Source organism: uncultured Chitinophaga sp., assembly GCF_937898475.1.
Lineage (GTDB): Bacteria > Bacteroidota > Bacteroidia > Chitinophagales > Chitinophagaceae > Chitinophaga.
In genome coordinates this window covers 57,672-115,342 of record NZ_CALEJS010000015.1, presented here as the reverse complement: position 1 = coordinate 115,342, position 57,671 = coordinate 57,672, and the positions used below count along the sequence as shown (strand labels likewise).

Here is a 57,671-nt window from a genome sequence, read left to right as displayed (position 1 = left end):
TAACGGTAAAGGTAGACTGCCCGGTTTGTATGTTGGGCGTAAGCTGGTGGTTCACCACCATTCCATCCATCAGTACATGCGGCGTACCATTTACGGTAACCATGATGATCACCCGGATAAAAGGGCCCACCTGTCCCAGTAAGAGCAGCAGCGTATTCAGGGGCGACTTGCTGCTGAAGTTAAAGATCAGCTGGAAACCGCTTTCTCCGCCGGCAGTTGTGGTGGCTTCCACGCTGGTGAGCGCGTCCACCACTTCTTTGGGAACAGGCACCGGTACTACCGGGCCGATCAGCAGGTTCAGGGTTACTTTTCCTTTCAGCATATCAGAATCCGGTCAGGTTTTCCGGTTGGGTGATGCGGAGCCGGGCGCCTATGTCGTCTGTCAGCGCCTCGGGTTTAATGGCGTTATTGGCATCCGCGATCTGCCAGAACTGTTCGGGATTGCCGATCTGTGTGGCGGCAATATTATCCAGGCGGTCGCCTTCTCTCACCACGTATTCCTGCAACAGCACAAACCTGTCGGCCGCAGGCACCATACGGCGCCGCAGGTAAATGATGTTCCTGCCGTTGGCTTCTTCGATGGTGGCGGTACCCGTGCGGTAATACCGGCTGGTAACCGGGAAATTGTTTACCGGCAGGTTGCCCGCCTGCAGCAGGTTTTGTAATAACTGCGTATTCATGGTATAACGTTTATGCCTAATTCACTGAGGTTGCCGGATGCGAACATTCCTGCCAGGCGTTCCTTGTTCTGATGATAGCTCATGAACAGGCTGCCGCCCTTATGATCAAAGCCCAGATCGTCTACGCTCAGTACCCGCATTCCCAGGCTCACTTTGGCGCGGATGGGGTTCAGGTTCACATCAAAAGCTTCTTCGGTAATGCTGAAATCTGTAATGCGCACCGGCAGTATACGGTGCTTGTTCCAGATAAAAAGCGTGAGCGCCGACTCCATGAAAGCGATCTCCAAAGCGCCCAGGTTCGCCATGCTGTTATTAGACAACAGCTGCGCGCTTTTGGGATAGATGATGGTTTCCAGCGCGGCCAGCTGCGGCTGTATGCCTGCTTTCACGGTAACGGCATCGGCTGTCTGCAGTTGGTCCGTAGCGTCTATCTCCGCATCCAGCTTCAGCGTCTCCACCGGCGGACCCGTAAGCCGCAATGGCTGCGAACGGTTGTTGGAATCATTGCTGATGCTCTGTACCTGCAAGGTACGGGTAAGCGTATCGGGGTTGTATTGCAGGGTGATGATCCGCTCTACGGCAGAAGTGTCTGCATTGATCAGCACAATGCCGCCCTTTATCAAATGTGGTGAGCCAGAGAACATGCGTTAAAACGTTTGAAAGTTTGAACATTTGAACGTTTGTTGGTTTGAGCGTCTGAAAGTTTCAAGGTGTCTCTATCTGTCAGGATACTTTCAGACGCTCAAACTTTCAAACCCGTAAAGACAGTATTCGCGATTTGCTGGCCTACAACGTTGGGAGTTGCATGAGGCGCATGCTGAAAACTGCCGGCATCCAGTGAGGGCACGGCCCCGCCGGAAGACAAGCCCGGGGGCAGCCCCTGCTCTGTGAACAGGCGGCTCAGCTCCTGCTGTACGGCCAGGCCTATACGCTGGCGGTCGCCCGGCAGAAAGCCGTGCAGCACCAGCTCTTCAATGTGTAATTCTATGTTGGGAGGTGTTACCATGTGCCCAGTTCTGCGTTGATCAATGGTTTTTCCAGCTTGTTATATTCGCTGCGTGCCGCGCGTGAAATGTGCGACATATCTACCGGCCGGCCTTCATCTGCCGCAATAAAAGCGGCATTCATGGCAATGTTGCGGATATTGCCGCCGGCGATGTTGAGGCGCGCCAGCTTATCCAGCTGCAGATCCCCCAGCGGGGTGCTGGCAGGAAAAGCGCGTCGCCAGATCTCTGCACGTTGTGCCGCATCGGGAAAAGGAAATTGTACAATGAAACGGATGCGGCGCATCCACGCCTTATCCATGGTACTCTTCATATTGGTGGTAAGGATGGCCAGCCCGCGGTATGCCTCCATGCGCTGCAGCAGGTAGCTCACTTCTATGTTGGCATAACGGTCATGACTATCCCGCACTTCACTTCTTTTACCAAACAGCGCATCTGCTTCATCAAACAAAAGAATGGCGCCGCCATCTTCTGCCGCATCGAAGATCTGTTTAAGGTTCTTTTCTGTTTCGCCTACATATTTGTTGATCACCTGGCTGAGGTCTACCCGGTAAAGGTCCAGCTCCAGCTCCCTGGCCAGCACTTCCGAGGCCATGGTCTTACCGGTGCCGCTCTCACCCGAGAACAGGGCGGTGATGCCCAGCCCGCGCGAACTGCGGGACGCAAAGCCCCACTCCTGGTACACCTTGTTACGCTGCTTCACCTGCATGGCAATCTCTTTCAGCAGCTCTTTCTGTATGGCCGGCAGCACGATATCCTCCCAGCCTGCAGCCGGTTCAATACGTTGCGCCAGTTCATCAATATACGGACGCGTATGTTTGCAGCAGCTTTTCCAGAGCAGGGGAAAGAGCTGCGCCTGGTCATTGCCTTCGGGCAGCTGTGCCAGGGCGGCTGCCCCGGCAGTGCTGATAGTGCGGGCGCTCAGGTTAAACTGCGCCACGATCCTTTCCATCTGCCCGTTCAATACAAGGCCGGCTTCACCCAGGTGGGCCATCCACAAGGTAGCCTGCTCCTGTGAAGTGGGCTTTATAATATCAGCGGCCAGCTTTTCCCTCCTGGTTTTAGGCCCCGCCTGCCCGGTGCTGATAATAACAATACCCTGTACATGCTCAATAAAACTGTTCACCGCCTGTACACGCAGCCTGTCGGTTGTGTCCAGTGTGGTATAATCCAGGAAGATGGCACAGGCTTTTAATGCCGCTTCCCGGCTCCACAACCGCGTCAGCTCATTGATATCGCGGGCGCCGGATGGAATGGCGTACACCGGGATCGTGTAAAGGTACATGCCCAGCCGCGAGGCAATATAGCCTGCAATCGCTTCCTTATCTGCATGATTGTCGCCTCCCAGCTGGATCAGCGGCAGCACGCCGGGCGAAAAATGCTGCGAATAATTATGCAGGATGCGGTTGGCCAGCTCCATATGCGAAGGCGCCAGGCTTTTCTCCGCCACCGCAGATTCTACCAGTCCGGATAAACGTTCGTCAAGATGATGCACGCCGGTGAGATAGTGCAGGATCTGCTCATCGATCTTCAGCGGACTTTTAGACACCAGCTGATCGTTCAGCAATTCTATCAGCCGCCAGTAGCGCAGGGGCGCATTGGGTGATAAGGCGCTCCAGTGCGCTTCCGGCAACACGCCCAGCGCAAGGCCGAATGAAGGCAGCACCAGTGAGGGGTTGCCGTGCAGTCCTGCTATCAATGCTGCCAGGCTGCTGTCCAGCTCTGCTCCTGCGCAAAGCAGCAGGATATTCTTTTCAAAGGCTGAAAGGCCCAGTACTTTTACAAGGGTATCCAGCGCCGCCGTATCGGGCATCTGCTCCGCCGCTTCTTCCAGCTCATTTAAAGCCTGCTCCAGCCGTATCTGCCGGGCCATATCTTCCTGTGCACCGGCATCCGGCGCGGGATTGTACAGCTCCAGCGCCAACCTGGCCAGGCGAACGGATGCCATCAGGTAACGCTGGTTGGCCTCATGCCATGTGATGGAAGCGGCACTCATGGTATCGTGATCACGGGTGAATTATAATGACCATTGGGAGCAGTCCCCAGCGGACTTTCGGCTCCGTCTACCTGTATACGCACCAGGTAGGTGCCCGCCCTCACACCGGAAATGGGCATATTGACAATATCGGTCGAGCCGGGCGGACTTAATACCGCAGACATCTGCAGCTGGAAACTGTAGGCCCGCGGCGGTACGCCGGGATCAGGCGGGTTCAGCTCATTCAGCAACAGGATAATGCGCTGGGTATCGGTCACATCCGGGCTCACCTGCAAACGCACAGTGGCAGACCGGGGAGCGTTACCTGCACCGGTGACATTCAGCACCTGGCTGGATACGATACGCGGACTCAATACAAAGGCTTCCGAACGGGAAGCAACACCCGTATGCGGCTCCAATGGAGAGCCCATTAATGTTGGATGCACTACCTGTATACCGTGCACGCCCGCCGGCAAGGCTGCCGGCAATGTAAACGTGATGGAAGTATCGCTGATGTCTGCTACAGCCGGCGTTACTTCTATGCCGCCTACGTTGACGAGCACAATATCATTTTTGAACTGGTAGCCCTGTAATACGATCCGGTATCCGGACAATATCTTCTGGTCAAACAGCACAGGCGCCGCAGGCCCTGATTGTGCGCCTACTTTGGTGATCACCGGTTGTTTAAAGGGTATCACATAAATATTGCGGGACTGAACAGGCAACGCTGTTTTGGTAGAGCGCTGGCTTTCTATCAGCACCACGGAAATATGGTAGGCTGCAGTGGGCCTGTATTTGGCGCCGAAGGCGGTCCACAGTTTCGAGAGCTCTTCCAGGTTCATTTCCTCCGGGCTGATCTTGATCTGCTCTACCTGGTCTGCCAGGTTGGAAGTAGACAGCGCCCTGAGTGAAAGCGGCAAATCGCCGGTGTTCACCCCTCCCACCGGCGGTGTTAATGATCTGCGGATGGCATCGCGGGATAGTACCGCCGTTTCATGCAGCAGCTGCATACCGTGCCCCAGCAGTATTTCCATGTGCAATTCACTGCTGCCGTAGGCAGACAATACATAGTGCAGGTCCAGCGCCAGTGGCGGATTACCGGTACGTGTACCGGAAGCGTCAAATGCAGGAAAGCCGCTGTTACGCCAGCCCGCATTGGTTGTAGCCTGGTACATGAACAGGTTCAGCTGGGTTTGTTCATTGCTGGTGCTGGTATCAATACGATCCGGCGGCAGGGCGGTTACCAGTACGGTAGAGCCGATGACGCCCGTTACATCACGATTGATCAATCCGTCGTTCAGCAGGTCTTTCAATACCTGTGTTACTGATGCTATGGCAAGCGCCGTGCTCATGATGTACCTCCGCTTCTTTTTTTGAGAAAGTCGTCCAGCGACATGGCCGCTTTGTTAGCCGTGCCGTTCTTTACCGCTGCAGGCTGCGTTTGCGCCCTTACATCTATGCGGCCTATGGAAACCTTGATCACCTGCTGTGGCGCCTGGGCCGCAGCGGAAAAAGGTGCTGTGCGTTGCTGCTGGCGGCCGGCAGAAAAATGGTGCAGCCACTGCGGCGATCCCGTATCCCCGTTCCCGTTAGGCAACGGCGCCACCGTAAGCGGTTGCCCGGGTGGCCCCACCTGGAAATAAAGCGAACGGACGCCGGCGGTTTGCGTATATGCATGGGGGGGAGACGGTGTACCGGTTGCAGCACCTTCAGCTGAAGCATGCATTTCAAAATGATTGTTCACTGTTCCCCCGGCGGGCATTGTACCAGGATAGTGCTCAGCTCCTGCCTGCTGCCTTTGCGCAGGATGCTGCCTGCCATTATTTACAGGAGGCGCTGCTACCGGTGTTTGTGCTGCCGGAGCTGCTGTAGAAGCAGGCGGCGCTGCAGCAGCAGGTGTAAACAATGACAGCAAGGTTTCCGGTGGCGCTATGGTGTTGTTGGCCACGGGCGCTGTAAGCGGCTCATCTTTTGGCTGCTGTGGTGCAGGTGGCGCGGCTATATGTCCCTGCTGCCCTTCAGGTATGCCAGCTGCTGCCGCAGGAGAGGGTTCAGCCAGCGGGGGCATTTGCTCCCCGGGCCAGGCGGGGATGGTGTCCGTGGCGGCGCCAGGTTGTGGTTCAAACCTGCCTCGCAGGCGGGGCATTACATAGCTGGCAGCACTGGTATGCCGGGCTATCAGGTTGCCGATGAAGTTAGCCATGATCAGATCATTTCCAGGTAGAGCTGGCGGCGTTGCGCGCTCATGTTCAGTATTTCTTTTTCAGACCAGCCGAAGGCGCTTGCCAGCAGCCCTACTTCCTGCAGCAGGCGCAAAGCCCATTGATGCACTTCCGCCCACAGGTAGCTGGCAATATCAAACAGCGCTTCCCACTGATGCCCGCAGGCCGGGCAGTTTAACAGCATCCGTATATCCGCCTGCGGATCTTCCTCGCTCATACGCTGCATCAGCGCGGCCGCCACCTGCTCCGGCAAAGCCGGTTCCGCGGCGGGTTGCACCTCCAGTATACAACGTTGCAACAGCGCTTCCGCATTCGTATAGGCGGCGCAGATATCCAGCGTGTTGGGCAGGCGGTAGCGGATGGTGTAGCCCGCCGTTTCCAGGGATCGTGCCGCAGGTACATCTGCCTGCAAACAGGATTGCAGGCGCAGCTGTTGTACAGCGCTCTCCCATTCTACCTTTTCGGCGCAATGCGGACAATAAGCGATGTTCAGCAGGCGGGAGCCGAAGATCCATTCGCGCAGCTGCAACAGGCGCGCATCCCGCTCGCCAATACTCAGCGAAGCGATCTGCTCCGGATCAACCCCGCAGGCTGTAGACAACAGCCGCAGCATCCTGTCCAGCAATGATTGCTGCAAACCACTTTCCCAGTGGTCGATCAATTCGGTGGCAGTAAGAGGGCGCATGGCGGGTAAGCTTTTGGCTGTCAGCTAACAGCTACTCCTCACGGTTCTGTGAACGAAGGCTCACTGGGTTCCGTTACTTCATAATCACGTTCCCATCCTTCATTCTCCAGTTTAATGTTTTGTATGGCCACGGCATTGGCATTCGCGTCAAGGTCTGGCAGCGCCTGGTATTCGGATACCCAGCAGCGGAACACCTTGTAAGCAATGGCCAGCTGCCCGGCTTCATTATACAGTTCGATGATGATATCTTTCCTGAAATCTTTCAGGGATACTTCAGCGCCCAGGCCTGATCCGAAGTTCCAGACCTTGTTGGCCCATTTTTCGAACTCCTGGTCGTGCGTAACACCTCGTTCCAGTGAAATGGCCTCAAACTCTGTACGGCCGGGTGATTTGCGGCTGCTGCTGGGGTCTCCCCCTTCGCGGTGCTTCACCACTTCGGTCGTTTTTTTGAGACCGCCTACTTTACTGATGCCGGCTACATAGCGGCCTTCCCATTTTACCCGGAACTTGAAATTCTTGTACGGGTCAAAGCGTTGCGTGTTTACGGTAAACTGTGCCATGATAGTTAGTTTTCAATTTTACCTGCCAGCTGCTGGATCTTGATGATCACAAATTCGGCAGGCTTCAATGGTGCAAAACCTACAAGGATGTTCACGATGCCCTGGTTGATATCATTCTGCGTGGTTGTTTCCTTATCGCATTTTACCAGGTAGGCATCTCGGGGCGTAGTGCCCTGGAAGGCGCCCTGGCGGAACAGGTTATGCATGAATGCGCCGATATTCAATCTGATCTGCGCCCATAAGGGTTCATCATTGGGCTCGAATACTACCCACTGCGTACCTCTGAATAAACTTTCTTCAATATAGAGGGCCGTGCGGCGAACAGCGATATACTTGTATTCGTCCGCCAGCTGGTCTGCGCCCCGCAGGGTGCGTGCCCCCCATACTACCCTGCCCGTAATGGGGAAGGCACGGAGACAGTTAATACCCAGGGGATTCAGCTGGCCATTCTCCTGGTCGTTCAGGTTCACCTGTAAACCCTGTATGCCGTTGATACCTGCGTCGATACCTGCGGGCGATTTCCATACCCCGCGGTTGGTATCTGTCTGCGCCATAATACCGGCAATAATGCCGCTGGGCACAAAAGTATCTATCTGGTTCTGCCGGGCGGGGTCGGGCTTGCGCACTCTCGGGAAATAGAGCGCTGCATTGCGGGCAGCCGTACCGGAGAGCCCCAGGGTGGATAGTCCCGCAATGGCGTTAGACACGGCGCTGGTGGGAACGGATGCCCAGGCCAGGGGCGGATCTACCAGCAGCATCGCACGTTTGTCTACACAGAGCTCCAGGGCTTTCTGGTAAGTGGAAGCGCTGGTATCTGATGTACGCGTAGGCGGCGGTATGCTCAGGAGGTTGAACAGATCGGCATTGCGCAGCGCATAGATACCTGTTTTCAGGCTTTCGCTGCCTTCATATTCAGCCGGTGTAAGATCGTCGCCATCATCCCCGCCGGTAGCGGTGATGGGGGTGGTGGTCTCCGCCGGTCGTACAGTGGGCACGATCCAGTCGCCGCTGCCGTCTTTTTCTACACCCACACGGGCAGAATGCTGTTCCAGCACACGGGGCAGGAAACGCACATCAGCCGCCTGCAGCGATACATTGAGATACTCTTCCACTTTCACCTTGTTCTCATAGATGATCAGGTTGAAATGAGTGGTATCCGGCACCACGGGAGATGCAGGGGGTGCGGTAGGATCCTGTGTGTTGTAGTTAACGGCAGCGCTGAGGTTATTACCCCAAAGCCCCGGACTGGCCGCTTTCAGGTTCAGGAAGTCGCCCATGGGGCTTAGGGTGCCGGGCAGCGGTATGGTAGCAATATCGGCGCCGTTTACAATGCGCACGATGATGGCCTGGCTGCCGCCGTTGAGGTAGAAGTCCTGCACAGCATAGCTCATCGTACTATCTACCCATAGCCCGCCAAACAGGCGTTCATAGTCGCCGAAGCTATTGATGATGACAGGCTCATTCACAGGCCCGCTCAATGCGCGGCCAACAAAGGCGGTTACTGAAGTAGCCACACCGGTGATCGTTCGCACGCCACTGGGCAGTTCTTCAATATACACGCCAGGATAAGTTGGTTGAACTGGCATAATAAAAATTTGTTTGTGGTTAAGTGTTAGCGTTAAGCTGTTAGCAGCCGGTCATTAGCGGTTAGCAGGTAAGACAGCAACTTTTATCACTGCCTGTACTAACAGCTAATAACTAACAGCTAACTGCTTCCATAAGATACTCTTGTGGTAGATTAAGCAGAATGCTGCGCTGCAGGAGATCAATGCGCACCAGTATCTTTTCTTTCCCCTTGTATTGCACTACCTCGCAGGCAAAACCGGTAAACGGCCCCTCACGGATGAGCAGGCATTTACCCGACTGGAAATACTCAGCGGTCACCTCTATCTCCTGTCCTTTGTTGACAATAAAACGGATATGATCAATAACGGCAGCACTTACCCTTGCAATTTCATTGCCTGACTTCACGTAATACAATACACCGTCAATGTCAAGGCTGTCGACATAGTGATGATCATTCTTCAGATGTACGAAAACATAAGAGGGGAACAGGGGAGCATCGATGTACTTTTTACGGTCGGACCATTTACGGAGCGATTTGACAGTTGGTAAAAAGGCATCAACGGCTAGTTTTGAAAGCTGTTCCGTTACCTTTTTCTCATGGCGCGGCTTGGTATAGATCACACGCCATCCGGCTTGGAAATCTGTCATGGGGTTTCAATCTAACAGGTAAAAAGATAAAGCTTGCGCTATCGTAAGTCACATTCTCACGATTTCGGCAAAAGCAAAAAGATAATTAACAAGCTGAAGCTTTGTACGGTTCTTCTTTAATCTGGTGCCAGTCTTTAAAAGAAAAAAGTCCTTGCCATTCGATTGGGGTCAAAAAAGAATTGTTGTTGGAAGTATTTGAGATTAACTATTCAATAGCAAATTAGTAAAAAAAATTAAATTTTCAATATTCAAATAAAAAATACTTCATTATTAATTGGCGGATGTCAGGCGCTATATCACTGTAAAACGGGCTTTATTTTTTTGCTGGCTTAACAAAAAAATAATAATTTCATAACCTGAATTTGCAGCGGTAAGCAAGCACCACAATTTTCCAACCATTCCTCTGAAGCACCGCCTGGTACAATTTTAAAGTATGTTATTCCACGATTTTTACCCCTATGGCGGCTATGACGAGATATATGTCACTATCCCTGGCGCACATTAAAAGAACGGCAAGCAGGTTTACCAGCTGGTACCTGATATTCTGCGCCTTATTTTTGTTCCTGCGATGTGCAGCCATGATCTATGACAGGATGCTGCACGGCCGCCTGCCCGCCTGGTGGGACGTATGGCTTGCCGGTATCGCAAAAGATATGATTTTCCTCATGACCCTGGGCGCCTGGGCGTTCCTGGGGCATTTGCTCCTTTCCCTGTTCAGCCAAAAACTGGCACAGCGCATCAGTATTATTACCGCCATTCTTTTCTGCCTTTTGCATATCATCCTCACACAGTATTTTCTTACCACGCTCACCATGCTGGGCTCAGATCTCTGGTATTATTCCGGGCAGGACATCTGGCAAACCGTTTCCGCCGCCAACATCCGGGCCCTGGCCGCGATAGGATTGCTGGCCATGATCATACTGGTGGTATGGAGCCTCACAAAACTGCCCCGCAGCATACATCCCGCCCCGGCACTGGGTATCAGCATCATTGTGCTCTCAGGCCTGGCCGAAATATTCAACCTCGCCTACCGCTCGCAGAACTGGCGCAGCGAAAGCTCTGAATATGGCAATAGCCTCAGTAATAATACCTCCTACTATTTTTACCAGCAAAGCCTCGATCACTTCTTTCCTTCAGCAGCAGAAATGAATACCTACGCCGATAGTAATATGCTGAATGAACGGGACGAGCTTAACAGCAGTATAGACTACTTTAATTATACAGATGAAGCGCGCTATCCTTTCCTGCATAGCGATGAAACAAAGGATGTATTATCTCCCTTCCTCCGCAGGAATGGCACTAAACCTAATATCGTGATCATACTGCTGGAAGGCGTAGGTAGGGCTTATTCCAACGATGGCGCTTACCTGGGCAGCTTTACCCCTTTCATGGATTCGCTGTCAAAGCACTCCCTCTACTGGGAGAACTTCCTCAGCTCCGCCGGCCGCACCTTTGCCGTACTGCCTTCCACACTGGCCTCCGTGCCGTTTGGCAAAACAGGTTTTACCGAGATGGGGGACCGCATGCCGCCACATCTGAGCCTCTTAAGCCTGCTGAAATACAACGGGTACAAAACATCCTTTTACTATGGCGGCGATGCGCAGTTCGATAACATGGCCGGATTCCTGCAGCGCAATGCCATCGGTCATATTTACGACATGCAGTCTTTCCCCGGAAGTTACAGCAAGCTGCCCGCCAACCCGCTGGGACTTTGCTGGGGCTATGGCGACAAAGAACTATACCGCTTCTACTTCTCCACGCTGCATGAAGAAGATACCCCTTATTGCCGGGTGTTGCTTACCGTTACTTCCCATGAACCTTTCCTGGTGCCGGAACAGGAAAAGTACCTGGACCGTTTTGAACATCGGATGAATGAGCTGCGTCTTGACAAAGCCAGTAAAGAAATAGCGCGCGACTTTAAACTGAAATATGCCAGCATCCTTTTTGCAGATGATGCGCTGCGGGATTTTTTCAGGTACTATGCCCGGCGCCCGGATTATCATAATACCATCTTTGTGGTTACCGGCGATCACCGCATGCCGGAGATACCCATGAATGATAAGCTGGACCGTTACCGCGTGCCTTTCCTGATCTACTCCCCGCTGCTGCAGCGAAGCGCTAAATTCGCTTCGGTATCCTCACATTTTGATGTTACACCCAGTTTACTGCGCCTGTTGCAGACACAATACCAGCTGCAGCTGCCCTCACTGGTTTCGTGGGTAGGCAGCGGACTGGATACCGGCTACACTTTCCGCAACCGGAAAGCCTATCCGTTTATGCAGAGCAAACGTTTTATGATAGACTTCATCCAGGGAGAACATATGATCGTTGGGAACGACCTGTTCAGCGTTGATGCACAAATGCGCCTCACTCCTGTTGTGGACCGCTATAAAATGGGACAGCTGCAACGAAGATTTGAAAAGTTCAAACGCAAGAACCGCCAGATAACAGCCGGCGCCAGGCTGCTGCCCGATTCTGTTTACCAGCGGTATTTTCCACGTTAGCACAGTACACGTGACCGTCTTATCGCGGTTGTCTGAAAGGCCGTATTGATGGCTCTGTCCACCTCCCCTGCATCACTTAAAATAGCAGAAAATCTTCCGTTAACATTTCGGAAGATGAAATTGCCCTATATTTAACCCTGTCAAAATAGCCATACATTTCGAGCCTGCAGATCATCTCAAAAAACATTCCCATTATGAATAACACGCACTACATATTCTAACCTTAACCCAATTGTCACCACAACTCAAAAAAACATTGTATGAAACACCTTAATGGCATGCTGAATATCAGCAAAAGCCAGACCGGGCTGGCTTACTTCCCCGATCATGCGGTCTATTGTACCTATTACATCAAAGCGTATGATATGTCTGCCCATTCGCTGTGGCAAAACCTGGCGCGGCAGCTGGACCAGGCTTGTAAAGCCAAAGATTATAAAACAGTAGTGATCCTGGGCGCAGGCTTCGATTGCTGGACAGCCTGGAGCCAGTTGCTCAGCTACCCCCTGCCCGAAGGCATGGGCACTAAAAGCGCGCTGGAAGAACATGCCCTGTTCCTGGGCAACAGCGGCGGCGATCTCTGGTTCCACGTTAAATCAGACAGCAAACATGACGCCGCCGCATTGTCTGACCTGATCAGGAACGCCATGCAAACCATTATCAGTCAGCCGCCACTGATCGTTCCCGCCGAAAAAAGATACAACGGCAAAGTGTTCGGCGGCAGGTTCATTGACGGACTGGAAAACCCCGCAGACCTGGAAGACCTTTCGCGCCGCGTAGTGATCGGCATGGAAGATCCGGAGAACGTTGGCGGCGCATTCCTCATCTCACAGCAGTTTGAACATGACTGGGATAAACTCAATGCCATGAGCGAACTGCAGAAACAGAACATGATAGGCCGCGACCGCGAAGACCGCCTTGTACCCATGGAAGATCAGTCCAGCCATATCAAACGCGTTCGCCAGCTGGACCAGGATCGTGTGAACTTCCGCCTGGTACGACAGGCCCTCCCCTACGGACATAAAGCAGATAATAAAGCGAATGAACAGGGCGTATTCTTTGCCGGCTATGCAAAGGCCACCCATGTGTTCGACAAGATCCTCTCCGGCATTGCAGGCCACCAGAAAGGCTTTGTGCAGGATCAGCTTTTCAGCGTTACCCGCAGCGTCGCGGGCTCTTACTGGTATGTACCCAGCCGCGAACAGTGCGGACTGGGTGAAGACCACCACGAAGGCAATGACCAGGTGACGATGAACGAATACTTCAACGTCCGCAGTAAGAACGGGTACATGTTCTATAACGCGCGGGACTACCAGCACAAGATCCGCACCTCTAAACTAACGGAAGACTGCCCGCTGAGCGACCGCATACTGATCCTGCTCAACAAACAGTTCTCCCGCTGGCAGGACACCTGGTATAAAAAACGGGAAACCCCACCCCTGGGCCACCTCAGGGATTATCTCAGCGAAGCAGACAAATACCTGCTGGATGCCCCGGTAGTGCTGCGTAAAGGCATGGCCACCAAGATCAGTCTCTCCCAGGTGCTGGTAAGCCGTGAATATGCCAAAAGAGCCAACCTGATGCGCATAGACCCCGACGAGATCATTGTAGGTAACATGCCCCAGCTCTCACTGGGCATCGGCGCACAGGTAATGGAATACCTGAACGACACCGAGCGCATGACAGGCTTCTTTGCCACCCTCAATGAATACTCCGCCACCGGTCACAATGCACCGGGATACCCCTTCCTGCTGGCTAACGGCATAGACGCCGTCAAAGACATGTTTGCCGGTAAGATCGGCAGCGCTACCGGTGATGCCAGGGATTTTTACCAGGCAGTGGTATGGTCGCTCGAAGGCCTCTCCGCTTTCATTAACGCCTATGTAGACCTGGCCATACAAATGACCCTGCAGGAAGATCTGTATACCCCGGCGGAGATCGCCAACCTGAAAGCCATTGCCGTACGCATGCGCAACATCGCCCATAAAAAACCGGCCTCCTTCCTGGAAGGACTGCAGCTGGTGTTCATCACCAATTGCGCCTTCCACCAAACCGGTGAGCCCATGTCTATCGGCAGGCTGGATCAGCAGCTGATAGATCTCTATACGGAAGATATCAAACAGGGCAGGCTGAATAAAGAGGCTGCACAGGAAATGATAGATGCCTTCTGGCTGAAGATGGACGAAACCGTATTGTATAACTATAACCACCTGAACGATTACCTTAACTACGGCACCGGCGCCGTTTTCTATTCCGCCGGTAATTTTCCGCAGGGCGCCGCTATCAACCAGTGGGTGCAGCAGCTCACCGTGGGCGGCTATAAAGCCAATAACGCTGCCGAACCGGAAGACGCCTCCAACGATATTACCCTGTTCTGCCTGCGCGCCGCACGCCGGCTGCCTTTGAATGCGCCCTGCCTTTCACTGCGCGTACATAAAAAAATGAGTGACGAGCTGTTTGAAGAAGCCGCCAAGGCTATCCTCAGCGGCGGCGCCCACCCTATCATGCTGAATGACGATAAGCTGGTGCCTGCGCTCAGCGCCTGTGGTCCGCTGACACCGGAGGATGCCCGCGACTATACCTGCGATGGTTGCTTTGAACCCATCATCGTAGGCAAAACGGAATGGGCCTTCAGCTATGTCACCATTTTGCCGATGGTAGATTATGCCATGAACCAGGGTTGTAATATACAGGGCGCCGGACCTATTGACCTGCGCGGACTGAAGCTGTCCTGGAACTCTCCCCCGCCCGAAGAGATCCCCAGCTTTGAAAAGTTTATGGAGATATGCTACACCCACTGGAGATGGGCCATGAACGCCTTCTTCAACTCACTGATGAACGGCTACGGCGATCTCTGGGCCTATTGCCCCAGCCCCCTGTTCTCCGCCTTCCTGGACGACTCTCTCGAAACAGGGCGTGATCTCACCAACGGCGGTGCGCGCTATCACATTGTAGCACCCATGATGTGCGGCATTGTCAACACCATCAATTCACTCTATTCCGTAAAGAAGCTGGTATATGAAGAAAAAAGCGCCCGCTGCTCATTACCGCAGCTGCTCCTGGCCCTGCAATGCAACTGGGGCAATGATATGATCCAGCCCTTCTACACCACCATCGAAGGCAGCCTGCGCAGGGATGAAGACGCCATCTTCTTTAAAGAGCTGCGGCAGCACGCCTTACAGCTGCCCAAGTTTGGCGTGAATGCGGATGATGCGCTGCGCGAATTTGCCACCTCCTTTGTAGCAAAATGCGTGGAGATCATACATGACTGCTTCAACAATCCGTTGCCGGTGATCAAAGCAGGCTATGAAAGGATCAAACAAAAATATGGCAGTCCCGAACGGCCCTTTGCCTTTACCATCACACCCGGTGTGGGCACCTTTGAAGACAATGTGGGTCTGGGCATGGGGATTGGCGCCACAGCAGACGGAAGGCTGAACGGACAGCCCATTGCAGATGATTGCTGCGCCGTTCCATGGCCTGCAGACCTGCCGCTGAACACACAGACCAGCAATGCTTTTGTATCCCTGCACGACTGGAACGTGGAGCCCATCAACCACGGCATTGCCAATGCCGCGCCCATTGATCTGAATATACGGGAAGACTGGCCCCTGGATAAACTGAAAGCGCTGATCCACGATTTTGCGCACAGCAAAACCGGGTCTAATATGATCACCATTACCTGCGCTGACCCGGAAACCTACCAGGGCGCTGCCAAATTCCCTGAACGCTATGACCTGGTAAGAAGCAGAATGGGCGGCTGGACAGAGTTCTATGTAGCCATGTTCGATTTTCATCAGCAGTCCATACTCAGAAGACCGTATTATACGTGGGAATAAATATCACGAATAACCTTCCGGGGATCCTGCATCCCTGGAAGGTTAATTAGTATATTTACTGCCAAAATTTTAACGTATGCAACATGCTAAACCGCTTATTTGCCTGGCAATCATCTCCCTGGCAGTACTATCCTGCAGTAACCCCGAAGCCGGTACGAAAAACACAGGCAACAACGCCTATTTCAGCCCGGCAGACAGCGGCGTGCAAACAGGCGGCGTACAGGTAATACCCATCACCACGCCTAAAGGCACGTTCAATGTATGGACCAAGCACATTGGCAATAACCCGAAAGCAAAAGTATTACTGCTGACCGGCGGCCCGGGCGCCAGCCATGAATATGTGGAGTGCTTTGAAAGCTTCTTCCCGAAAGAAGGCATTGAATTCATCTACTACGATCAGTTAGGCACCGGCTATTCTGATGACCCGAAAGACACCTCCCTTTTTGACCTTGCCCGCTGCGTAGATGAAGTGGAACAGGTACGCAAGGCCCTGCACCTGGATAAAGACAATTTCTATGTATTAGGCCATTCCTGGGGCGGCATCCTGGCCATGGAATACGCCCTGAAATACCAGCAGCACCTGAAAGGCCTGATCATCTCCAACATGATGGCCAGCGCCGACGATTATAACCGCTATGCCGATGAGGTGCTGGCAAAACAACTGGACCCCAGGGTACTGGACACTATCCGCCGGATAGAGCAGAAAGGTGATTTTGAGAATCCCAGGTATATGGAGCTGCTGATGACGCATTTCTATTCAAAGTTCATCTGCCGCCTGCCCGCCTGGCCGGAGCCGCTGGCGCGCTCCATGAGCCGCTTAAACCAGCCTTTCTACGTAACCATGCAGGGGCCCAGTGAATTCGGCCTTTCCGGTAAACTGGAGGGATGGAATGTAAAAGATAAACTCTCTACCATCACCGTACCTACCCTCAGCATCGGCGGTAATTACGATACGATGGATCCCGAGCACATGAAATGGATCGCCGGGCAGGTAAAAAATGGTACCTTCCTGCTTTGCCCCAACGGCAGCCATATGAGTATGTATGATGATCAACTGGTGTACATGGATGGCGTGATCTCGTTTATAAAGAAGACGGAATAAGCTAACAGCTGTTAGCTGCTCATAACACCAGTGTCATGATAGCATGCGGCAGGCTGGCTACTTCAGCGGCTTTGCCTTTGATCCACAGGTGGAAGGGCAAACGCTGTGCAGTGGGGTTCATCACCACCACGACAATGCTGCTGTCTGTATTCCGGAAAGCGGTGGCTTCCAGGAAAGAGCGGCTGCTGGAAGCGGCAATACGCTGCGCACCGGGACGGATGAACTTAGAGAAGTGACCGATGTACCAGTAGGCATTGGTGTAGATCAGCTTACCGGTTTTGGTATCGCCGTGCAGCGGTGCAAAGCAGTAGTTACCCACGTGATTAGGACCCCCCTGTTCATCCAGCAGGATGTTCCAGTCTATCCAGGCTACGGTGCCGCTGTTAAAGTCATTGATGATGGAGTGCGCATATCTTTCGCCGAGGCTCCAGTTATTCACACTGTCAATATTGAACTTTTCCTTACAACCTTCTGTAAATACCAGGTGTTTATCAGGAAAGGCCTGTGATACGAGGCGCAGGTTATCGAACTGCATGGTGGAGCCGGTCCACGTTTCGTACCAGTGAAAGCCGATGCCCCAGACATATTTCGCGGCCTCCTTGTCTTCCAGGATGGTGCTGGCCCGCTGGAAAATGAGATCGCGGTTATGATCCCAGGCGATGAGCTTTTTGCTTTGCAGGTTGTTCTTTGCCAAAGTGGGGCCCAGGAAGGATTTGATGTAATCCCTTTCTTCTTCTGCCGTGAAGATGCAGGACTCCCAGCGTTGTTTGGCCATGGGCTCATTTTGCACGGTGAGGCCCCAAACAGGCATGCCTTTTTCTTCGTAGGTCCTGATGAACTTCACCACATAATCAGCCCAGGTTTGCCGGTAATTGGGCAGCAGTTTGCCGCCCTGCAGCATGCTGTTGTTGTCTTTCATCCAGGCGGGCGGGCTCCAGGGGCTTACCAGCAGGGAGAGCTTCCCGTTTGCTGCCGCAATGGCCTTTTTGATCAGGGGGATCTTGAACTGCTCGTCCTGCGCCACGCTGAAGGTAGACAGGGTGCTGTCATGGTCCTTCACATAGGTGTAAGACCCGCTGGAAAAGTCGCAGCTGTTGATGTTGGTTCTGCCCAATGTGTACCCGATACCCTTTGCCGGGTCAAAATAAGCGGTGAGCAGCTCCTGCTGCGCCGCTGCAGAGAGTTTGGCAAATGTTTCGGCGGCGGCGTCTGTAATGGCTCCGCCAAAGCCCTCAAACTGCTGGAAGGCGGCATCCGGGTCTACGAACACGCAGGGCTGTGTTTCAAAGGGCTGGGCCATGTCTGTGAATGACAGGCTGTCTGTAGCCGTAATGCGGAAGTTGGTGCTGTCTGCCGTAGTGTATACGGTCACTTTACGATTGATGACGGGTGTTGCTGTCTGCCCGTTCTCCTGTTTGGGGCCGGCGGATTGCTGGCAGGCCCCCAGAACGGCAGCTGCAATGATGACGATGTACCTTTTCATAATTGGATTGTAAGAGATAAACGGATGCAAGGTAAGTTTTTTAAGGGTATTTACCCTTTATAAATTGGTCATTCGATTCACTTTCCCGATCTTTGAGGGTAAATACCCTTGAAAAATGGCCAATCTTAATATAGATGAACTGTTAAAGTCTGTTTTTAGCGATAAGGTAGCGTTTGACATCAAAGAGGAGTTTGATAAGAAAATAGAGGAATATGGCCTAAGTAAGACCAAGGCGCTGAAGCTTTTAAATATAGACAAGGATGTATTTGAAGAAATTATTAACGGATCTGCAAAACAGCCAAATCTTATCCACATAGTTAAGCTTGCAGAATTCTTAGAGCGGGATATTAATGAGTTCATTACAGTAGTACTACGAAATCAAAGCCCGGAAAATATTGCGTCAATAGAATCCGCCCGAAAGACAACTTTTGTTATGAAACATTTCGATGTAAAGACATTAACAAAAGAAGGTTTTTTTCAGGCAAATGAAGATATTGACTCAATGGTCAGCAAAATCCTAGACTTTTTCGGATTTAACTCAATTGCCGAATATGAAGAGCAGTTAGAGGAGCCCCTCTATAGTAGGTCACGAAGGAGACTATTTTCAGATAAGATGAAAGACTTCTGGATAAAATCCGCCTATCAGACATTTCGAACTATTAACAATCCTAACGAATATGATCGGGAGAGATTGAAAGATCTGATTCCCAAGATTAAACCATATACCGAAAATATCAAAGAGGGCTTGCTTATTGTCTGCAAAGCACTTTACAGTATCGGTGTAACAGTGATATTTCAAAATTACCTTTCCACGACCCTTGTTAGAGGAGCTACCTTTATTGTCAATAAGAAGCCATGTATCGTCTTGACAGACTATCTTAAAAAGTATCCGACTATCTGGTTTACCTTATTACATGAGCTTCATCATGTGTTGTTCGACTTTCAGGAAATTGAGAGAAATAGTTTTCACCTTTCTGGCGACGCTGATCTCTTTCTTACCGAGGAAAAAGCTGATACTTTCGCCAGAGAGTACTTCATGCCTGAAGATAATTTTCACTATATTAAAAGGTTTATTTATAATGCATATATGGTAAGTCGCTTTGCACGTGAAAATGAGATGGAGGTTTCCCTGGTGTATTCATTCTATGCGTGGTATCAGCAAGAATTGTACGGAAAAAATTATCATGGCGCTTTTAAAGAGTTTTACCCCGATTACACGAGTGCTGTAGAAAGACTACACCCATTGAAGTGGAGTGACGTGAATATAAAGGCAGCCAGTGAAAAAATTAAAGATGTATTGGAATTAAATTAATAATAAATAATAATCAAGTTAATCTAGTAAATGGAAAACAACAAAAAGACAAAAGAAGAACAGCAATTGTCAGCAGCCGATGTTGAGAGAATGGAGATATTGTTGAAGTCCAGGTTGAAAACCGGAACCCAGTTAACTATTAATTCGGAAACAGGCGATTTGAATGAGATAAATGAACTACGTGAATTAATAGGCACTCCATTTGAGAACCCCGATGAAAAGTACAACCTGTATTACAGAGGCATCAGAAAACTTCTGCTGGACCACTTACCGAAAGGTAACGACAACAAAGAAATGCGGGAAATTATCTATGATGAGAAGAATATTTTTCTTAATCAAGGCAAAAGAAAATCCGATAACAACGGTATCAGGAAATCGGATGGAAGGATGACTTATCAGCCACTTATGAATGAATTACTAGAAATTATTGTTAAATGGGTAGCTGATTCACAAAATCCTTTTGACCTATACAGGGAGTTATATGATCTTAATGAGCGTCATGGTTATGGTCATGAAGAATATGATCCCTCCGTTAAAGCCGTTGCCCAGGCAATGCTAAATATAAGCAGAAAATAAAGTGTACTATCTTCAATAAAGATGAAGCCCAAGATGAATAGTTAACCACATAGCCCCATTTTCCACCACAGGAATATGATTAATTTCATACGGGACATGTTAATATCTTTTGTAGATTGCCTTAATCATTAAAAACCATTGTTTTGTTTGCAAAATATATTTTATGGCAAAACTTGAAAAAGATTTCGAATTTAAAGGCAAAAGTGTGTACCGAATGAAAGGATCTGACGAGTTGATTGTGCGAAAAAAGGGCGGCCCCAAGCCTGAACAGGTATTAACCTCCCCACGTTTTGAGCGGACACGTGAAAATGCGAAGGAGTTTCAAGGTGTTCAAAAGGCCGTCAGCGCCATCAGGTTCCCACTGATCACAATCAAACATCTTGCAGACCATAATTTTACATTAACACTTACCAGCATCTGCAAAAAGATCCAGGCAATGGATACCGCCGGAAAGCGCGGACAACGCAGTATTTTCCTTTCACAGCAGCGTTTTATGCTGAAAAATTTCTGGCTGAACAAAAGGCATCCTTTTCCGGCTATTGTAGCGGGAGCGGTGAACTGCACCCTTCACCGCGAAACGAAAAGCGGTGTTATACAGTTGCCCATGCTAATACCGGGCGTCAACCTGCATTTACCCTGGAAACAACCGCTCTATCGCTTTAGTCTGTCGCTGGGGTTAATATCCGACGTTGTTTATGAAAATGGGGAATATATTGATAACCAGTTTGATAACCGGGCCATTAGCGCGCACGATACGGCATGGCATGTTGCCGCTGATCCATTTCCTGCAGCAAAACTGGAACTACCGCTGAATATGCCGGATGACCTCAAAGATTCCCAGACGCTGGTATTGGCCATTGGTATTGAAATGGGTACCCCAGACGCCAGCGGCGAGATAACAACAACAAAGTATGCTGGTTCTGCGTGCATCTTTGCTTTAGGCTAGTCCTTATCCGCTATACCGGCAGCGTCCTGGTAATGATATGGCAGCGCTTAAAAGAGCTACTATATCGCTACTATATCGCTACTATATGTCTACTATATTACAAAAAGATAACCCCATGACATATGGATACGTCATGAGGTTAGATAATCATGGGGGTTAAGCAGGTACAATATGTATTTATGCCTCCCTTTTCCATCCCGTTACCAAGTGAATGGCCCTGCATAACTGTGAACGGGTAAATGGTTTTTCGAGGAAGAGATCTGCGCCGTTTTCCAGGGCAACATCCTTCGCGGCGGCATCCATCCCTGATATCATCACCACCTTTGTTTCCGGGTGTTTATTTTTTATTGAACTGATAAAGTCGATGCCGTAACCATCTGGCAGGCGGTTGTCCATCAGGACCAGTGCGGGGGTATTTTGTTGAAAATATTCCACAGCTGCGGACAAAGTCTTTACGTGTTCTATCTCCAAATCCTCATCATTCAGCAGGAGGTTGATCAGCAGGCACATCTCGCCTTCGTCCTCTATAATCAGCAGTTTCTGTCTCAGCGCGGTAGAAGTAGTTGTATCTAGCATAGTAATATGATTTTACGTGTTTACGGGGATGTACCTAAAAAAATCATACCAAAAAGATTACCGTACACCGGCCTTACGGACCAGCTCCCTTAATTCCACCACCTCAAACTCCGGCGATGCGGAAAAACAATGCTTCAGTATGGGTATGTGTCCGTTGCCGAATAATACGATGATCCGGTCGTTCACCGTTGGTCTGGTTTTCAGGATGTTGTTAAAGATCCGCAGGTTACGGCTGTACCACCACATGGCCAGCAGGTCTGGTCCGCCGTTGCCAACGGTATTGAATCCGCTGGTAAGATACGCCCCATGCATCCTTCTCAGCACTTCATCATCCGCCATCAGCAGGAAACTTTCCAGGATGGTGTTCTGCACTTCTGCGGCGTCTCCCTCGTCATAGAAACGGGTGTAGCGTTGTCCCATTATATTATCCCGCAGGGTATCAACAGGCTGCTGATCGCGCCGGACACTGTCTATTATGGGAGATTTCCGGTATTGCTCATTAGCGAAACTGGATGCATCTGCCGCATACACTTTAGGCAGCTGTAATTCTTTTGACAGGCGAAAGGCCAGCTGGTCTATCTCGTTGCGGCGCAGCTGATGCTGCCCTGCTAAATAAGCATTGTACAGTGAATCGACGAAGGCCTGGCTGTGTTGCTCCACATATATACGGGTGGGTTTGAAAACTGTCAGCACATCCAGCAGCTGGCGGATCTCCCGCTGCCGCTGATCAGAGAGCACATCCATCATATGTGTGCTATCCGTTTTATGCTGGTCAAGATTGGGATAGCCGAAATGGAAGCTACCCAGCAGCAACACTTTTACCGGGGGCGCAGCGGGATCAGTGAGTACTTTATCGGGCCGCAGCTGTTCCAGCTTTTTCCAGTCTACGGTTTGTGCTGATACGTAAGCATTAAAGCAGACCAATAACACGAAGGGAAGTAATTTCATAGTAAATTATTTTCGGACAAAGTAATGATGGCCTGCCTGCTTATCCTGCTGCGATCTGCTAATACCGCGGTTCCGTCTGCAAGCGTAGCGGTGCACCGCCCTACCCGTTGGAAGATAAAAAGCGGGGATTTGAAGACAAATCCATACGGTAAGGACTTTCTTAGCGGATATTTTCCGTAACTGCCATAGATTTGGGTAATGGGCAAACATGTAACACGCATTATCCTGATCTATACAGGATTTTGTTTCCTGCGGGAGATGGGCTTCAGGGTACCCCTGCTGATCCGCGGCCTGCCTGCCTTTCCTGACTGGCAGGATTCGGCGGGCATACTGCTGGCCTTATCAGGCTTTTTTATTTTTATGTTGTATCCTATCAGTGCGTATGTGGTATTCAGCAGGTATTTCCGGCCCCGGAAAAGGAAAGCTTTCCTGTACTGGTTCCTGTCTTTTTCCTTCATTATCTTCATCCGTTATGGCGTGGAGGAACTGATCTTCCCGGGCCTCTTCCAGTTCCGCAATTACAATGAGAACACTTCCCTGGTGTACTATTATGTGGACAATGTGTTTTATGCATGCCTGTATTCGGCGATAGGCGCAGTTTATTTCTTTGTGCAGCGCGACCGCGAACACCAGCTGGAAGCCGCCCAGCTGCAGCTGGCGGGCAAGCAAACGGAGTTGTCGTTTCTTCGCTCGCAGATCAACCCGCATTTCCTGTTCAACAACCTCAATAATATTTACTCGCTGGTATATCACCAGTCTGACCAGTCTTTAAACGCCATTGCCAAACTATCCGACCTGCTGCGTTATATGCTGTATGACAGCAATGAAAAAGTACCCCTGCAGAAGGAGCTGGACTACATCCACAAATACCTGGAACTGCAGCAGATGCGCTTCGGTATGCAGGCGCCCGCGCATGTTGAGATAAAAGGAGAAGCAGGCAACGCGGGCATCCCTCCCCTGCTGCTGATCCCTTTTGTGGAAAACGCATTTAAGCATGGCGATATGAAGAACGGCAATACGATCCTTATCCGGCTGCATACAGATGAGGCCATGATCCGCTTTACCGTGATCAACACTATCGGCCAGCAGCAGAAAGACAGCGGCGGCGGTATAGGCCTGGAGAATGTGCGGCGGCGGCTGGAATTATTATACCCGGGCCGTCATACTTTGCAGGTACAGAAAACAAGGGATATATTTGAAGTTCAACTGGAGATCCCAAGATGACAACAACCCGCGTGATAAATTGTGTAGTAGTGGATGATGAACCACCGGCCCTGCAGCTGATCGCAGACTATGTGCAGCGAACGCCTTTCCTGCAGCTGACCGGGCAAACCACCGATCCCATGGCGGCTATCGACCTGGTACAACAGGGCGCGGCGGAGCTGCTGTTCCTTGACATCCAGATGCCATCGCTCACGGGGCTGCAGCTGATGAAGGTGATCGGCCATAAATGCAAGGCCATCCTCACCACCGCCTACCCGGATTATGCACTGGACGGCTATGAGCTGGATGTGATAGACTACCTGCTGAAACCCATTACTTTTGACCGCTTCCTGGTAGCCGCGCATAAAGCCCGGGAAAGGCTGTCGCCCGCCGTTATTGCGGAGCAGGCTGCGCCCGTCATCCCTTCTTCTCCTGCCTACATCTTTGTGAAAACCGAATACAAAATACAAAAGATCGACCTTGCCGATATCCTTTACCTGGAAGGCCTGCGGGATTACGTAGCCATCCATACCCGTAACGGTAAGGTGCTTACCCAGCAAAGCATGAAGAGCTTCCAGGAACAGCTGCCGGAAGATAATTTCATCCGGGTGCATAAGTCCTATCTCATCGCGATTGACAAGATCCGGTTCATTGAGCGGAATCGTGTCGTGATCACGGATACGTATATCCCGGTGGGAGAAACTTACCAGGAGGCCTTTCAGCAGAAGCTGAGGATAAGAGGTTAGCAACATTCACTCATTCCACTTATGAAAACAGGCACAGACACCATCATCATCGGCGCAGGGCTATCAGGCCTGGTGGCCGCTACCGAGCTGGCAGACAAAGGCATCAAGGTTATACTGTTAGACCAGGAAGGAGAACAGAGCCTGGGCGGACAGGCGTTCTGGTCTTTCGGAGGACTCTTCATGGTAAATACCCCTGAGCAAAGACGAATGGGCATTAAAGACAGCCTGGAACTGGCGCTGCAGGATTGGATGGGAACGGCATCATTTGACCGCCCGGAAGATCACTGGCCCCGTAAATGGGCCGAGGCCTATGTACATTTTGCGGCAACAGAGAAATACAGCTGGCTGCGCGGATTGGGACTTCGCTTTTTCCCGGTGGTAGGATGGGCGGAAAGGGGCGGCTATGGCGCTATCGGGCATGGCAACGCTGTACCACGCTTTCATGTAACCTGGGGTACGGGCCCGGGTGTGCTGGCGCCTTTTGCAGCACGTGCAAAAGAAGCCGCCGCTAAAGGGCTGATACAATTCAAATTCCGTCACCGGGCAAATGAACTGGTAATGGAAAACGGTGCGGTAAAAGGTGTTCGCGGGGTTATACTCAGTCCCAGCAATGTGCAGCGCGGAGAGAAAAGTCCGGATACCATTACCGGTGATTTTAACTTTGCGGCATCAACGGTGATCATTACTTCCGGCGGCATTGGCGGCAACCAGGAACTGGTGCGAAAGAGCTGGCCTTCCAGCCTGGGAAAAGCGCCTGCCCACATGCTGTCTGGTGTGCCTCAGCATGTGGATGGCCGTATGCTGGGTGTTGCGCAGCAGGCGGGCGCCCGCCTTATAAACCCCGACAGGATGTGGCATTATACAGAAGGGATCAAAAACTGGTCGCCTATATGGGAACAGCATGGTATTCGCATACTGCCAGGCCCCTCTTCCCTGTGGCTGGATGCCACCGGTAAACGCCTTCCTCCTCCCCTGTACCCGGGGTTTGATACGCTGGGCACACTGCAGTACCTGATGCATACCGGTTACGACTACTCGTGGTTTATTCTCAACCAGAAGATCATAAAAAAAGAGTTTGCCTTATCGGGATCGGAGCAGAATCCAGACCTTACCAATAAACAATGGAGCCAGGTAATAAAACGCGCCATAGGTAAGAAAGCCACCGGTCCGGTGGAAGCGTTCAAAGAAAAGGGAGAAGATTTTGTTGTAGCGGATAACCTGCGCGAACTGGTAGCTGGAATGAACCGTTTAACGCCGATGCCCTTATTGAATTTTGCCGATATCGAAAGGGAGGTTACCGCCAGGGATGCGCAGCTGGATAATAAATTCTGTAAGGATCTGCAGATAGCGGCCATTCGCAATGCGCGCCGTTATGTGGGGGATAAACTGATCAGGACAGCGCCGCTGCATAGATTGCTGGATCCTGGCGCAGGTCCGCTGATAGCGGTGAAACTGCATATCTTAACCCGTAAAACATTGGGCGGACTGGAAACCAACCTGGATGCACAGGTGTTGGATGAGCGGGGTGAACCTATCGGCGGGTTGTATGCGGCGGGTGAAGCAGCCGGGTTTGGCGGTGGCGGGATGCATGGGTACAGGGCGCTGGAAGGGACGTTCCTGGGAGGGTGTATATTTTCGGGGAGGGTGGCGGCGAGGGCGGTTTGTGCTAAAAAGGGCCGCAAAACTGCGGCCCTCTGAGCATGTTCACACTATCTCTATAACTATGAGCATCCTCCGCCTCTTTCAACAGAATGGGCGCCGGCTTCCAATGGATTGCCATATCCTTTATTGGGGCTGGCGGAAAAGAAGCAGCTGCCCCAGTCCTTACTGCCGCCAATGGCGCCACTGATCATACCATACAGGCCGCCTACCAGCCATCCGGGTATGAACCAGTCGCCAAGGATTGTATACTGGCGGGAGTGGTATAATTCATGTTCAAAAGATGGGCTGCTGGTATTGCCTTCCCAGATATTCACGGTAGCGCCTAAGGTAACGGCAGAGAAACCGCTGGAAGATGGATCATACTCAAAGGCGATCACACCGCCTTTGAACCATTCCACATCATTCCAGGCGCCAAAACCGGTACCAAAACCGCCGATGATCAGGCCAGCGGAAGAAGTGATGGGCGAGCGCGCAAATTTGATGGCAAAGCTGATGAAGCCCAGCAGGCGCTCTCCGAACGAATCTCCCATGGAGGCCTTGTCTAATCCGCCGCAGATGGCAGGTCCGGCTATCATGGCGATGCCGCTGAAAACGGCAAAGCCCAGGCCGAAGGTGTTGTAGCCAAACCAGAGGGATACGGCGCCCACCACGCCGGACCACAGCATTTCTGACACGGAAAAGTCGCCACCGCTCACGGCCCAGTTAACAATGTATCCCACTACACCGGCTACAAAGCCGATGGCGGCTGCAATGGCATCGTCAATACCGAACCACAACCCAAAGGGATCGATCATATTGACGGGGTTATTGAGCACATATACATACAGCTGCAGGCTGCGGGGCGCCTTGAAGAATTTCTCCGGCTGCTGTTCCAGGAAATACGGATCCGGTGTGAGGAAACTGCCCAGTGAAGGCAGGTAGTAACGTCCTCCGAAAAATACCAGGTCTGGTAATGTATCGTATTTCTTACCGGAAAAGTTTTGCGGGGCGGATAAAGCCGCACCAAAAGCCATTTTCCCAAATGCGTAGTATTGCTGCTCACTCATCAGCGCGCCGGTTTGCAGGTGGCTTTCCGCTACATGACTGCCCAGGTGATCTTTATGGAACACCACACCGCCGTTGTTGGCGCGTATCATGGCCACCACACCGGTTTCGTCGAATATATAGCGGTTTCTTTCACTGCCTTTGACGGTATAGATATCGTCAAAATTGTAAAGCCTTTCCGTATTACCGCCAGCAGTGGTGGTGGTCAGCACACGGGAACCCAGGTGATCATATAAATAACTGATCACCGTACCGTTTTGGTGAGTTACTTTCACCAGCTGGTTCCTGGCATCGTATTCCATTACCGTATCCGGTGTATGAGTAAGATTGCCGGCGGCATCATACTGGTACAATTGCGCCGGCTGCCCACTGATGCCCGTCAGCCGGAAGGGATGCTGTGCATCGCTACGCTGCAGCTGATCTGCGCCGAATGTTTCGGGATAATGGGTGAGATTGCCCTGCTCATCATAACTGTAGCTGTGATCGTAGTTACCATTGGAAGTAGTGCCGGTAGCACGTAACAACTGATCCAGCTCATCGTACACGTAGGACCTGGAATGTTGTATATGTCCAGGTGCATTGGCAGCATCGGTGATCTTTGTGATCAGGCCTGTTTCGTTGTAGTCGTATGACAGGTGCTGATATTTCACATTACCATCGGGCGATGTTGTTTTGATACTGTTTAAGCGAAAACTGCCCGGGTCATAGCTGTATTCGGTAAGCACTCCGCTGGCGTAAACGATCCGTGTACGCTTACCCGTAGGCCCGTATTCCATCCTGCTGATAATACCCGGGATGGAATCGATCAGCCCTCCCCGGCTATATAGGATCGAGGCTTCAAAACCATCCGGGTATTTTATTTTGGTATACCTTTTCAGGTTGTCTGTTTCATATTCCACTTTCATAGGCTGGGCCAAACCCGGGTAGCTGCGGGTTTTTGCCTTGAGACAGCCGCATTTGGAATAGCTGAACTTCACTTCGCCGAAACCGCCGCTTACCCTGGTAAGCTTACCCAGGGTGTTCTGTTCTCCCGGATCGCCGCTATCGTAGGTATAGGTTTCCATGAGCGTGCCGCCGCTGCCGCCGAAATGTACGGTGAGCAAACGTCCCATTACATCATAGGTGTTATACACGGATGCGTTCTTGCCATCCTTTCTTTCCACCAGGTTATCTGTGGCATCATAAAAACAGGTGTAGTTACCTGCGTCGCGATAAGCAGAGCGGACACGCCTGCTGAGGCAGTCAAACGTATTATCCACAAAGGTGCTGTTGTTGATCCTTACCTGTACGCGGTTGCCCAGCGCATCGTAGGTATAGCGTGTAATATACTGGCTGTTCTGCTTTCTTTCCACGATGGCGGTAAGCCGGTCTTCGGCATCCGTCCATTCTGTTTTCGGGGTATTGAAATTATTGTTGCCCGCTACCGCTTTCAGATCCAGCGGGTCGGAAAAACTGCGGGAAAAAGGACTGAACGCCGTAACGTAGGTTTGCCTGTTCCAGTCGGTTCGCCGGGTGCTTCTGCCCAGGGCATCATATTCATAAAGGGTGAAAACATCCTCATTGTCCTGGTCTGCTACAGAAAAGGCCATGTTGCTGGAAAAGTAGGGCTGGTATTCCTTTTTCGTCAGTCCTTTGGGGTTATATTCTTTTTTACCGGTTACGCTTACCTTATTGTCTTCCGCTTCGGCGCGTACCTGTAGCTTTTCTCCCAGGCCGTCAAAGTATTCTATGCGGCGGGTTTGTACGCCGCCTTTTTCCGTGCGGGTGAGGGTGGTCTGCGAACGTTGTCCCGGCGTATGATTATACTGATACTGTACATAAGGCAGGCCGGGCAGATCATCATGACGGTAAATACCGGTGAGTTGTCCGGCCTTATCAAATTCATAGCGCTGCTCTACATCGTTGGGATCCCTGTAGGATATGATGCCGCCGTACTTGTACTCGTAGCCCATTTTGATGAGCAGGCCGTTGGATTGTTCAACCTGTACGGGATACAGCTGGAAATTATCGAAGACCATCTTCGTCAGTAGTCCCAGTGGATTCTTTCGTTCAATGGTGTTACCGGCGGCATCTGTTTTCTGCCGCAGGCGGTCAACAAACCAGGCATCTCCCAGTTCTGCATCGTTTGCCTGTATGTAGCCCAATGCCGCCATGTTGGGCGGCGCAGCGCCGTACACCTGGTTAAAGGCAGCCGTGCTCATTACCAGGTTGCGTTCACGGGTAAGGTTGCCTTTGGTTACCTGTTGTTCCGGCAGCCCTTCAAACTCCGGACCATCATAATACCAGATGGTAGCTTTCAACACCTTGTTGTTCCCATCGCGGATGGTTTCACGGCTTTTAAAGGCAGTGATACGGCCGGCGGACTGTGCGTAGGTGGTAGTTGTTTTAAGCTGCTGCTGTTGCTCCTGCCCCTGGTCGTTCTGCCAGGTGGCGGTCTTCACTTCTCCGGTCAGGTTACCGGCGGCATCATAGCTGCAGGTTTTCTTTACTTCGCTCCATGCTGCGGTGCGTTCATAGTTGCGGCTGACGAGGGTTTGCCGGGCAACGAAATGAATGTTCCTGCCATCGGGCGCAGTGGCCACTTTCTTAACGTTGTATACAATCTCTTCGGCTTTATAAGGCAGCTTGCTTTGCGGACTGCCATCTTCCCCGAAGATCTGCGTTAATATTGGCAGTCCTTTCAAAAAGGGATCCGTATTGTTGAAATAAGATACTGAACGATTGGGCGCAATGGTTTCATCGCCGCTCTCTATTCTTTCTGCTTTGGCAAAGCCGCAGAACTGCCTGGATTTACTATCGAAATGCCCGTTGTAATAATTAAAGGTACTCACGCTGACCACACCGGTGGAAGGATCGGTATTGGTGAGCTGCTTCACCACGGGCACCGGGAATGGAAGGAAGCAGGTCTTGTTCAGCAGGGGATCCGTATGATCGCGCTGAAAGGATGTGGAGCTGCCGTGTTCAATCTTTGTAGTGATGCCGGTATTCCCGATGATGGTATGCAGCAGGTAGGGTTTCTTACCGCCGCAGATATCCATATAACGGTAAGCGGCTTTATTGCGCAGGGCTTCGTCATAGCTCCATAGTATGCCATTGGTACCGGCGCCTTTCATATCGGCTATTACGATACCTGCGTTGGCAACGGGCGGAGTACCGGCAATGGTAATGGGATCGCTGAATTTGCGGCCGCCCTGGTTGATCCAGCAACAGATACGGTCATGATCAACATATACAATGTCCATGGCGCCGCTGCCATCTATATCCACGAAGAACAAACGGGCGGGATCGTAGTTGCGGGGCAGCTGCGGGGCATTGGCCATGCGTTTTACTTTTCCCCATTTACCATATCCCAGGTTGGGCCAGTACAATACGCGGCCGCTGTGGATCTGCACCAGGTGTGTACGGCCATCGCCAACAATATCGGCCATGCGGATATGCGGGTCGTCGAGGTTCACTTCGGGCTGGTCTGCTGCACCAAAGGTTCTTTTCACGATCATGGGCTGAACGGCCCATCCCTTTTCCGCCTTGTTGAAATAATAGTAGAAGGACTTGCCATCGCTGTACATCATGTCTACCCGGTTGTCGCCATCCAGGTCTACCAGCTTTGTCTGCGGACTACCCACCGGAACGTTGGGGCTTTGCCGGTAGCTGATCTTTTGTCCCCAGCCGCCACCGGGCAGGTTGGGAAAATAGCCGCCTGACTGCTGGCTGCCAATCATGAGGTCTGCCGTGCCATTGCCTTCCATATCGCCAAACAGCAGGTTATCGTCACTCAGATCCGTATGCAGGGGAATGTCTCTCAGTGTATACGGCGTTCCCCATTGCAGGTTGCCTTTGTTGGGCCAGAACCTGGCCACACCGTTGGCAATCTCCATAACGCCCTGCAGCCCCGTTCCTTCAAAGTCCAGCAGGCTGACATCCGGACGTAAAAGAGAGGGCGGTGCGCTGCCGCCGGCGCTGGAAAAAAGCTCCAGCTTTTTCCGAGCAGGATCAAAATGGTGATAGTCAAACGTAATAGGTGGAAAGGGAATCTCTTCCGTGGTATTGTTCTCCTTGTGCAGCGCTACCAGTTCGGCTTTCTGCAACAGTGAGATCTCACTGTACGGCGCCTGTGTGTAAGTAAAGCGGTATTGCTTTATCGGCGTAAGCACCGGCTGCAGCAGGTCTACCTGTATAGAAGCACAGCGCAGGGCGGTCTTCACTTCGAAGCCGTTGCGATAGCTGCAATACTCATCCAGCCTGAATTCGTAGTTGAACACTACCTGGTAGATAGCGTAGGAGATCTTTTTGATATAGACATTGCCGCCGTTGGAAACGTATTCATAACGGATGGTATTACCATTGCTGTCTGTCATCTGGTTCAGGAACCAGGCATGGGTCTTTTTAACGCCATTATCCATAAACACCATCCTGGCATCTGTGGTAGTGCCCAGCTGCAGCAGGCTGCCGGATTTGGTTTGAATTTCCCATCCGGCGGGTGTTTTCTTAATCACGGAAAATTCATTCTCTGTTAAAGGCTGGTAAATATTATTGCCCATGGGCACCAGTTCGCGGCCTTCAAACAGGAAGATATCTGTATCATCATTGAAGGTGGGCAGCCTTTTGTCTGTGCTGCGCGCAATAGCCACCATGTCTACGCTCCAGCCCATACCAAAGGGGCCGTTACCTTTACCGGTACTATATTTCAAGGCAAGACCGGGCGTAAAGTTATTGACGCCTTTAGGCAGTTTGATGGGTACCTGGTAGGAACCTGTACCGGTGCCGAGATCTGTTTTAAAGGCTTCGTCAATTGGCTGCATGCTACCGCCGCCGGATGGCAGCGGCAGCACATCCGTTCCTATTCCTGATGTCTTTGCCATATTATAATCCTTTATAAGTGAAGGAATATTCAAGGAACAGGAAAAGGTCCCTGATCTTTGATCTGTCTAATCCCGGGTTATCAGCATCTGAGAGCTGGATGGTCCATTCCTTGTTCACTTCCTTATCGATGAATGCATTCAGCGGGTTAGCAGCATCTGCCTTGTCTGATCTGATCACTCCATCGGCGCTGGTAGTGGCCTTTGCGCTGAGGGCTTCCTGCTGCACCGTGAATTTCAGGTTACTGGCAGGCATACCTTCCGTGACCACTTTCAGCGAGATGTTCTTCACCAGCTGCTTTGTTTCATTGTAGGCAAAATCAGTGGCCTGCAGCAGGCATTTCAGTTCGCCGGTGTCAATGAAACGGTAGTACTCATCCGGGAAAACGATGCGGAAAGGCAGGGCCATATTCTTCGCGCCTGTTTTAGGCAGGGTGGCCCTGATATTATTTTCCAGCAGCTGATCATACTGCGCCGTATAGTAGACGATCATCTTTACATCAGAGATGGTCTGGTAGTTGAGGTCATTGGCTGCCATGGGAATATCCAGGGTCCAGCTGGTGGCCACGCCGCAATTCTCGAACACGTCCAGTACGCGCTGATCGGGCTGGAACACCACGATATCGGCACGCGGACTGTAATTGGAAAGATACAGTGTTTCATGCGGCTGGATGCGGAAGAACAGGTCGCCATTCTTTTTCCGGTCGCGTGAAATGCCGGAGTTCTTCAAAGTACCATGCACACCACCCGGCGGGATGAGCCCTTCCACCACTACTTCTATCTTCCTGATCTTCCGGAGATAAGCACCCGGGTAAGCCAGGTCAAAATCAGACAGGGAAGTTTCAAACTGCAGCCTGCCCGTGTTCTTGAAAGTGGTCTGGAAACCGGTGGGGTTCAGCGCTGCGAGAGAGAACATTTGCTTAATGGGGATGTCTTTGGATTTGGAATTATTGATGCGGTCCACCGTAAAATAGTTGATGTCGTTCAACAGGTAATCCGCGCTGAGCAAACCGGAAATGATGTTGGTATTATAATCACTCTTGATGGCATTCAGTGCGCGGCCTGTTTCCAGTTCATAGGCCTTCTGCATTTTCTTTGCAATGCCGATGGCGCGTTGCAGGTAAGTTTTGGAGATGAACAACATGCGGGCGCCCAGCTGGAACCATACTTCCGGTGTGAAGGTCTGTGATTCAAAACTGTCCAGCAGCTCGCGTGAATGTTTTTCATTCATCTGCGCGATCTTCTGCTGTTGTACGGCCACATCCACATTCACCTGTGCGGCTTGTAGCTGGGCATTGGCCAGCTGCATACCGGCATCCAGTTCGGCGATGTTACGATCCATGTTGGAGAGCTCCATTTCCCTGGACAGCATCCCTTTTCTCCAGGCGGCATCTTCCATTACCTTATAGGCATCACTGCCGGAGAGGGTAACATCTTTACCCTGTGAAGGGCTGTAATACGTGTAGGAAACGCTGTAACCTTCCGGTCCGGAGGCAAATACAGTAGCGGCTTCCAATGCCGTTATCTCGTAGCTCACATCTGCATACTGCTGTTTCTGGTCTTTGGCATTCTGCAGGCGGGTGGCTGCCAGCTGTGCATTTTCCTGGTTAATATCCAACTCTGCCTGGGCGTATTCTACCTGCTTTTTCGCGAGGTCTACCTGGGCTTTGCTGAGTTCAACGGATTGCTGCAGTTGTTCCCGGGTCATTTCTTCATCTTCACCACGGGCGGTGAAATTGATGTATTCCCTTTCTGCCTGGATGGCCTGTTCTGCAAAATAGGTAGCTACACTTTGCAGGAAATCAAATTTAAAGATGGGGAAATAATTAGCGGGGAAGCCAAAGTAATCCAGTCCTGCGTTGATCATCCGCAGCCGGTTCCTGGCATCGAGCACTATATTGATGGCATCCGGGTTCAGGGTGGAAGCATCCGGGTCTGCAATGGCAGCGATCAGGGCGCTAACCTGGTCGCCATATACCTTCAGCTTTTCTTTATACAGGGGGGATGCGGGTGCTTTATCATCAGCGGTGATGATGTTCACGTAGGTATCAAATGCTTTCTGCACCTCATCATTTTTATAGTGTGCATTGCCCCATTCCAGGTAGTTGCGCGCTATCCTGATCCAGAGGGCGGGCACTTCGATGGAGGTGTTGATGTATTGATAGGCGGATGCGGTCTGGTACTGTGATAGTGCTTTCTGGTATTCACCAAGATGGTGATGGCAGTCGCCTATACATACAGGCAGCTGGTACAGGTACATGTGCGGCAGGTTCACGGCCAGGTCGGTAATGGCGTTGTAGCCGATGTTCACCACGGCCAGGTCTTTCAGGTCTACCCGCTGGGCGTAGTAAGTGTTTTTCACGCTCTGCAGATCAAGTCCTGCTTCCGCTGTCCAGTTGAATTGCATGGTTTGCGCGCCGCGTATCACGCCCAGTTCCTTGGCGGCGATTTTCTGTTCTTTTTCGATATTACCTTCCAGTGGTTGTGTGATCCAGCCATCGCCTTTGTTAGGCATGCGGAATACTACGCCGCCGCCGTTCTTACCAGCAAGATCATAGATCGTATCCGGCTTGGTGGTAGTGCCCAGCTGTACGGCGTGTACGGAAGCGCTTTTCACAGCCTTGGATCCCATGGTGGCGCCAATGGGACCGTCGCCATCTGTAAATACACCGGGAGCAGCGGTAGTGGCAGCGGCTCCGCCAGCTGTAGCGGCGGTAGCGGCAGCGGTGGCAGCCGGTTGTGCTACGGTGCTGAAAGTGGCGGCTACGGGTGCGGTGGCAGCAGCGGCGGTAGAGATAGCGGCAGCCGCCAGTTCCGCAGACGAGCTTCTGAGCAGTGCCGCAGAGAGATCGGCGGAATGTAACACGGCGCTGGCGTCTTTACTCATGGTGGCTGCTTCGCTGGCTTTGCCTTCCTTGTTGAGGATAGCGGCCATATTGAGTTTTGCCTGCCCCTCGCCTACTGCATCGTTTGCGTTCTTAAATCCTTCTGCCGCGGCACTCAGCAACTGCTGGGCGGCGCCCAGGTCGCCTTTCTGGATCTGCACCGCGCCCAGGTTCATCTGCAGGGATGCTTTTGCGATCTTTGCATCGGGCGAATCGGCATTGCCCAGGGTGTCCAGTCCTTCTTTGAAGAAGGCCTCCGCCTGTTTCCAGTCGCCGCTCTTGGCAAATTCGAGGCCTATCATGGTGGCGTCCCTGGCATCTTTCAGCATTTTGTCGCCTGCATAGTGCACTCCTGCCCCATCGTACAGTTGCGCATACTTCTGTGCATCGGCAGGTAATGATTTCATGCTTACATAGCTCACCGCGGTCTGAATATTTTCCGGCGGCAGGGATATCGCCATTTCTCCGCCGATCTTGAGGATAGGATCGAACAGCTTGTCATTTACGGGTATGGCGTGCACGGCTTCATAAATGTACCAGGGCTTGTAAGAGGGATATAACAGCTGGAACACCAGGCCCTGGACATACTGGTAGGTTTTCAGTGCTTCCTGGAATTTCTTTTTGTAGAACAGGTTGTTGGCTTTGGCGAAATTCAGCTTGATCTCACTCAGCTTCACCTGGTTCTTGGTTTCCGTTTTCTGATAGGCGCCTTCCTTTGCGGCCAGCTCCAGCCATTCTGTGTGTTCTGCAAGGATCATGTCGTAGCTGGCGCCTACATAATGCAGGGTATTTACATTTTCCAGATACTTGGTTGCCATAAGAGAGTGATTTTTGGAGTTAAGAAAATAAGGATACGATTGAAAAGGAATACTGCTACAGATCAACCGTATACAACACAGGTTGCTGACAGCTGTTCGCACGACAATCCGTTCTTGATAATTTGTATTTGCTGGTTGTTATTAAAGCACAAATTTCCCTTGCATGGTGAGGGAAATAGCTATGGGGTTATGTTTTACCAATTATGTGAATAAACACCTTTCGCACAACTAAGCTAAAGAATAATTTCATTCCCTGCAAAATAAAATCCGGGAAAGCTGCGATGGCGGCGGGTTGGAGCGGATGAGAGCAGGCACGGCGGTGATGACAAGGTGAAATGGGATAAGGGGTTATGAATTAGGGGAAATGATGAATGTTCTTTTGTTGTTATAATAGTGGAGTTTCTTTTAGCAGGTTTTCAAACACGGGATGGCGAGGAGGCTGGCAAACAGGTGTGCTATCGCGTCATTGCGAGGAGGTGCGGAGGAAAGTGCGTGGCGCGACGAAGCAATCTTTTTACTTCCCATAGTTTTTTGTTTTAAAAGATTGCTTCGGCCCGGCTCCCCGCATGGGCCCTTCGGGCTTCGCAATGACGGAAGATGAAGACCTGTTTGCCAGATAAAAAATTGCTTCGTGGCGGCTCCTCACTGTGCTATCAGCTCCCCGCAATGACGGAGGATGAAGGCCTGTTTGCCGTTACAAAATGTAAAACGAACAATCAAACAATGCAAAGTAAAAAGTCTAAAATGTCAGCGGTAAGATGTCTTTTTATTATCATGAAAAAGCACGACATTTACACCGCGAATGGAGAGCGATTTAAACATCAATGAATATATGAAACGACAAACCTTGCTTTTTACCTGTTTAGTGGCGGCAGTGATCGGATCTGCTGCATGCAATAACCCATCCGCTTCCAGTGAAACAGCTGCGGATACAACGGCTGTACCGGAAGTAAAACTGAAAGAGGAAGCGGTTACCTACAAAGATGATACGAGTACCCTGATCGGTTATGTGGTATACAATGAGGCTTCAGATGCAAAACGTCCGGGCGTATTGGTGGTGCCCGAATGGTGGGGACTGAATGACTATACGAAAAGCCGGGCAAGGCAGCTGGCCGAACTGGGTTATGTGGCCCTGGCGGTAGATATGTATGGTAACGGTCTGCAGGCGCCAACGCCCGATGAAGCGGGTAAGGCTGCCGGCGCTTTCTATAACAACCCGGGCCTGATCAAATCGAGGATGGCTGCTGCGCTGGCAGAGCTGAAAAGCTTCAGCCAGACAGATACCGGCCGCGTGGCCGCAATCGGTTATTGTTTTGGCGGCGCTATGGTACTGAATGCTGCTAAAATGGGCCTGCCCTTTAATGGAGTGGTGAGCTTTCATGGCAGCCTGGCTGGCGTGAATCCCGATAAAGACCTGCTGAAGGCAAAGATACTGGTGTGCCATGGCGGTGACGATAAGTTTGTTTCTGCACAGGAAGAGGCGCAGTTCAAAAAAGGACTGGACTCTATCGGGGCAGACTACACATTCAAGACTTATCCGGGCGCAACACATGCATTCACCAACCCGGCCGCTACGGAGACCGGCAAAAAGTTCAACATGCCTATCACTTATAATGCAGCGGCAGACAGTGCTTCCTGGCAGGATATGAGAACTTTCTTTGCACGTATATTTTAATACAGCTTACTACCACTAACCCAATAAACGATGGAAGGCAGTACGGTAAAACGTACTGCTTTTCTTTTACAGGGCACTCAGTTCAGCGACCTGTATTCATTGGGCGTATACCCCACCCTTTGCTTAAATAAGCGGGTAAAATGCTGCTGGTACTTAAACCCCAGCTCAAAGGCGATCTCCCCTACTGATTTACTGGTATCAAATATCCTTTCCTTGGCAACGCTGATCAGTTTCAGCTGGATATACTCCTGTGCCGATTTGCCGGTTTCCTTTTTGATCAGGTCTCCAAAATAATTGGGAGACAGGTTCAGCTCGCCTGCGCAATAACTAACAGACGGCAGGCCGAGATTCTGCGGCCGGTCTGACTGAAAATAGTCATTCAGCAAGGTTTCAAAACGCGCTAAGATCCCCTTATTGGTGTTATCGCGGGTAATGAACTGGCGGTCGTAAAAACGCACGCAGTAGTTCAGGAACAGTTCAATATTGGCGGCAATCAGTTTTTTGCTGTGCTTATCAATGGCATGTTCCAGCTCATAGCGGATCTTAAAAAGGCAATCCAGTATGATCTGCCGCTCGCGCTCGGACAAATGCAGCGCCTCATGCACATCGTAGGAAAAGAAGGTATAATCGTTGATATGGCGGCCCAGGGAGGTGCCGTGGATCAGGTCCGGGTGAAAAGCCAGCGAGTATCCCTTTGGCTGGTATACCTCGCCATTATCTTCAAAACCAATTACCTGGCCGGGGCCCATAAACACCAGGGTACCTTCCTCATAATCGTAATAATTGCAGCCATAGCGTAAGTCGCCACATTTCACCTCCTTCAGGGAGATGATATAAAAGCCCAGGCTCATCCGCATCTGGCGCTTTGGGGGGGTGTTAGAAAAGTCGATCACGCTCACCAGGGGATGCAGTGTTTCCTGGCCGTTTATAGCATTGTAATCGCTGATGGTATCCAGTTTCAGTATTTTATCCATATACTACTTATTCAGACCATTCAAAGTTACTGGTTTAACGGATGTTAACTGCATTTGGGGGCCCGGATCAGTGATATTGGTAAATATTACCGTAATTGATATACCTGGTATGCAATGATTCCGCCAGACCTTTGCATTGAATCCGTTTATCAGCACAAAACGAACAACATGACTTCGATATTAACCAAAGAAGCGCCACCCACCGAAGCCAACTTTACCGGGGAGGTATGGGTGAACCTGGTGGTGGCGCCTGAAGACGATCTGAACATCGTAATAGCCAAAGTAGGCTTTGCACCCAAAGCGCGTACCCATTGGCATAGCCATGCCTATGAGCAGGTACTGGTGGTGACGGACGGCATTGGCTATTACCAGGAATCCGGGAAATCCATCCATGTCATCAGGGAAGGCGATGTGGTAAAAATACCGCAGCACACCCTGCATTGGCATGGCGCCGCGCACAACAGCAGCATGACGCATATGGTGATCGCACCGGCCAACGAATTTGGCGCCGTTTGGATGCGGCCCGTGACCAGCACAGAGTATAACGCTACTCCCGGCAAAGGAGACAACTAACAGCTTCCCTTACCAGCCCGGATTCTGTACCAGCTTTTTATTACGGTCTATATCAAACTGCGGGATGGGGAAAAAATAATGTTGCCGGGTGAAAACCCGGGTTTCAAAAACGGTTCTTTTATAGAAACTCAGATCCTGTACCTGGTTACCGGCGTCCACATTCATCCCGTAAAAGCGGCCGCCATCTGTCTGCATTGCAATATTCCATCTGCGCGTATCGAAATAACGGTGACATTCAAATGCCAGCTCTACCCGGCGTTCCTGGCGGATGCGCATGCGCATTTCCTCCTGCGGCAGGCCGGCGGGTAAGGCAGGGATGCCTGCTCTTTCACGGATCGCATTCAGATAGGTAAGAATGTCCGGATGCCCCGGCTGCGCTTCATTCAGCGCCTCTGCATAGTTCAGGTAGATTTCTCCCAGCCGGAAGAGTACCAGCGGACGGGCCACCGATCTGCCCTGCCGGGGATAAGTGTCTGGATGATAATTCTTTCGCACCAGGTAACCCGTGCGGGAATAATCATAGGAGCCCTGTTTGCCGGTATTACCGGTGTTATACAGCTCCACTGTTTTTGCACCTTCGCTGGTATTGAACCAGGTCATACCGTTATAGGTGATGCAAACATAAAAGCGCGGCTCGCGGTTCACGTACATATTATAGGTACCTGCTTTGGTGTACTTTGTATCTGTGGCTGAAAAACCGTCTTCCACATATCCTGATCCCGGTTCATTGATCATCTTGCCATTGGCCATATGAAAGGCATCCACGATCTGCTGGGTAGCGGCTATACCACTCCAGCCGCCGGCAAAACGCGGGGAGCAATGCACTTCCCATCCGTAGGCATCATTTCCGCCGCGGGCAAAGATGGTTTCCTTATTCCAGGGATCCAGCAGCACATCGCGGCAGGAAATAAAGGGATCGAAATTACCGGCGGCATCGTTCTTTTTCAGCAGGCTGAAAATGCCCAGGTCGATCACGGCTTTGGCGGCATCTGCGGCCTGCTGCCATTTGGCAGGATCCTGCTGCTGGCTGATGAGGGGCTTGCCGTCCAGGTTTTTGAAGGCGGCGTAGGCGGTATTGCCGTTCACCAGCGGACTGGCAGCATATAACAGGAGGCGTGATTTGATGGCCATCGCAAATGCCCTTGTAACGCGGCCGTATTCTACCAGGTCTGTCTGCTGCAGGGGAAGATCCGCCCCTGCCCTATCCAGTTCCGTGCTGATGAAATTTACGCATTCATCATAAGCACTGCGGGGTATCTGTGTTTCCTCAAAGGGCACATCAGGCGGTAATGTTTTTTCACCCAGCAGCGGTACGGGGCCATACTGGCGTAAGAGACAGAAATAAAAGTATGCACGCAGCAGCCGGGCTTCTGCCTTGTATTTGGTGAGCAAAGCCTGTCCTTCGGGCAGCGCCAGTATCTCCACGCATTTGTCTGCATTCTCAATGAAATAACTGGCAGAACGGATGCCCTGGTAATAGTGCGTCCAGAAATCATAGAAGCCCGAAGTGGGGTCCCAGCTGCCGATGTTGATGAAGTAGCTATTGTACCCGTTACGCGCCCAGGTCATGTCTGCTTCATCAGAGCAGCCCAGCCAGGGATTGGATTCCCACTGGTTGCTTTCATCGCGGATGCGGTCATAGATATTGGCCAGGTATTGTTCAAGGGATCGTCTCTTGGAAAATACTTCATCAATGGTGATACGATCATCAGGCACCTGGTCCAGGAAGCCTTTCTTACAGCCTGCCGTCAGCAACAAGGCTGTTAACAGTAATGTATACAGGTGGCAATATTTCATACGAATGATTTTTAATGTGCGTGATCAGAACTGCAGGGAAACACCCAGGTTATAGGAAGTGAGCTGCGGGTATTGTGTGCCCCTGCCCTGGTCCAGCTCAACATCCCACAGCTTGAATGAGCTGATGGTAAGTACATTGTAGCCCAGCAGGTAAATACGTGCGCGATGCACACCCACCCGGTTCAGCCATTTGGGTGGCAGCGTATAGCTCAGTTCCAGGTTCTTGAGGCGCAGGTAGCTGGAATTCTTGACCCACCAGGTGCTTTCCTTGTAGTTGTCGTTTACCACACCAAAAGACAGGCGGGGATAGAAAGCATGCGGATTGGGATTTTCCGGCGTCCATCTGTCGGTGATCACGCTCATGAGGTTACCGCGGTTACCTCCCTGTTCAAAAGGAATAAAGCCTTCGCCATAGGTATAGGTATCTACATTGGCTACGCCCTGGAAGAAGAGGCCCAGTGCCACGTTCCTGTAAGCCAGGTTTAACCCGAAGCCATATACGATCTCCGGTACGGCGCCATAGCCCACCGGGTACTGGTCATAGGAATTGATCACCCCATCGCCGTTGATGTCTTTGAATTTAATATCGCCGGGCCTTACATCGCCCGTTTGTTTCGGGCTCCTGAGAATTTCCAGTGAGTCCTGGAAAAGGCCTTCGGCGATATAGGCAAAACGCTGGCTGATCTTCCGGCCTTTTCTTTCCAGGTAGGGATACGCCCAGGGTGGCAGATCGTCCTCTATCACCTTGTTCTTGTTGAAAGTGAAATTGCCTTTCAGTCCTACCATCAGCGCTCCTACCTTCATATTAAAATCAAGGCTGGCATCAATGCCTTTGTTCTCTGTTTTCCCGAGGTTGCCGTAAGGGTTGCTTCGCAGGCCCAGCATGGCCGGGATGGAGGAACGCCTGAGGAAAATATTGTCCCGTTTCTCGTGGAAGAAATCCACCTGGATGTTCAGGCGGTCTTTAAGGGTAGTGAGTTCTACGCCCAGGTTGGTTTTGCGGGCGGTTTCCCAGGTAACGTCTGAAGCATATTCTCCAATATCGTATCCGTCCCCATAATTATTCTGTCTTTCATTACCATAGGCATAGCCGTTAGTCCCCGCCACGGTGGCAATGTAGGCAAAGCGACGTCCTTCAATTTCACCGTTGCCAACGAGGCCGTAGGAGAAGCGGAATTTCAGGAACTGTATCACTCCCGCTGCCGGCTGCATGAATTTTTCGCTGGAAGCAATCCATCCCAGCCCTGCGGAAGGAAAGAAACCGTAGCGGCGGTTGGGAGAAAATGTTTCTGAGCCGTTATACCCGAAATTGGCTTCAAAGAGATAGCGGTCGTCAAAGGAGTAGGTACCTCTTCCCGCCAGGCCCCGCTGCCGCCGTGGAATAGAGGCGATGAAATCATCCTGGAAGGCGTCTACCTTATCGCTCTGGTTATATAACAGTAAGCCCCCTACGCGATGTTTTCCGAATACATTTTCATAGTTCAGGGCTGTTTCGGTATAGAACTGGCGGTTACCGCCATTGCCCCTGCTGAAGTTCAGGTAATTGGTGCCGATGCGCGTTTGGCGGTATTCCAGCTCCCCTTCGCTGTTTCGGCCGGTGGCCAGCCAGGTATCTACTGATTTGGTGCGGCGCAGGTTGTGCTGGTTATAGGTATCAAAAGAGAACATGGTGGTAAAAGACAGCCCCTTCAGCAGGAAACCCAGATCCTGCCTCACGCGGGCATTGGAAAAGATCTGGTTGCGGAATTCTGTGGCAAAACCCGACTGTGTGAGCTGATCATAGGGGTTGTTCACGGAGGAACCATCCTGCAGTGCGGGGATCTTTCCATCCGGGTAACGTACAGGGAATACCGTAGGCGGTGTAGACAATGCAGAACCGAATATACCGGCGGTAGAGGTGCCCGGGTAGTTGCCATTACCAATGTATCCCTGCACGCCAAATTCCAGTCTTGTAGAAGCGGTGACTTTCAGGTTCAGGTTAGTGGTAAAATTATACCGGGTGAACTTGATAGCAGAATTATACCTGGCCAGTTCGTCGCGTTTGAACAGACCTACTTCATCGAAATAAGACGCGGATACATAAAAACTGGCGGCATCAGAACCGCCCTGTATATTCATGTTGGCGCGCCTGTTGGTACCGAACCTGTTGAAGATCTCCCTGATCCAGTTCACGTTGGGATACAGGTATGGATCTTCTCCGCTGGCCGTTTTCTGTATGGTCTCTTCGGAATACTGCGGTGTGCCGCCGCGGGTGGTAATGGCTTCATTGGCCATCTGCATGTAGGTAACGCCGTCAGCATATTCGGGCAGGCGGGTAAACGCTGTCACGCCGGTGTTCAGGTCTACATTGATCTGTGTTTTCTGCGACTTACCTCGTTTGGTAGTGATCAGTATCACGCCATTGGCGCCTCTTACGCCGTAAACAGCAGTGGCAGATGCATCTTTGAGGATATTGAAACTCTCGATATCCTGGGGGTCAACATTGGCGAAAGGCCGTTCTACACCATCCACCAATACCAGCGGGCGGCTGTTGGTAAAAGTGGATATACCGCGTATCCAGATCTGGGCATCATCATAACCGGGCTCCCCGCTGCGCTGCACGCCTACGATGCCTGCCAGGCGGCCCGCCAGCAAGGTGCTGAGGTTGCGCACGGGTTGTTTCAGCTCTTCTACCTTTACACCGGATTGTGCGCCGACCAGGCTTACTTTCCTTTGTTTACCGAAGCCTACTACCACTACTTCATTCAGGCCGCCTTCCTCCGCTTCCAGTACCACTTCCAGGTCTACCCGGTTACGTACGCTCAGCTCCTGCCGTTTATAGCCGATGAAGGAAAATTCCAGTGAGCCCAGTGGGTCTACGTCAATTGTAAAGCGCCCGCGTTCATCGGTGATGGTGCCCTTTTCTGCCTTTATCACTCTCACGGTTACACCGGGCAGCGGGTTACCGATACCATCGCGCACGACGCCATTTACTTTTATCTCTGCACGTGTTGTTTTTTCTTTGACATTAGGCTGGCCCGAAGCGGAAGCCGGAATGATCAGGTATTGCAGCTCGTGTGTTTTGCTGAGCTGCAGGTGATGTGCGGCCAGCGTTTGTTCCAGGCGGGCGATGAGCCGGCTGCTTTCCAGCTGCAGCAGCTGTGAAGACACTTTAATATCTTTCAGCTGGGCTTCGTTATAAATGAATTTCAGGCGGTGTTTCCGGTAGATCTGTTCGAGGGCGGTCTTCAGGTCCAGCTTTGCAGCTTTGTCCCGCTGTGCAGGCAATGCCTTTTCCCGGCCGGGTGTATCGTTCTGCGCGTAGGCTGTCTGCGCATTCGCTTCGGGCGGGATGATGCTCAGGCAAGAGCAATAGATTCCCAGGCCCCCTAGTAGATAACGTAGAGCTTTTTTCATAACGGAAAATTTTGTTCACTTAAGGATGTGCGGCGATCCTATTTTGGTTGAATAGTTATGTGTCTTTCGTTTTTAAGAATAGTTACGTTGTACATGACGGAAAGCGTATTCCACAGTTCGGGCTTGTCTTTTAAAGATATGCGCCCGCTGAAGGTCTGTGTTTTCAGCTGTTCCGGTTTTTCAATGCTGATAGTATATCCATAAATAAGGCTTAGCATATCGGTGATATCTGACAGGCTGGTGTTTTGCAGGTAAGGATCATCCTCCTTCCAGGCGGTGTAAAGGGCCGCGTTCACCTGTTCTTTCCGCGAGCGGCCGTCTTCCAGCAGCCATTGTTCGTTGGGATGCAAAGTGGTGGTTTGCTGCGGACCGTTCACCTTTACCGCGCCGCTGCTGACCACTACCGCCGAACGGCGATCATCTTCCCTTACCACGAAGGAGGTACCCAGCACGGTGACCTTCATTCGTTGTGTTTGTACCGTGAAGGCTTTATCCGCGTGAGCTTTCACATCGAAATAGCCGGTACCTTTTATCCGGGCGGCGCGGCCGTCATACTGCAGTTCGCTGCCGGGGCTCAGCCATACCAGGCTGCTGTCTGGCAACAGGATCATCCGCGCACTGTCTGTTAGTGATAGTTTTACGAGTATGCGCCGGGATGTTTCCGGGTAGAAGAAATAAACAGCTACGCCGATGGCAACGAGCAGGATGGCGGCGTATTTCAGCCAGGCGCTGCGGCGGGGGCGGGGCGCCAGGGCTTGCTGCACCTGTTGCCATTGGGCGCGGATATCCTGCGGGGATATACCGGCGGCCCGTTGGTGGTCCAGTATATCTTTTACCCGGAAATATAATTCTTTATTGGCGGCATCGCTGTTGATCCAGGCAAGTACTTGTTGTTGCTCTGTTTCACTGGCAGTGCCGTCAATGAAGTTTATTAGCAGCTGGTGGTCGAATGGTTTATCGTTCATAGTGGCGTTGATATTATAAAGACGATGAGGGTGGTGGTTTATACGTATGGGGTGGGGAATTTTTTTTTGGGGGGGCTATTGCAGGGGAAGGGCACACGGGGTCTGGAGGCCCCTCTTACATCAATGACCAAAACAAATAACTCAGTTTCCTCACTTTGCCTTTAAGCAGTTTAATGGCCTTATACAGCTGTGTTTCCACCGTGCGGGAAGAGATGCCCATGGCATCAGAGATCTCCCGGGTTTTGAGACCTTCCTGGTAGCGGAGCTTTACTATTTCGCGGCATTTGGGGGGCAGTTGTTCGATGGCTTGCCAGATGCCGCCGTCTGCTGCGTTTATCAGCAGGCTTTCATGGCCGGATGCGGGATCGTAGTACGCCAGTTCCTGGAGGCGTAATTCAGCCAGGGCGCGGTTTACGTAGCGTTTATGCACCATGTCATGTTTGATCTGGTCCAGGCATTTGTTGTGTACGGCGCGGAAGAGGTAATGCCGGATGCTGTGCTTTATTTCCAGGCTGGCGGCCTGGCGGTGCAGTTGAATGAAAACGTCCTGTATGATATCTTCAGCGGTTTCCCGGCTTACGAATTTACCCGCATAGCCCAGGAGGCCGGCGGCATACTGTTCAAACAGCGCGGCCATTGCGGCGGGCGTATCCTCGCGGAGCGCTGCTTTCAATATATCTTCGCTATCGTACATGCGGGGGCATCGGTTTTTCCTTATGTGTATACCAATATAGTTACAATAAATGAAAAAGTGAAGGAAGAAAGCCGCTTAAAGCGACTTACGATATTCCAGGGGACTCTGCTGAGCATGTTTCCTGAAATAGTTACTGAAATGCGATGTTTCCAGGAAGCCAAGCCTGGAGGCGATCTCCTTGATGCTGAGATCCGGATCCTGCAGCATTACCTTGGCCTCCGCCACCAATTTATCGGCTATCCAGGCAACTATGGTTTTGCCGGTCTTACTGCGGATCACACTGGAAAGATAGTTGGCATTAAGGGACTGTTTTTCGGCATAGTCCTGCACCCTTAACTGGGTATCTGCCTTGCCGCTGACCAATTCCCTGACATGCTGCTCCAGGTTTCTCCGGAAGGTTTTTACGATCTGCGAGCTGCGGTTGCCTTCATAGATAGGATTATAGTCCTGGAAGAAATATTCTTTGATCTTCAGCAGCAAGGCTACCAGGGTGCTGCCGATGATCTTCAGCTTATAGGGAGAGCCGCCACGATGTTCCCTGCGAAGAAAACGGTACAGTTCTTCCATTACGGCAAACTGCTCCGGCCGCAGTATCCGTGGCTCAACGATCTCTGTCAGCAGGAAGGAAAACTCACGGTAGACATCAGCATGCACCTGCTCTTTCAGAAAAGACTCAGTAAAAACAATCAGGCAGGCGTCTGTCACCTCGCGCCATTCAAAATCGCGATAGTTGCCGGGGTTGGTAAAATACACGGTGCCCGGCGTAATATCGAAATGCTGGTCGTCAATTGTGTACCTGCCCACGCCCTGCTTCACAAAAAGGAAACTGAAAAAATCAGGCCGGTAGGGAATGGATGAAACGGGGAGCGTTTTAAATATATCCTGCAGGTAATGCGTGGTGAATCCTGAAGTAGTATCGATCTCCTCATGAGGAAGCCCCATCAGGTCATAAAGCGCTGCCAGGTCTTTGATCACAATATTCTTTGACGGCATAGTTTAAATTTAGGCATTAAATCATTACCCGCTACAGGTACAACGGCTTCCCGGGAGACAAAGCCAATATGCGATCGTTCAGTCCCTCTTGTGCAGCCACGCGCTGCAGCTCCGCCAGCGGCCTGCCCAATGGCTCATCTGCCAGGTCAAAAGTGCCGTAGTGCATGGGCACCAGGTAGCGGGCATGCAGATCCTGCAGGGCTTTTAATGCTTCTTCGGGCGACTGATGTATCAGATGCATGAACCAGCGGGGCTCATAGGCTCCAATACCCAGCAGGGCATAATCAAAGCTGCCGTAGATTTGCTGCAATTGTTTATAGCGGCCGTCATAACCGCTATCTCCCCCGAAACAGATCCGCCTGTCTTTCGCTTCGATCACAAAACCACCCCATAAACGTTTGTTCGTGTCAAAGACGCCGCGCTTGGACCAGTGCTGCGAAGGAATGAAGGTAATGTGCAGCGGCTTACTATCTGTATTGAACTGCTGATACCAGCCCGCTGTTTCAATGTTCGCTGAATGGGTGATGCTGTTGATGAGCGCGTCCATTCCCAGGCCTGACAAATACTGCATCGAGGGATTATTACGCGCCAACAGCTGCAGGCTTGCCTTATCACAATGATCGCGATGGTCGTGCGACAATAGCAGGTAGTCCAGGTCACGGATCCGCCCCGGGTTTACGGGCAATACCGATCTGCGCGGGAAAAAAGGGATATTGCCTAATACGGGATCTGTGAGCAGGCGGATACCGCCTATACGAATATAGAAACAGGCATGTCCTAACCATACAAGCAGGTCGTCTTCGCCATCCAGCCAGGTATCATCTGTATATACTTCGGGCTGCCAGGCAGCTGTTCGCTTTTCCTGTTCAAAGGGGTTGGTCTTCATCTTCCAGCGAAGCACTTCCCAGAAGTTGGTTACATAGGGCTGACCGAGGTTCATAAACCGTCCCTGCCCGTCTACCGGTGTGCCTTTCCAGTCTGTATCCTTAATAATCGTTTTTAACAGCGGGTTGCTGCGATAAGTGATCGCCATTATCTGTCGTCCATGATATAAGGATAAAGGTAAGAAAACAACACCTGATGTTCATTCTCTATAAAGGCAGTCCTTACAGGATTGAAGCAGTAAATTTTTGTATATTGAATATAAATCCTCAAGGACATGACCGACAAACTACCAGTACACGCCGTTGCTACGGCCTTATTCTCTGTAGCGCCTGAACAGGTTTTCGATGCATTCCTTAACACGGAAATGATCGGGCAGTTTATGTTTGGTCCGCAGCTGCGCGATGAAGAGATCGTCAGTCTCAGCAATAATCCCTGGGAAGGCGGCAGCTTCTCCTATGTTGTGCGCAGGCAGGGTGAGGAAATCAATCATGCGGGAAAGTACCTGGAAGTGAAACGGCCCAACCGCCTGGTGTTCAGCTGGCAGGTGATGAACGACCCTTCGGATTATTCTGTTGTGCTGATTGAAATAGTTCCCATAATAGCCGGTTGCGAGCTCACCCTTACACATGAAATGCCGGGCGAGTGGAAAGACTATGTGGAGCAAACAAAAGCGGCCTGGGGAAAGATGCTGGACAAACTCACGGAAATACTGCAATAGGGGCTGATGAAACGGCTGCTATTGTTATGCGGTATATTGTCTACGCTTGTTTTTATATGCGCTGACATCATCTCCGGGGCTGCCTGGAAGGGCTATCATTACCGCTCACAGGTTGTCAGTGAATTAATGGCTATTCATGCAGTGTCCAGGCCCATCGCCGTTCCCTTCTTTATGATCTATGACCTGCTGTTTGTTACCTTTGGAACCGGCCTGCTGTTATGCACGCAGGAAAAGCGCATGCGGATGGCCGGCGTATTGATCATTGGCGCGGGCATCAGCGGACTAATCACCACATTATGCTTTCCCATGCACCTGCGTACGGAGGCGCCAACGATCAGCGATACCCTGCATTTCATTCTTACCGGTCTGACCACTTTACTGATACTGCTGGCCATTGTTTATGCCGCTGCGGTATACGGCAAAAACTTCCGGTATTTTTCCATCTTCATCATTGTAATACTGCTGGTGTTTGGAGCCTTTGCAGCACTGGATGTTCCCAGGATTGCGGATAACCTGCCAACACCCTGGCTGGGGTTTACGCAACGGGTAACGATAGGCGCTTATTTGTTGTGGGTGGCTGTGTTGTCGGTAAAACTGTACATTGAGCAGGGCAAAAAACAATCCGGCAAAACGAGCTATTATTTCTAAATTTGAAGTTTTTTTACGTTTTTCCTGAAAATCATATCTATATTTGAATATATTTTGACGATTTTTCCCGTAAATAAACCTAGTGATGATAATTGACTTCAGTGTTGGCAATTACCGTTCGTTTAACGATGTTCAGACGCTCAGTTTAAAAGCTACCTCCTTAACATCACCCGACGAAAAGACAGATGATTTGAACATTGTTGATGTTAACGATACGAGACTATTGAAAATAGTAGGTATCTATGGTGCAAACGCCAGTGGTAAATCAAATATAGTTGCAGCATTGCATTTTTTCCATGTAATGGTGTCTCGCTCCATGGAGTCGGAAAATATTATCAAGCAAGGCCTAAATCCGTATAGGTTAACCAGCAACACGCTAAAAGATAGTGGGTTCTTCCAAATTATTCTACTGCTTGAAGGAAGACGATACCGTTATGGTTTTACCCTGTCGCCGAAATTTGAAATTGACAAAGAATGGCTTTTTGGACCGGCAGAGAAAAACGAAACATACTACTTTAAAAGAGAAGGTAACCAGATCACCACGAATCCTGAGTATTTCAGAGAGGGAAGCGGATTACCATTGGATAAAGTCAGAGGTAATGCATTGTTCTTAGCATTTTGCACAACCTATGATGGCCCTGTTTCAAAAACGGTTCGTGACTTTATTACTAACCAGATGATATTTGAAAATACGCTTTCCCCATTTCCAATGTTAAAAAGCGGTTATCCCTTTGGATCTGGCATGGAAAAAACAAACCAATTAATTGCGGATGGGAAAAAGGAAATAGTTTTATCCTATTTAAAAGACGCCGGACTGAGCTACAATGATATTAGTATTGAGAAAATAGAATTAACAAAAGACCTTAAATATGACCTTATCAAGGTCTCTAAACAGATTTTTGATAAAGATGATAATGTTACAGGAACGACTCAAATGGATCTTAAAACAGATGAGTCGCAGGGAACTAATAAATTCTATAACTACATAGGCGATTTGTATTACCTGTTTTCAAATGGAGGGGTTTTCATATCGGACGAGATTGATAGCAACTTTCATCCGGCATTGCTCAAGCATCTCATAAGCCTTTTTCAGAACCCTAAAATAAATGTTGCTAATGCGCAAGTCATATTTAGTAGTCATGATGTAAATTTAATGGCTCCTGACTTTATGCGTCGCGACCAGTTTTATTTTACAGAAAAAACTGTTTATGATAATACAAGACTTTACTCACTTGCAGACTTAAAAGGGATTCGAAATAATGTAGATTTTGCCCGTCACTACCTGGCAGGCTTTTACGGAGCATTGCCGCATCTCGGCAACTTAATATAATAACTGTATACACCAAAACATAATGAGCGAAATATTACCGTGGGATGTTCATTCCAATGAAGAACGCACCCCTGATGAATTGACTACATTTATTGTATTTTGCGAAGATGGAGTTTGTGAACCTCTGTACTTAAAATCGTTGGCTGGAGAGAAGGTAAAGATCAACGTAATTGACAATTCAAGAGAAGGAGACACTCAAGTTAGCAAGGCTTTGAAACATTGCCTGCGAGAAGGTAACGCTCAATGGATCGAAGAACAATATAAATTGCTGGAAGATGTGAAAGACCTGGTATGGTGTGTGTATGACAGAGATCTGAAATCAGAGAATATGGAGGAGATTGCAGAAGAGGATTGTATTTCTTTTGACAATAGCATAATAAATGCTGAACGGGCAGGACTAAAGGTAGCCTGGAGCAATGATTGCTTTGAACTCTGGATCCTACTTCATTTTGAAGATGTACCATTAAAGCCATTCCATAGAAACTATATTTATGATCGGTTAACGGAAAGATGTAAAACGCTGCCAGACCAACACCCTTTCCTTGAAAAGATAACAACCAATGACAGATTCAATTACAAGGAATCCTTAAAACAAAATAAAAGATTTACTTATATACTTTCCTATTTAAGAGAAAATCGTAGTGACGCTATAGAACGTGCAAACGCTCTTGTTCAACATCATGAAAAAAAAACCTTTCCATCAGCGAAACCCATGTACTCATATACATTATCTTGTTAAAGCAATAATTGATGCTGGAGGAAATTAACTATTAAAGCTCCACTGTTCTTTCTATACATATATTAATTCAGGACTCAGGCAGCGATCAACAAGCTGATCAACGCCGCCACCAAGAACTGCGGATCAAACGTCCGCAACGTTTTCAGCGCCCGTGTGAGCTGGTTTTCAACGGTGCGTTTGGAGATATTCAGCTTCTCTGCAATTTCCTGGTTACTCAGGCTGTTCATGCGGCTCAGCCAGAAGATCTCCCGGCATTTGGGAGGCAGGCCATTCAGCAGCTGCGCCAGGCGGGATTCCATATTCTCATACTCCAGCTTATTGACACCGGAATTATACACCGGCGGCACAATGGTTTCTGCAAACTGTTCAAAGTAAGCGGTGCAATTGATCTTTGCCGCCTTCAGGTATTTATATACCTGGTAACGGGCAGTGGCCTGGAGGTAAGGCAGGAAATTTTCTATCTTATTGGATTTGCGTTTTTCCCAGAGCGATACAAACACATCATGGGTGATCTCTTCTGCAGCGGAGGAATTTTTTAAGTAGTAGTTGGCGGTGGCATATATCTTTTTCCAGTACCGGTTATACAGCAGTACAAATGCCCGGCTGTTGTCTGCAACAACAGCGTCCCACAATTCATTGTCGGAGTACACATTTTTCATAACGATCGGCGGGTAAAAATAAAAATATTTCTGATTCATAGGAATATTTAAAAAAAATATGCCTTTCGCATGTGTGTGCAGCAGGGAATACCGGCACTATATAGTAAAGGGATATTACTATCATGACGCCCGAAGAATACATACGTTTATTTGAAAAATACCAGCAGGGCCAATGTACTCCCGAGGAGGAAGCTTTGCTGATGGAGTACCAGGACCATTTCCAGCTGCAGGAGGAGGAGCCTGCTATGTCTGCGGCCGACAAGGAACTGCGGCGCCGCATATTTGGCCGTATCGCCACAACTGCCGGAAGGAAAAAGGTATTCCGGTTACGTTGGGGCTGGGCTGCCGCCGCTATCGTGATCCTGGCAGCCGGCATGGGGGCTTTACTGTTAAACAGGCAGCCTGATTCATTGCCGGAGATAGTGGAAAAAGCCCCGGTCAAAAACGGTCCCATCACACCGGGCAGCAGCATGGCCACTCTTACCCTTGCCGATGGCGCTGTTATCGCGCTGGAAGACGCAGCAGACGGCATTGTTGCCCGGGCAGGCGGTACCGCCGTGACCAAGACCGGGAAAGGCGCCATTGCTTATGCAGACCAGGGAGGTGCAACAGATCAGCATTCGTTAAACACCATCAACATACCCAGAGGCGGGCAATACACCGTTACCCTGTCAGACGGCACAAAAGTATGGCTCAACAGCGAGTCTTCACTCACCTACCCCGTGGTATTTGGCGGGGCCGAACGCAAGGTAATACTGAAAGGCGAAGCCTATTTTGAGGTCAGTAAGAATGAGCAAAAACCCTTCATTGCTGAAACGGACCATGCCACCGTGCATGTACTGGGCACGCAATTCAACATCAATGCCTATCACGATGAGAAGGATGTGAAAGTTACGCTGCAGGAAGGATCCGTAAGACTTTCCAGCGAAGCTGACAAAACATTGCTGACGCCCGGCGAGCAAGGCATTGTATCGCTTTCGCATACCGCCATCGAAAAAAAGAAGGTCAACATGAACCAGGTAATGGCCTGGAAGAACGGCTACTTCATCTTCAGAAACAATACCATCCAGGACATTATGCGCCAGATAGGGCGCTGGTACGATGTGGAAGTAGTATATGAAGGAAACCTGCCGAAAGGCACCTTTGGCGGCACCTATTCCAGGAACAAGGATATCCACGAATTACTTAAAGGCCTTGAACTAACCGGTTTAGTACACTTTAAAATTGAAGGAAGGAGGATAATCGTTATGACTTAACATGATACCTGCATGGTTATCAAAACAGATCAGGAGCGTTGCGACCGCCCCTGATCTTCAGCCTAAGCTGCACCAGGTAACCAACAAATGCTTGTGAATGCCAATTATTGTTAATTAAACCTAGCTCTCAAATGTACAAAATTTTTACTGAGCCATTGCTCAGGCGAGGTACCCCTGCCTGGCTCAAACTTATCTGCGTTATGAATTTTACCGGCGTACTTATTCTTGCCGCTGTATTACAGGTCAGTGCAAACGCATCCGCCCAGCGGGTAAACATAGCCGTGCAAAAAGCGCCGCTGGAAGATGTGCTGTTCAGCATACAACAGCAAACCGGCTATGACTTTCTTTACAGTGCGGACCTGATCAGGACCGCAGCGCCCGTCTCCGTGTCTTTGAAAGACGCTCCCCTGATGACGGCGCTCAACGTTATCTTCGAACAACAGCCCCTGGATTATGTCATCAATAACAAAACAGTTACCATCCGGTATAAACCGCACCAGCCAACCAGCGTTTTCACGGTAAGAGGAAAGGTAACAGATAGCAAAGGTGTTCCTATCGAAGGCGTAACGGTGCAGCTGAAAGGTACCTCCACAGGTACGGCCACACAATCCGGCGGCGCCTACAGCCTGGATCTGCCAGACAGCAGGGGCACGCTACTGTTCAGCTTTATCGGTTATGTAAAACAGGAAGTGCCGGTTAACGGCAGACCCGTGATAGATATTACGTTACTGGAAGAAGAAAAGAACCTGGGCGAAATACTGGTAACCGGTTATTCCACGCAAAGCAAACACACGCTTACCAGCGCGATTGTTGCGGTGAAGGGAGAAGAGCTGACCAAAAGAGTAGCTACAGATCCCGCCTCCCTCCTGCAGGGCCAGCTGCCCGGCCTCTCGGTAGTGCAAAACTCCGGCGAACCGGGTAATGACGCCATCCAGCTGCGCATCCGCGGCGTGGGCACCTTCAGTGCGGCGGGCAACAAACCCCTCACCATTGTAAACGGTTTGCCGGGAGATCTCTCCGTCATCAACCCAAACGATATCGAATCCGTTACGGTACTGAAAGATGCATCGGCGGCAGCCATCTATGGTTCGCAGGGCGCCAATGGTGTGATCGTGGTGAAAACAAAGAAGGGAAAAGCAGGCGCTTTCACCCTCTCCTACAATTACAGTATTGGTTTTGCCACGCCTACCAGGCTTCCGGAAGTAGTCACCAATTCTGCACAGTACATGGAATTACTGAACGAAGCAGAAGTGAACTCCGGTAACGCACCCGTATATACGCAGGAGCAGATCGACCTGTACAGGGATGCGACCGACCGTGTTAAATACCCTAACCACGACTGGCTGGATGAAATGTTCAGTACCGCCATCGTGCAAAACCACTACCTGAATTTAAGCGGCGGTAATGACCGCACCACTTACAGCCTTGGATTGGGCTATACCAACCAGCAGGGTACCATGCGTGGTTTTGAGTACAAGAAGTATACGCTGGACCTGGGCCTGAGCTCAAAAGTGCACAAGCGTGTAACTTTAGGCACCAACCTGCAATTACGCTATGGCAACCGGCTGAGCCCCTTCGTAGGATCAACCGACCTTTATATCTCTACCCTGGCGCAATCACCGCTGTACCCGGCCCGCACACCTGATGGCCTCTGGATCAATAAAGCCTACGACAGGGAGCTGGGTAACAAGAACCCCGTGCTTACCTCCACGATCAGAACACAAAATCCTAACTACTATGCACAGGGCAACATCTCCGTTGATGTAGACATTTTAGATGGCCTCCGGTGGGAGAACCGGGCGGGCCTGAATTTCGTGCTGGATAAAACAAAAACCTTCAGACCGGTCATACCCCTGTACCTGTACAGCACTTTATCTTTCGCAACCAATGCGGATGTTGGTACGCCCGGCCTGAGTGTAACGGAAGACGATGGCGTAATGTACAATGTCTACAGCCAGCTGAACTACCATAAAACACTGGGTAAACATGACCTTACCGTATTGGCAGGCGCACAGCAGGAAGTGAATAACATCAGCAATTTAGATGCCTGGCGCATCGGCTATCCTACCAATGAACTGCAGGAGCTGGACGCCGGATCTGTGAGCGGGCAAACCAACGCAGGTAATTCTGCCGAGTATGTGATCCATTCATTTTACGGCAACATCAATTACAATTTTGACGATAAATACCTGCTGGGCATGAGCCTCCGTTACGACGGTACTTCCAGGCTACCCAGCCGCAGCCGCTGGGGACTTTACCAGTCTTTCTCCGCCGGCTGGCGGATCTCCAGGGAGCGTTTCCTGGCAGATGTAAAATGGCTGAACGACCTGAAGATACGCGGATCATGGGGACGCCTCGGTAACCAGAACATCGGCTACTACCCTTACCAACCTACGCTTTCGCAGAACAATTATGCATTCAGCAACGGCATCGTATCCGGCTTTGTTCCCAACCAGCTGGTAGATCCGCAGCTCACCTGGGAAACCACACGCATGACCGATATCGGCCTGGATATGGTGGCGCTGAACAACCGGCTGGAATTCACCTTTGACTGGTTCAGCAAGTATACCTACGATATCTTAAGACAATCGCAGGTGCCGCAGGCATTAGGCGTTACGGCGCCCATCGTTAACAATGGCGCAGTAAGCAACAAGGGCGTGGAATTCAGTGTGCGGTGGCAGGATCGGATAACGCGTAAGTTCAGTTACTATGCACAGGCCAACTTCCAGCTCTATCGCAATAAACTGGTGTCTTTCGGCGCAGACGAGATAGGCGGCCCGGATGGTCAGACCATCATGCGCAACGGATATCCTATCAACTCCTTCTACCTGTATACCATGGACGGCATTTTCCAGAACCAGGAAGAAATTAACCAGGCGCCCGACCAATCCGCACTGGGTGGCACCCCTACCCCCGGCGACATACGGTATAAGGACATCAATGGCGATAAAAGAGTGGATGATAACGACCGGAGCATCTTTGCAGGCCAGTATCCCAAGTTCGAGTATTCCTATACCATGGGCTTTAATGTGGGCAACTTCGACGCCAGCGTAATGTTGTACGGCTCTTATGGCAATAAGATATACATGGGCAAATGGGGCATCGATCCTTTTGCACAGGGCGCTATGCCCACTACCGACTGGCTGAACAGGTGGACGCCTGAAAATCCGTCTGCCACCATGCCCAAGATCTACATGGGCTTTTACGGGTATCCCCGGATCACCAATCAGCAGTCTACCTACTATCTCTACAATGCCAGCTTTATGCGCATCAAGAACCTGCAGATTGGTTATACATTCCCGCAGGGATTTGTAAAAGGGATCCGCTCACTCCGTATCTACAGCGCGGTTGACAACCTGGCGCTGTTCACACCGCTGAAAAAAGGCACCGATCCGGAAAGGCTGGACATTAACACCAAGCCTGACAGCTGGTATGGCTTTGCCAATTACCCGCAGAACCGTACGATCACACTGGGCGCCTCTGTTCAATTTTAACTTCAATGATCCAAGACATGAAAAAATATTTTGCCGCTATCATAGTAACCGCACTTTGTAACACCGGCTGCAAGAAGCTGGATGTTACCCCGCCGGATAAACTGTCTACCAACATTTTCTGGAAATCTCCCGCTGACGCAGATCTTGCGCTCACGGGCCTGTACGGCACCCTCTATGCCACCCATGGGCAGATTGCCGTGTATGCGCCGATGTGGTGGGAAAACTTCAGTGATAATTCCTATACGCAAAACAACCAGGGCGCTGCACAGCAATCACTGATATCCGGCCTTTCATCCAACATCGGCGGGTTTCCTACTTCCAGCAACGAGAGTTTGTATATCAGCTCCTATAAGGGCATCGCCGCGGCCAATAGCCTGCTGGCCAACGTGGATAAGGTGCTGAGCGGCGATCAGCTGGCCCGCTATAAAGGAGAGGCTTATTTCCTGCGGGCCTTCCACTACTTTATGCTTGCCCAAACTTATGGCAATGTGCCGTTGATCACGGAAGATCCGCTGACCATTGATTTCAGCAAAAGAGTGCGCAAGTCGCCCAGGCAGGAGATCCTTCAGCTGATAGAAAACGACCTGGACCAGGCCATTGCGGCTTTACCCGCGGCCAGGTACACCAGCGGCCATGCTGTAAAAGCCTCTGCACAAGGCATCAAGGTAAGGGTGCTTTTATTTGAGAAGAAGTACGCGGAAGCCGCTGCACTGGCAAGAGAGATCATCAATGATAACCTGTTCTCGCTGCATAATAATTATGCCGGCAATTTCTACAAGCCGGATCAGCGTTCCAGTCCGGAGATCATGTTCTCCGTACAGTTCCAGGCGCCGGCGGCCGCGCATAATTTTTCCATTACAACGGCTATTATCCGCTCGGGTTACAAAGACCTGCAGGGCACACAGGATATGATCGATGAGTACGAACCAAATGATCCGCGCAAGAACATGACCTTCTTCTTCCCGGGAGATGGCCCTGAGCAAGGCTGGCCTTTCCCCGGCACCGTTGGTACACCGGGCGTGAACAACTGGACGCGGG

At 50.8% G+C, this 57,671-nt stretch carries 42 protein-coding genes (2 of these 42 cut by a window edge); 18 read left to right on the top strand and 24 right to left on the bottom strand.

Features of this window, described 5'->3' with window-relative positions; genetic code table 11:
• The 11 genes from Q0577_RS07615 to Q0577_RS07565 all read right to left on the bottom strand — a co-directional run.
• Window positions 1-322, bottom strand: the 5' end (the start) of a protein-coding gene (locus tag Q0577_RS07615) for a hypothetical protein (protein WP_298734400.1). 806 nt of this gene lie to the left of the window's left edge; 322 of the gene's 1,128 nt are visible here — the first part of the coding sequence; the start codon lies at window positions 320-322; the stop codon falls past the left edge of the window.
• 1 nt (window position 323) lies between these two features.
• Window positions 324-680 carry a hypothetical protein gene (locus Q0577_RS07610; protein WP_298734397.1) on the bottom strand — a complete coding sequence of 119 codons (357 nt, stop codon included), beginning with the start codon at window positions 678-680 and terminating at the stop codon, window positions 324-326.
• Window positions 677-1,324: a hypothetical protein gene (locus Q0577_RS07605; RefSeq protein ID WP_298734395.1), complete on the bottom strand. Its 648-nt coding sequence runs from the start codon at window positions 1,322-1,324 to the stop codon at window positions 677-679. Before Q0577_RS07605 ends, Q0577_RS07610 begins: the two co-directional genes overlap by 4 nt.
• A 98-nt stretch (window positions 1,325-1,422) precedes the next feature.
• A complete protein-coding gene (locus Q0577_RS07600) occupies window positions 1,423-1,686 on the bottom strand; it encodes a hypothetical protein (RefSeq protein WP_298734394.1) in 264 nt (87 codons plus the stop codon).
• On the bottom strand, window positions 1,680-3,680 hold the full coding sequence (locus Q0577_RS07595; protein WP_298734393.1) for an ATP-binding protein: 2,001 nt from the start codon (window positions 3,678-3,680) through the stop codon (window positions 1,680-1,682). Before Q0577_RS07595 ends, Q0577_RS07600 begins: the two co-directional genes overlap by 7 nt.
• Complete coding sequence (locus Q0577_RS07590) at window positions 3,677-5,011, bottom strand: DUF4255 domain-containing protein (protein WP_298734390.1); 1,335 nt, start codon at window positions 5,009-5,011, stop codon at window positions 3,677-3,679. The genes Q0577_RS07595 and Q0577_RS07590 overlap by 4 nt, the downstream gene beginning before the upstream one ends.
• Window positions 5,008-5,862 (bottom strand): hypothetical protein, encoded by an 855-nt coding sequence (locus Q0577_RS07585; protein WP_298734388.1) that lies wholly within the window; start codon window positions 5,860-5,862, stop codon window positions 5,008-5,010. The genes Q0577_RS07590 and Q0577_RS07585 overlap by 4 nt, the downstream gene beginning before the upstream one ends.
• Window positions 5,863-5,864: 2 nt before the next feature.
• On the bottom strand, window positions 5,865-6,566 hold the full coding sequence (locus tag Q0577_RS07580; protein ID WP_298734386.1) for a hypothetical protein: 702 nt from the start codon (window positions 6,564-6,566) through the stop codon (window positions 5,865-5,867).
• Between the two features lie 38 nt (window positions 6,567-6,604).
• A complete protein-coding gene (locus tag Q0577_RS07575; RefSeq protein WP_298734384.1) occupies window positions 6,605-7,126 on the bottom strand; it encodes a phage tail protein in 522 nt (173 codons plus the stop codon).
• A 5-nt stretch (window positions 7,127-7,131) separates the two neighbouring features.
• Window positions 7,132-8,712 (bottom strand): phage tail sheath C-terminal domain-containing protein, encoded by a 1,581-nt coding sequence (locus Q0577_RS07570; protein WP_298734381.1) that lies wholly within the window; start codon window positions 8,710-8,712, stop codon window positions 7,132-7,134.
• 112 nt (window positions 8,713-8,824) lie between these two features.
• Window positions 8,825-9,340 carry a UpxY family transcription antiterminator gene (locus Q0577_RS07565; protein ID WP_298734378.1) on the bottom strand — a complete coding sequence of 172 codons (516 nt, stop codon included), beginning with the start codon at window positions 9,338-9,340 and terminating at the stop codon, window positions 8,825-8,827.
• Between the two features lie 467 nt (window positions 9,341-9,807).
• On the opposite strand from Q0577_RS07565, the gene Q0577_RS07560 reads away from it, so the two are divergent.
• The 3 genes from Q0577_RS07560 (at window position 9,808) to Q0577_RS07550 (ending at window position 16,782) form a co-directional block, all read left to right on the top strand.
• On the top strand, window positions 9,808-11,844 hold the full coding sequence (locus Q0577_RS07560; protein WP_298734376.1) for a sulfatase-like hydrolase/transferase: 2,037 nt from the start codon (window positions 9,808-9,810) through the stop codon (window positions 11,842-11,844).
• Between the two features lie 260 nt (window positions 11,845-12,104).
• Window positions 12,105-15,680, top strand: a complete 3,576-nt coding sequence (locus Q0577_RS07555) for a Dyp-type peroxidase (protein WP_298734373.1) — start codon at window positions 12,105-12,107, stop codon at window positions 15,678-15,680.
• Between the two features lie 76 nt (window positions 15,681-15,756).
• A complete protein-coding gene (locus Q0577_RS07550; protein WP_298734371.1) occupies window positions 15,757-16,782 on the top strand; it encodes a proline iminopeptidase-family hydrolase in 1,026 nt (341 codons plus the stop codon).
• Window positions 16,783-16,801: 19 nt separating this feature from the next.
• On the opposite strand, the gene Q0577_RS07545 is transcribed toward Q0577_RS07550, so the two are convergent.
• Window positions 16,802-18,265, bottom strand: coding sequence for a glycoside hydrolase family 30 protein (locus Q0577_RS07545; RefSeq protein ID WP_298734368.1), 1,464 nt, complete (start codon window positions 18,263-18,265; stop codon window positions 16,802-16,804).
• A gap of 115 nt (window positions 18,266-18,380) precedes the next feature.
• On the opposite strand from Q0577_RS07545, the gene Q0577_RS07540 reads away from it, so the two are divergent.
• The 3 genes from Q0577_RS07540 (at window position 18,381) to Q0577_RS07530 (ending at window position 21,099) form a co-directional block, all read left to right on the top strand.
• Window positions 18,381-19,577 (top strand): ImmA/IrrE family metallo-endopeptidase, encoded by a 1,197-nt coding sequence (locus tag Q0577_RS07540; protein WP_298734364.1) that lies wholly within the window; start codon window positions 18,381-18,383, stop codon window positions 19,575-19,577.
• 30 nt (window positions 19,578-19,607) lie between these two features.
• Window positions 19,608-20,153 carry a hypothetical protein gene (locus Q0577_RS07535; RefSeq protein ID WP_298734363.1) on the top strand — a complete coding sequence of 182 codons (546 nt, stop codon included), beginning with the start codon at window positions 19,608-19,610 and terminating at the stop codon, window positions 20,151-20,153.
• Between the two features lie 163 nt (window positions 20,154-20,316).
• On the top strand, window positions 20,317-21,099 hold the full coding sequence (locus Q0577_RS07530; protein WP_298734362.1) for a hypothetical protein: 783 nt from the start codon (window positions 20,317-20,319) through the stop codon (window positions 21,097-21,099).
• A 177-nt stretch (window positions 21,100-21,276) separates the two neighbouring features.
• Here the strand turns inward: Q0577_RS07530 and Q0577_RS07525 are convergent, their stop codons facing one another.
• Window positions 21,277-21,675: a response regulator gene (locus Q0577_RS07525; RefSeq protein ID WP_298734360.1), complete on the bottom strand. Its 399-nt coding sequence runs from the start codon at window positions 21,673-21,675 to the stop codon at window positions 21,277-21,279.
• Window positions 21,676-21,732: 57 nt separating this feature from the next.
• Window positions 21,733-22,623 (bottom strand): DUF5694 domain-containing protein, encoded by an 891-nt coding sequence (locus Q0577_RS07520; RefSeq protein WP_298734358.1) that lies wholly within the window; start codon window positions 22,621-22,623, stop codon window positions 21,733-21,735.
• Window positions 22,624-22,821: 198 nt separating this feature from the next.
• Here Q0577_RS07520 and Q0577_RS07515 point away from each other — a divergent pair, with 198 nt between their 5' ends.
• Genes Q0577_RS07515 through Q0577_RS07505 form a run of 3 tightly spaced genes read left to right on the top strand, consistent with a single transcriptional unit; the run spans window position 22,822 to window position 26,270 of the window.
• On the top strand, window positions 22,822-23,847 hold the full coding sequence (locus tag Q0577_RS07515) for a histidine kinase (protein WP_298734356.1): 1,026 nt from the start codon (window positions 22,822-22,824) through the stop codon (window positions 23,845-23,847).
• A complete protein-coding gene (locus Q0577_RS07510; RefSeq protein WP_298734354.1) occupies window positions 23,844-24,572 on the top strand; it encodes a LytTR family DNA-binding domain-containing protein in 729 nt (242 codons plus the stop codon). The genes Q0577_RS07515 and Q0577_RS07510 overlap by 4 nt, the downstream gene beginning before the upstream one ends.
• Before the next feature lie 21 nt (window positions 24,573-24,593).
• On the top strand, window positions 24,594-26,270 hold the full coding sequence (locus tag Q0577_RS07505) for an FAD-binding dehydrogenase (protein ID WP_298734352.1): 1,677 nt from the start codon (window positions 24,594-24,596) through the stop codon (window positions 26,268-26,270).
• A gap of 23 nt (window positions 26,271-26,293) precedes the next feature.
• Here the strand turns inward: Q0577_RS07505 and Q0577_RS07500 are convergent, their stop codons facing one another.
• Window positions 26,294-32,137: a SpvB/TcaC N-terminal domain-containing protein gene (locus Q0577_RS07500; RefSeq protein ID WP_298734350.1), complete on the bottom strand. Its 5,844-nt coding sequence runs from the start codon at window positions 32,135-32,137 to the stop codon at window positions 26,294-26,296.
• A gap of 1 nt (window position 32,138) precedes the next feature.
• The gene (locus Q0577_RS07495) at window positions 32,139-35,837 is read right to left on the bottom strand and encodes a hypothetical protein (protein WP_298734347.1); all 3,699 of its coding nucleotides are present in this window, start codon (window positions 35,835-35,837) and stop codon (window positions 32,139-32,141) included.
• Window positions 35,838-36,669: 832 nt separating this feature from the next.
• On the opposite strand from Q0577_RS07495, the gene Q0577_RS07490 reads away from it, so the two are divergent.
• The gene (locus Q0577_RS07490) at window positions 36,670-37,512 is read left to right on the top strand and encodes a dienelactone hydrolase family protein (RefSeq protein WP_298734344.1); all 843 of its coding nucleotides are present in this window, start codon (window positions 36,670-36,672) and stop codon (window positions 37,510-37,512) included.
• Between the two features lie 77 nt (window positions 37,513-37,589).
• Here the strand turns inward: Q0577_RS07490 and Q0577_RS07485 are convergent, their stop codons facing one another.
• Window positions 37,590-38,486, bottom strand: coding sequence for a helix-turn-helix transcriptional regulator (locus Q0577_RS07485; protein WP_298734343.1), 897 nt, complete (start codon window positions 38,484-38,486; stop codon window positions 37,590-37,592).
• Between the two features lie 168 nt (window positions 38,487-38,654).
• Here Q0577_RS07485 and Q0577_RS07480 point away from each other — a divergent pair, with 168 nt between their 5' ends.
• Window positions 38,655-39,059, top strand: a complete 405-nt coding sequence (locus Q0577_RS07480) for a cupin domain-containing protein (protein ID WP_298734340.1) — start codon at window positions 38,655-38,657, stop codon at window positions 39,057-39,059.
• 9 nt (window positions 39,060-39,068) lie between these two features.
• Here the strand turns inward: Q0577_RS07480 and Q0577_RS07475 are convergent, their stop codons facing one another.
• The 6 genes from Q0577_RS07475 to Q0577_RS07450 all read right to left on the bottom strand — a co-directional run bounded on the left by Q0577_RS07475 (window position 39,069) and on the right by Q0577_RS07450 (window position 47,937).
• The gene (locus tag Q0577_RS07475; RefSeq protein WP_298734339.1) at window positions 39,069-40,856 is read right to left on the bottom strand and encodes a RagB/SusD family nutrient uptake outer membrane protein; all 1,788 of its coding nucleotides are present in this window, start codon (window positions 40,854-40,856) and stop codon (window positions 39,069-39,071) included.
• Between the two features lie 24 nt (window positions 40,857-40,880).
• Window positions 40,881-44,252, bottom strand: coding sequence for a TonB-dependent receptor (locus tag Q0577_RS07470; protein WP_298734336.1), 3,372 nt, complete (start codon window positions 44,250-44,252; stop codon window positions 40,881-40,883).
• A 38-nt stretch (window positions 44,253-44,290) separates the two neighbouring features.
• Entirely contained in the window at window positions 44,291-45,217 is a 927-nt protein-coding gene (locus tag Q0577_RS07465) for a FecR domain-containing protein (protein ID WP_298734333.1), read from the bottom strand.
• 115 nt (window positions 45,218-45,332) lie between these two features.
• Complete coding sequence (locus tag Q0577_RS07460) at window positions 45,333-45,911, bottom strand: RNA polymerase sigma-70 factor (RefSeq protein WP_298734330.1); 579 nt, start codon at window positions 45,909-45,911, stop codon at window positions 45,333-45,335.
• A 75-nt stretch (window positions 45,912-45,986) separates the two neighbouring features.
• Window positions 45,987-46,904, bottom strand: a complete 918-nt coding sequence (locus Q0577_RS07455; protein ID WP_298734328.1) for an AraC family transcriptional regulator — start codon at window positions 46,902-46,904, stop codon at window positions 45,987-45,989.
• 31 nt (window positions 46,905-46,935) lie between these two features.
• Window positions 46,936-47,937, bottom strand: coding sequence for an MBL fold metallo-hydrolase (locus Q0577_RS07450; protein ID WP_298734326.1), 1,002 nt, complete (start codon window positions 47,935-47,937; stop codon window positions 46,936-46,938).
• 126 nt (window positions 47,938-48,063) lie between these two features.
• On the opposite strand from Q0577_RS07450, the gene Q0577_RS07445 reads away from it, so the two are divergent.
• The 4 genes from Q0577_RS07445 to Q0577_RS07430 all read left to right on the top strand — a co-directional run bounded on the left by Q0577_RS07445 (window position 48,064) and on the right by Q0577_RS07430 (window position 51,224).
• Window positions 48,064-48,507, top strand: coding sequence for an SRPBCC domain-containing protein (locus Q0577_RS07445; protein WP_298734325.1), 444 nt, complete (start codon window positions 48,064-48,066; stop codon window positions 48,505-48,507).
• Between the two features lie 6 nt (window positions 48,508-48,513).
• Complete coding sequence (locus Q0577_RS07440; protein WP_298734323.1) at window positions 48,514-49,155, top strand: DUF998 domain-containing protein; 642 nt, start codon at window positions 48,514-48,516, stop codon at window positions 49,153-49,155.
• 85 nt (window positions 49,156-49,240) lie between these two features.
• Window positions 49,241-50,485: an ATP-binding protein gene (locus Q0577_RS07435; protein ID WP_298734320.1), complete on the top strand. Its 1,245-nt coding sequence runs from the start codon at window positions 49,241-49,243 to the stop codon at window positions 50,483-50,485.
• Window positions 50,486-50,507: 22 nt separating this feature from the next.
• Window positions 50,508-51,224, top strand: a complete 717-nt coding sequence (locus Q0577_RS07430; RefSeq protein WP_298734317.1) for an RloB family protein — start codon at window positions 50,508-50,510, stop codon at window positions 51,222-51,224.
• A gap of 74 nt (window positions 51,225-51,298) precedes the next feature.
• Here the strand turns inward: Q0577_RS07430 and Q0577_RS07425 are convergent, their stop codons facing one another.
• Window positions 51,299-51,883: an RNA polymerase sigma factor gene (locus Q0577_RS07425; RefSeq protein WP_298734314.1), complete on the bottom strand. Its 585-nt coding sequence runs from the start codon at window positions 51,881-51,883 to the stop codon at window positions 51,299-51,301.
• Between the two features lie 122 nt (window positions 51,884-52,005).
• Here Q0577_RS07425 and Q0577_RS07420 point away from each other — a divergent pair, with 122 nt between their 5' ends.
• From Q0577_RS07420 to Q0577_RS07410, 3 genes are all read left to right on the top strand, one after another.
• Window positions 52,006-53,139 carry a FecR domain-containing protein gene (locus tag Q0577_RS07420; RefSeq protein WP_298734311.1) on the top strand — a complete coding sequence of 378 codons (1,134 nt, stop codon included), beginning with the start codon at window positions 52,006-52,008 and terminating at the stop codon, window positions 53,137-53,139.
• 200 nt (window positions 53,140-53,339) lie between these two features.
• On the top strand, window positions 53,340-56,633 hold the full coding sequence (locus tag Q0577_RS07415; protein WP_298734308.1) for a TonB-dependent receptor: 3,294 nt from the start codon (window positions 53,340-53,342) through the stop codon (window positions 56,631-56,633).
• Window positions 56,634-56,650: 17 nt separating this feature from the next.
• A protein-coding gene (locus tag Q0577_RS07410) for a RagB/SusD family nutrient uptake outer membrane protein (RefSeq protein ID WP_298734304.1) crosses the window boundary here: on the top strand, window positions 56,651-57,671 show its 5' portion. It continues 464 nt past the right edge of the window; the window shows 1,021 of its 1,485 coding nt (coding positions 1-1,021); the start codon lies at window positions 56,651-56,653; its stop codon lies beyond the right edge, outside the window.

Excerpts from the sequence above, each read along its gene's own strand:
- Q0577_RS07520 (WP_298734358.1), bottom strand. The coding sequence starts at position 22,623 with ATGAAATTACTTCCCTTCGTGTTATTGGTCTGCTTTAATGCTTACGTA.
- Q0577_RS07545 (WP_298734368.1), bottom strand. The coding sequence starts at position 18,265 with ATGAAAAGGTACATCGTCATCATTGCAGCTGCCGTTCTGGGGGCCTGC.
- Q0577_RS07505 (WP_298734352.1), top strand. The coding sequence starts at position 24,594 with ATGAAAACAGGCACAGACACCATCATCATCGGCGCAGGGCTATCAGGC.
- Q0577_RS07585 (WP_298734388.1), bottom strand. The coding sequence starts at position 5,862 with ATGGCTAACTTCATCGGCAACCTGATAGCCCGGCATACCAGTGCTGCC.
- Q0577_RS07435 (WP_298734320.1), top strand. The coding sequence starts at position 49,241 with ATGATAATTGACTTCAGTGTTGGCAATTACCGTTCGTTTAACGATGTT.
- Q0577_RS07515 (WP_298734356.1), top strand. The coding sequence starts at position 22,822 with ATGGGCAAACATGTAACACGCATTATCCTGATCTATACAGGATTTTGT.
- Q0577_RS07535 (WP_298734363.1), top strand. The coding sequence starts at position 19,608 with ATGGAAAACAACAAAAAGACAAAAGAAGAACAGCAATTGTCAGCAGCC.
- Q0577_RS07560 (WP_298734376.1), top strand. The coding sequence starts at position 9,808 with ATGACGAGATATATGTCACTATCCCTGGCGCACATTAAAAGAACGGCA.
- Q0577_RS07465 (WP_298734333.1), bottom strand. The coding sequence starts at position 45,217 with ATGAACGATAAACCATTCGACCACCAGCTGCTAATAAACTTCATTGAC.
- Q0577_RS07510 (WP_298734354.1), top strand. The coding sequence starts at position 23,844 with ATGACAACAACCCGCGTGATAAATTGTGTAGTAGTGGATGATGAACCA.
- Q0577_RS07480 (WP_298734340.1), top strand. The coding sequence starts at position 38,655 with ATGACTTCGATATTAACCAAAGAAGCGCCACCCACCGAAGCCAACTTT.
- Q0577_RS07500 (WP_298734350.1), bottom strand. The coding sequence starts at position 32,137 with ATGGCAAAGACATCAGGAATAGGAACGGATGTGCTGCCGCTGCCATCC.
- Q0577_RS07565 (WP_298734378.1), bottom strand. The coding sequence starts at position 9,340 with ATGACAGATTTCCAAGCCGGATGGCGTGTGATCTATACCAAGCCGCGC.
- Q0577_RS07475 (WP_298734339.1), bottom strand. The coding sequence starts at position 40,856 with ATGAAATATTGCCACCTGTATACATTACTGTTAACAGCCTTGTTGCTG.
- Q0577_RS07595 (WP_298734393.1), bottom strand. The coding sequence starts at position 3,680 with ATGAGTGCCGCTTCCATCACATGGCATGAGGCCAACCAGCGTTACCTG.
- Q0577_RS07470 (WP_298734336.1), bottom strand. The coding sequence starts at position 44,252 with ATGAAAAAAGCTCTACGTTATCTACTAGGGGGCCTGGGAATCTATTGC.
- Q0577_RS07605 (WP_298734395.1), bottom strand. The coding sequence starts at position 1,324 with ATGTTCTCTGGCTCACCACATTTGATAAAGGGCGGCATTGTGCTGATC.
- Q0577_RS07580 (WP_298734386.1), bottom strand. The coding sequence starts at position 6,566 with ATGCGCCCTCTTACTGCCACCGAATTGATCGACCACTGGGAAAGTGGT.
- Q0577_RS07590 (WP_298734390.1), bottom strand. The coding sequence starts at position 5,011 with ATGAGCACGGCGCTTGCCATAGCATCAGTAACACAGGTATTGAAAGAC.
- Q0577_RS07460 (WP_298734330.1), bottom strand. The coding sequence starts at position 45,911 with ATGTACGATAGCGAAGATATATTGAAAGCAGCGCTCCGCGAGGATACG.
- Q0577_RS07415 (WP_298734308.1), top strand. The coding sequence starts at position 53,340 with ATGAATTTTACCGGCGTACTTATTCTTGCCGCTGTATTACAGGTCAGT.
- Q0577_RS07550 (WP_298734371.1), top strand. The coding sequence starts at position 15,757 with ATGCAACATGCTAAACCGCTTATTTGCCTGGCAATCATCTCCCTGGCA.
- Q0577_RS07600 (WP_298734394.1), bottom strand. The coding sequence starts at position 1,686 with ATGGTAACACCTCCCAACATAGAATTACACATTGAAGAGCTGGTGCTG.
- Q0577_RS07490 (WP_298734344.1), top strand. The coding sequence starts at position 36,670 with ATGAAACGACAAACCTTGCTTTTTACCTGTTTAGTGGCGGCAGTGATC.
- Q0577_RS07450 (WP_298734326.1), bottom strand. The coding sequence starts at position 47,937 with ATGGCGATCACTTATCGCAGCAACCCGCTGTTAAAAACGATTATTAAG.
- Q0577_RS07495 (WP_298734347.1), bottom strand. The coding sequence starts at position 35,837 with ATGGCAACCAAGTATCTGGAAAATGTAAATACCCTGCATTATGTAGGC.
- Q0577_RS07555 (WP_298734373.1), top strand. The coding sequence starts at position 12,105 with ATGAAACACCTTAATGGCATGCTGAATATCAGCAAAAGCCAGACCGGG.
- Q0577_RS07455 (WP_298734328.1), bottom strand. The coding sequence starts at position 46,904 with ATGCCGTCAAAGAATATTGTGATCAAAGACCTGGCAGCGCTTTATGAC.
- Q0577_RS07425 (WP_298734314.1), bottom strand. The coding sequence starts at position 51,883 with ATGAAAAATGTGTACTCCGACAATGAATTGTGGGACGCTGTTGTTGCA.
- Q0577_RS07575 (WP_298734384.1), bottom strand. The coding sequence starts at position 7,126 with ATGGCACAGTTTACCGTAAACACGCAACGCTTTGACCCGTACAAGAAT.
- Q0577_RS07485 (WP_298734343.1), bottom strand. The coding sequence starts at position 38,486 with ATGGATAAAATACTGAAACTGGATACCATCAGCGATTACAATGCTATA.
- Q0577_RS07540 (WP_298734364.1), top strand. The coding sequence starts at position 18,381 with ATGGCCAATCTTAATATAGATGAACTGTTAAAGTCTGTTTTTAGCGAT.
- Q0577_RS07530 (WP_298734362.1), top strand. The coding sequence starts at position 20,317 with ATGGCAAAACTTGAAAAAGATTTCGAATTTAAAGGCAAAAGTGTGTAC.
- Q0577_RS07525 (WP_298734360.1), bottom strand. The coding sequence starts at position 21,675 with ATGCTAGATACAACTACTTCTACCGCGCTGAGACAGAAACTGCTGATT.
- Q0577_RS07610 (WP_298734397.1), bottom strand. The coding sequence starts at position 680 with ATGAATACGCAGTTATTACAAAACCTGCTGCAGGCGGGCAACCTGCCG.
- Q0577_RS07570 (WP_298734381.1), bottom strand. The coding sequence starts at position 8,712 with ATGCCAGTTCAACCAACTTATCCTGGCGTGTATATTGAAGAACTGCCC.
- Q0577_RS07420 (WP_298734311.1), top strand. The coding sequence starts at position 52,006 with ATGACGCCCGAAGAATACATACGTTTATTTGAAAAATACCAGCAGGGC.
- Q0577_RS07430 (WP_298734317.1), top strand. The coding sequence starts at position 50,508 with ATGAGCGAAATATTACCGTGGGATGTTCATTCCAATGAAGAACGCACC.
- Q0577_RS07445 (WP_298734325.1), top strand. The coding sequence starts at position 48,064 with ATGACCGACAAACTACCAGTACACGCCGTTGCTACGGCCTTATTCTCT.
- Q0577_RS07440 (WP_298734323.1), top strand. The coding sequence starts at position 48,514 with ATGAAACGGCTGCTATTGTTATGCGGTATATTGTCTACGCTTGTTTTT.